At 62.7% G+C, this 54781-nt stretch carries 58 protein-coding genes and 1 pseudogene (2 of these 59 cut by a window edge); 27 read left to right on the top strand and 32 right to left on the bottom strand.

Annotated elements, in window-relative coordinates; translation table 11 throughout:
* From NKJ89_RS15200 to choV, 3 genes are all read left to right on the top strand, one after another.
* A protein-coding gene (locus tag NKJ89_RS15200) for a choline ABC transporter substrate-binding protein (protein WP_023760690.1) crosses the window boundary here: on the top strand, window positions 1-178 show its end. Its footprint begins 758 nt before the window's first position; 178 of the gene's 936 nt are visible here — the last part of the coding sequence; the start codon falls outside the window, past its left edge; the stop codon is at window positions 176-178.
* A 120-nt stretch (window positions 179-298) separates the two neighbouring features.
* Window positions 299-1153 (top strand): choline ABC transporter permease subunit, encoded by an 855-nt coding sequence (gene choW / locus NKJ89_RS15195; protein ID WP_023760691.1) that lies wholly within the window; start codon window positions 299-301, stop codon window positions 1151-1153.
* Window positions 1150-2331, top strand: a complete 1182-nt coding sequence (gene choV, locus NKJ89_RS15190; protein WP_023760692.1) for a choline ABC transporter ATP-binding protein — start codon at window positions 1150-1152, stop codon at window positions 2329-2331. Before choW ends, choV begins: the two co-directional genes overlap by 4 nt.
* A 52-nt stretch (window positions 2332-2383) precedes the next feature.
* Here the strand turns inward: choV and NKJ89_RS15185 are convergent, their stop codons facing one another.
* Window positions 2384-3790: an ATP-binding protein gene (locus NKJ89_RS15185; RefSeq protein ID WP_352603513.1), complete on the bottom strand. Its 1407-nt coding sequence runs from the start codon at window positions 3788-3790 to the stop codon at window positions 2384-2386.
* Window positions 3787-4503 carry a response regulator gene (locus NKJ89_RS15180; RefSeq protein ID WP_352603629.1) on the bottom strand — a complete coding sequence of 239 codons (717 nt, stop codon included), beginning with the start codon at window positions 4501-4503 and terminating at the stop codon, window positions 3787-3789. The genes NKJ89_RS15185 and NKJ89_RS15180 overlap by 4 nt, the downstream gene beginning before the upstream one ends.
* A gap of 232 nt (window positions 4504-4735) precedes the next feature.
* On the opposite strand from NKJ89_RS15180, the gene NKJ89_RS15175 reads away from it, so the two are divergent.
* The 4 genes from NKJ89_RS15175 to clpS all read left to right on the top strand — a co-directional run bounded on the left by NKJ89_RS15175 (window position 4736) and on the right by clpS (window position 6243).
* Window positions 4736-5035, top strand: a complete 300-nt coding sequence (locus NKJ89_RS15175; RefSeq protein WP_023760695.1) for a hypothetical protein — start codon at window positions 4736-4738, stop codon at window positions 5033-5035.
* Between the two features lie 38 nt (window positions 5036-5073).
* On the top strand, window positions 5074-5352 hold the full coding sequence (locus NKJ89_RS15170) for a hypothetical protein (RefSeq protein WP_023760696.1): 279 nt from the start codon (window positions 5074-5076) through the stop codon (window positions 5350-5352).
* Window positions 5353-5497: 145 nt separating this feature from the next.
* Window positions 5498-5803 (top strand): hypothetical protein, encoded by a 306-nt coding sequence (locus NKJ89_RS15165; RefSeq protein WP_352603511.1) that lies wholly within the window; start codon window positions 5498-5500, stop codon window positions 5801-5803.
* 134 nt (window positions 5804-5937) lie between these two features.
* Entirely contained in the window at window positions 5938-6243 is a 306-nt protein-coding gene (gene clpS, locus NKJ89_RS15160) for an ATP-dependent Clp protease adapter ClpS (RefSeq protein WP_023760698.1), read from the top strand.
* A gap of 39 nt (window positions 6244-6282) precedes the next feature.
* Here clpS and NKJ89_RS15155 read toward each other — a convergent pair whose 3' ends face one another.
* The 4 genes from NKJ89_RS15155 to NKJ89_RS15140 are packed head-to-tail and all read right to left on the bottom strand — an operon-like array spanning window position 6283 to window position 13156.
* Window positions 6283-8361, bottom strand: a complete 2079-nt coding sequence (locus NKJ89_RS15155; RefSeq protein WP_352603509.1) for a hypothetical protein — start codon at window positions 8359-8361, stop codon at window positions 6283-6285.
* 57 nt (window positions 8362-8418) lie between these two features.
* The gene (locus NKJ89_RS15150; protein ID WP_352603507.1) at window positions 8419-11241 is read right to left on the bottom strand and encodes a DUF4159 domain-containing protein; all 2823 of its coding nucleotides are present in this window, start codon (window positions 11239-11241) and stop codon (window positions 8419-8421) included.
* Window positions 11238-12152, bottom strand: a complete 915-nt coding sequence (locus NKJ89_RS15145; protein ID WP_352603505.1) for a DUF58 domain-containing protein — start codon at window positions 12150-12152, stop codon at window positions 11238-11240. The genes NKJ89_RS15150 and NKJ89_RS15145 overlap by 4 nt, the downstream gene beginning before the upstream one ends.
* Window positions 12152-13156 (bottom strand): AAA family ATPase, encoded by a 1005-nt coding sequence (locus tag NKJ89_RS15140; protein WP_023760702.1) that lies wholly within the window; start codon window positions 13154-13156, stop codon window positions 12152-12154. The genes NKJ89_RS15145 and NKJ89_RS15140 overlap by 1 nt, the downstream gene beginning before the upstream one ends.
* A gap of 141 nt (window positions 13157-13297) precedes the next feature.
* On the opposite strand from NKJ89_RS15140, the gene NKJ89_RS15135 reads away from it, so the two are divergent.
* Genes NKJ89_RS15135 through NKJ89_RS15125 form a run of 3 tightly spaced genes read left to right on the top strand, consistent with a single transcriptional unit; the run spans window position 13298 to window position 15818 of the window.
* Window positions 13298-13927, top strand: coding sequence for a DUF1285 domain-containing protein (locus tag NKJ89_RS15135; protein ID WP_352603627.1), 630 nt, complete (start codon window positions 13298-13300; stop codon window positions 13925-13927).
* Window positions 13927-14559, top strand: coding sequence for a CoA pyrophosphatase (locus tag NKJ89_RS15130; RefSeq protein ID WP_352603504.1), 633 nt, complete (start codon window positions 13927-13929; stop codon window positions 14557-14559). Before NKJ89_RS15135 ends, NKJ89_RS15130 begins: the two co-directional genes overlap by 1 nt.
* Window positions 14556-15818, top strand: a complete 1263-nt coding sequence (locus tag NKJ89_RS15125) for a CCA tRNA nucleotidyltransferase (protein ID WP_352603502.1) — start codon at window positions 14556-14558, stop codon at window positions 15816-15818. The genes NKJ89_RS15130 and NKJ89_RS15125 overlap by 4 nt, the downstream gene beginning before the upstream one ends.
* Before the next feature lie 55 nt (window positions 15819-15873).
* Here NKJ89_RS15125 and NKJ89_RS15120 read toward each other — a convergent pair whose 3' ends face one another.
* The 5 genes from NKJ89_RS15120 to hemF form a co-directional block, all read right to left on the bottom strand.
* Window positions 15874-16923 (bottom strand): S8 family serine peptidase, encoded by a 1050-nt coding sequence (locus NKJ89_RS15120; protein ID WP_352603500.1) that lies wholly within the window; start codon window positions 16921-16923, stop codon window positions 15874-15876.
* 18 nt (window positions 16924-16941) lie between these two features.
* Window positions 16942-17520, bottom strand: coding sequence for a hypothetical protein (locus tag NKJ89_RS15115; protein ID WP_352603498.1), 579 nt, complete (start codon window positions 17518-17520; stop codon window positions 16942-16944).
* Window positions 17521-17778: 258 nt separating this feature from the next.
* Window positions 17779-17964, bottom strand: coding sequence for a DUF1059 domain-containing protein (locus NKJ89_RS15110; protein ID WP_023760708.1), 186 nt, complete (start codon window positions 17962-17964; stop codon window positions 17779-17781).
* Window positions 17965-18196: 232 nt separating this feature from the next.
* Window positions 18197-18457, bottom strand: a complete 261-nt coding sequence (locus NKJ89_RS15105) for a DUF1344 domain-containing protein (RefSeq protein WP_023760709.1) — start codon at window positions 18455-18457, stop codon at window positions 18197-18199.
* 308 nt (window positions 18458-18765) lie between these two features.
* Window positions 18766-19680, bottom strand: coding sequence for an oxygen-dependent coproporphyrinogen oxidase (gene hemF, locus NKJ89_RS15100; RefSeq protein ID WP_023760710.1), 915 nt, complete (start codon window positions 19678-19680; stop codon window positions 18766-18768).
* A gap of 117 nt (window positions 19681-19797) precedes the next feature.
* On the opposite strand from hemF, the gene NKJ89_RS15095 reads away from it, so the two are divergent.
* Window positions 19798-20055, top strand: coding sequence for a hypothetical protein (locus tag NKJ89_RS15095; RefSeq protein ID WP_023760711.1), 258 nt, complete (start codon window positions 19798-19800; stop codon window positions 20053-20055).
* A 6-nt stretch (window positions 20056-20061) separates the two neighbouring features.
* Here NKJ89_RS15095 and NKJ89_RS15090 read toward each other — a convergent pair whose 3' ends face one another.
* The 3 genes from NKJ89_RS15090 to NKJ89_RS15080 all read right to left on the bottom strand — a co-directional run bounded on the left by NKJ89_RS15090 (window position 20062) and on the right by NKJ89_RS15080 (window position 21341).
* Window positions 20062-20262, bottom strand: coding sequence for a hypothetical protein (locus NKJ89_RS15090; protein ID WP_023760712.1), 201 nt, complete (start codon window positions 20260-20262; stop codon window positions 20062-20064).
* Between the two features lie 43 nt (window positions 20263-20305).
* The gene (gene soxR, locus NKJ89_RS15085) at window positions 20306-20749 is read right to left on the bottom strand and encodes a redox-sensitive transcriptional activator SoxR (RefSeq protein WP_352603496.1); all 444 of its coding nucleotides are present in this window, start codon (window positions 20747-20749) and stop codon (window positions 20306-20308) included.
* A gap of 133 nt (window positions 20750-20882) precedes the next feature.
* The gene (locus NKJ89_RS15080) at window positions 20883-21341 is read right to left on the bottom strand and encodes a tRNA (cytidine(34)-2'-O)-methyltransferase (protein WP_023760714.1); all 459 of its coding nucleotides are present in this window, start codon (window positions 21339-21341) and stop codon (window positions 20883-20885) included.
* A gap of 488 nt (window positions 21342-21829) precedes the next feature.
* On the opposite strand from NKJ89_RS15080, the gene NKJ89_RS15075 reads away from it, so the two are divergent.
* The 5 genes from NKJ89_RS15075 to NKJ89_RS15055 are packed head-to-tail and all read left to right on the top strand — an operon-like array spanning window position 21830 to window position 26839.
* Window positions 21830-22225, top strand: coding sequence for a hypothetical protein (locus NKJ89_RS15075; protein ID WP_352603494.1), 396 nt, complete (start codon window positions 21830-21832; stop codon window positions 22223-22225).
* A gap of 29 nt (window positions 22226-22254) precedes the next feature.
* Complete coding sequence (locus tag NKJ89_RS15070; RefSeq protein ID WP_352603492.1) at window positions 22255-24156, top strand: ABC transporter ATP-binding protein; 1902 nt, start codon at window positions 22255-22257, stop codon at window positions 24154-24156.
* Entirely contained in the window at window positions 24153-26036 is a 1884-nt protein-coding gene (locus NKJ89_RS15065) for an ABC transporter ATP-binding protein (protein ID WP_352603490.1), read from the top strand. The genes NKJ89_RS15070 and NKJ89_RS15065 overlap by 4 nt, the downstream gene beginning before the upstream one ends.
* A 4-nt stretch (window positions 26037-26040) precedes the next feature.
* The gene (locus tag NKJ89_RS15060) at window positions 26041-26526 is read left to right on the top strand and encodes a GNAT family N-acetyltransferase (protein WP_352603488.1); all 486 of its coding nucleotides are present in this window, start codon (window positions 26041-26043) and stop codon (window positions 26524-26526) included.
* Window position 26527: 1 nt separating this feature from the next.
* On the top strand, window positions 26528-26839 hold the full coding sequence (locus NKJ89_RS15055) for a DUF6665 family protein (protein WP_352603486.1): 312 nt from the start codon (window positions 26528-26530) through the stop codon (window positions 26837-26839).
* Window positions 26840-26842: 3 nt separating this feature from the next.
* Here NKJ89_RS15055 and NKJ89_RS15050 read toward each other — a convergent pair whose 3' ends face one another.
* A complete protein-coding gene (locus NKJ89_RS15050) occupies window positions 26843-27187 on the bottom strand; it encodes a cupin domain-containing protein (RefSeq protein WP_352603484.1) in 345 nt (114 codons plus the stop codon).
* 314 nt (window positions 27188-27501) lie between these two features.
* On the opposite strand from NKJ89_RS15050, the gene petA reads away from it, so the two are divergent.
* The 5 genes from petA (at window position 27502) to NKJ89_RS15025 (ending at window position 32225) form a co-directional block, all read left to right on the top strand.
* On the top strand, window positions 27502-28062 hold the full coding sequence (gene petA, locus NKJ89_RS15045; protein ID WP_352603482.1) for a ubiquinol-cytochrome c reductase iron-sulfur subunit: 561 nt from the start codon (window positions 27502-27504) through the stop codon (window positions 28060-28062).
* A 16-nt stretch (window positions 28063-28078) separates the two neighbouring features.
* A complete protein-coding gene (locus NKJ89_RS15040) occupies window positions 28079-29380 on the top strand; it encodes a cytochrome b (RefSeq protein WP_352603480.1) in 1302 nt (433 codons plus the stop codon).
* An 89-nt stretch (window positions 29381-29469) separates the two neighbouring features.
* Window positions 29470-30342 carry a cytochrome c1 gene (locus tag NKJ89_RS15035; RefSeq protein ID WP_023760722.1) on the top strand — a complete coding sequence of 291 codons (873 nt, stop codon included), beginning with the start codon at window positions 29470-29472 and terminating at the stop codon, window positions 30340-30342.
* Window positions 30343-30524: 182 nt separating this feature from the next.
* The gene (locus NKJ89_RS15030; protein ID WP_352603478.1) at window positions 30525-31670 is read left to right on the top strand and encodes an alpha-hydroxy acid oxidase; all 1146 of its coding nucleotides are present in this window, start codon (window positions 30525-30527) and stop codon (window positions 31668-31670) included.
* Window positions 31671-31679: 9 nt separating this feature from the next.
* The gene (locus tag NKJ89_RS15025) at window positions 31680-32225 is read left to right on the top strand and encodes an adenine phosphoribosyltransferase (RefSeq protein ID WP_023760724.1); all 546 of its coding nucleotides are present in this window, start codon (window positions 31680-31682) and stop codon (window positions 32223-32225) included.
* 97 nt (window positions 32226-32322) lie between these two features.
* Here the strand turns inward: NKJ89_RS15025 and NKJ89_RS15020 are convergent, their stop codons facing one another.
* From NKJ89_RS15020 to NKJ89_RS14990, 7 genes are all read right to left on the bottom strand, one after another.
* Window positions 32323-32796 carry a MaoC family dehydratase gene (locus NKJ89_RS15020; protein WP_023760725.1) on the bottom strand — a complete coding sequence of 158 codons (474 nt, stop codon included), beginning with the start codon at window positions 32794-32796 and terminating at the stop codon, window positions 32323-32325.
* On the bottom strand, window positions 32793-33269 hold the full coding sequence (locus tag NKJ89_RS15015) for a MaoC family dehydratase (RefSeq protein WP_352603476.1): 477 nt from the start codon (window positions 33267-33269) through the stop codon (window positions 32793-32795). Before NKJ89_RS15015 ends, NKJ89_RS15020 begins: the two co-directional genes overlap by 4 nt.
* Before the next feature lie 127 nt (window positions 33270-33396).
* Window positions 33397-34371 carry a magnesium/cobalt transporter CorA gene (gene corA / locus NKJ89_RS15010; protein WP_023760726.1) on the bottom strand — a complete coding sequence of 325 codons (975 nt, stop codon included), beginning with the start codon at window positions 34369-34371 and terminating at the stop codon, window positions 33397-33399.
* Window positions 34372-34593: 222 nt separating this feature from the next.
* Window positions 34594-35697, bottom strand: a complete 1104-nt coding sequence (gene ychF / locus NKJ89_RS15005; protein WP_352603474.1) for a redox-regulated ATPase YchF — start codon at window positions 35695-35697, stop codon at window positions 34594-34596.
* A gap of 91 nt (window positions 35698-35788) precedes the next feature.
* Window positions 35789-36514 (bottom strand): aminoacyl-tRNA hydrolase, encoded by a 726-nt coding sequence (pth, locus tag NKJ89_RS15000; RefSeq protein WP_023760728.1) that lies wholly within the window; start codon window positions 36512-36514, stop codon window positions 35789-35791.
* A 23-nt stretch (window positions 36515-36537) separates the two neighbouring features.
* Complete coding sequence (locus NKJ89_RS14995; protein ID WP_023760729.1) at window positions 36538-37179, bottom strand: 50S ribosomal protein L25/general stress protein Ctc; 642 nt, start codon at window positions 37177-37179, stop codon at window positions 36538-36540.
* A gap of 264 nt (window positions 37180-37443) precedes the next feature.
* Window positions 37444-38478, bottom strand: a complete 1035-nt coding sequence (locus tag NKJ89_RS14990; protein ID WP_023760730.1) for a class I SAM-dependent methyltransferase — start codon at window positions 38476-38478, stop codon at window positions 37444-37446.
* A gap of 293 nt (window positions 38479-38771) precedes the next feature.
* Here NKJ89_RS14990 and NKJ89_RS14985 point away from each other — a divergent pair, with 293 nt between their 5' ends.
* Window positions 38772-40778, top strand: a complete 2007-nt coding sequence (locus tag NKJ89_RS14985; RefSeq protein WP_352603472.1) for a putative bifunctional diguanylate cyclase/phosphodiesterase — start codon at window positions 38772-38774, stop codon at window positions 40776-40778.
* A gap of 113 nt (window positions 40779-40891) precedes the next feature.
* Here the strand turns inward: NKJ89_RS14985 and NKJ89_RS14980 are convergent, their stop codons facing one another.
* Window positions 40892-41320: a MarR family winged helix-turn-helix transcriptional regulator gene (locus NKJ89_RS14980; RefSeq protein ID WP_352603470.1), complete on the bottom strand. Its 429-nt coding sequence runs from the start codon at window positions 41318-41320 to the stop codon at window positions 40892-40894.
* A 150-nt stretch (window positions 41321-41470) separates the two neighbouring features.
* Here NKJ89_RS14980 and NKJ89_RS14975 point away from each other — a divergent pair, with 150 nt between their 5' ends.
* Window positions 41471-42328, top strand: coding sequence for an alpha/beta fold hydrolase (locus tag NKJ89_RS14975; RefSeq protein WP_352603468.1), 858 nt, complete (start codon window positions 41471-41473; stop codon window positions 42326-42328).
* A 56-nt stretch (window positions 42329-42384) separates the two neighbouring features.
* On the opposite strand, the gene NKJ89_RS14970 is transcribed toward NKJ89_RS14975, so the two are convergent.
* Window positions 42385-43632: an MFS transporter gene (locus tag NKJ89_RS14970; protein WP_352603466.1), complete on the bottom strand. Its 1248-nt coding sequence runs from the start codon at window positions 43630-43632 to the stop codon at window positions 42385-42387.
* A gap of 152 nt (window positions 43633-43784) precedes the next feature.
* On the opposite strand from NKJ89_RS14970, the pseudogene NKJ89_RS14965 reads away from it, so the two are divergent.
* Window positions 43785-44668 (top strand): annotated as a pseudogene (locus tag NKJ89_RS14965) (AraC family transcriptional regulator).
* Between the two features lie 15 nt (window positions 44669-44683).
* On the opposite strand, the gene NKJ89_RS14960 reads toward NKJ89_RS14965, so the two are convergent.
* The 6 genes from NKJ89_RS14960 to lgt form a co-directional block, all read right to left on the bottom strand.
* A complete protein-coding gene (locus NKJ89_RS14960) occupies window positions 44684-45619 on the bottom strand; it encodes a ribose-phosphate pyrophosphokinase (protein WP_013530002.1) in 936 nt (311 codons plus the stop codon).
* Between the two features lie 155 nt (window positions 45620-45774).
* Window positions 45775-46407: a hypothetical protein gene (locus NKJ89_RS14955; RefSeq protein WP_352603462.1), complete on the bottom strand. Its 633-nt coding sequence runs from the start codon at window positions 46405-46407 to the stop codon at window positions 45775-45777.
* A gap of 43 nt (window positions 46408-46450) precedes the next feature.
* The gene (locus NKJ89_RS14950) at window positions 46451-47602 is read right to left on the bottom strand and encodes a M24 family metallopeptidase (protein ID WP_023761207.1); all 1152 of its coding nucleotides are present in this window, start codon (window positions 47600-47602) and stop codon (window positions 46451-46453) included.
* Entirely contained in the window at window positions 47602-48396 is a 795-nt protein-coding gene (pgeF, locus tag NKJ89_RS14945) for a peptidoglycan editing factor PgeF (RefSeq protein ID WP_352603460.1), read from the bottom strand. The genes NKJ89_RS14950 and pgeF overlap by 1 nt, the downstream gene beginning before the upstream one ends.
* 128 nt (window positions 48397-48524) lie before the next feature.
* Window positions 48525-49625, bottom strand: coding sequence for a class I SAM-dependent methyltransferase (locus NKJ89_RS14940; protein ID WP_352603458.1), 1101 nt, complete (start codon window positions 49623-49625; stop codon window positions 48525-48527).
* On the bottom strand, window positions 49622-50476 hold the full coding sequence (gene lgt, locus NKJ89_RS14935) for a prolipoprotein diacylglyceryl transferase (protein WP_352603456.1): 855 nt from the start codon (window positions 50474-50476) through the stop codon (window positions 49622-49624). The genes NKJ89_RS14940 and lgt overlap by 4 nt, the downstream gene beginning before the upstream one ends.
* A gap of 169 nt (window positions 50477-50645) precedes the next feature.
* Here lgt and NKJ89_RS14930 point away from each other — a divergent pair, with 169 nt between their 5' ends.
* The 3 genes from NKJ89_RS14930 (at window position 50646) to NKJ89_RS14920 (ending at window position 52178) form a co-directional block, all read left to right on the top strand.
* On the top strand, window positions 50646-50948 hold the full coding sequence (locus NKJ89_RS14930; protein ID WP_352603454.1) for an accessory factor UbiK family protein: 303 nt from the start codon (window positions 50646-50648) through the stop codon (window positions 50946-50948).
* Window positions 50949-51292: 344 nt separating this feature from the next.
* Window positions 51293-51793: a type III secretion system chaperone family protein gene (locus tag NKJ89_RS14925; RefSeq protein ID WP_013893499.1), complete on the top strand. Its 501-nt coding sequence runs from the start codon at window positions 51293-51295 to the stop codon at window positions 51791-51793.
* A gap of 25 nt (window positions 51794-51818) precedes the next feature.
* On the top strand, window positions 51819-52178 hold the full coding sequence (locus tag NKJ89_RS14920; RefSeq protein ID WP_352603452.1) for a tRNA-binding protein: 360 nt from the start codon (window positions 51819-51821) through the stop codon (window positions 52176-52178).
* A gap of 54 nt (window positions 52179-52232) precedes the next feature.
* Here NKJ89_RS14920 and NKJ89_RS14915 read toward each other — a convergent pair whose 3' ends face one another.
* Complete coding sequence (locus NKJ89_RS14915) at window positions 52233-53255, bottom strand: glycosyltransferase family 4 protein (protein ID WP_352603450.1); 1023 nt, start codon at window positions 53253-53255, stop codon at window positions 52233-52235.
* 206 nt (window positions 53256-53461) lie between these two features.
* Window positions 53462-54781 carry the 3' portion of an ATP-binding protein gene (locus NKJ89_RS14910; protein ID WP_352603448.1) on the bottom strand. It continues 96 nt past the right edge of the window, so 1320 of the gene's 1416 nt are visible here — the last part of the coding sequence; its start codon lies beyond the right edge, outside the window; it ends in the stop codon at window positions 53462-53464.

The following is a 54781-nucleotide window of genomic DNA, read 5'->3' as shown; positions in this document are numbered from 1 at the left end:
CAACCTCGATATGGAAGGCGAGATGATGGACGCGATCCTCAAGGGCGGCGACGCCAACACGGCCGCAACCGACTGGTTGAAGAAGCATCCGGACGCGGTCGCTCCGTGGATCGCCGGCGTGACCACCTTCGATGGCGGCGACGCGGCTGCGGCGGTAAAGACCGCACTCGGGAGCTGAGCCGATTTTGAATCCGACATGACCCGAGCGAGGGCAGCCATATAGAAAGGGCTGCCCTTTTTCATATCCTGTGACAAGATGACTGTCCGGCAAGGACGGCGACTGCCAAAGAGGGGCTAGATGGATCCGATTTCAAAATTCTTTGTCGGTTACAAGATTCCCATCGGCGAATGGGGCAAAGCGTTCTTCACCTTCCTCACGGACAATTTCAACACTTTCTTCCGCGGCCTCTCGGGCGGCCTCAATTTCCTGCTCGACGGCGTGGTCGATATGCTGCTGCATATACCGCCCGTCCTTCTCATCGCCCTGATTGCGCTGCTTGCCTATTATCTGCAGCGATCGAGAGGCCTGGCTGTGGCGGTCTTTTTCGGATTGCTGTTCATCCTCAACCAGAACCTCTGGAAGCAGACTGTGGAGACGCTGGTGCTGGTGGTTGCCGCTGCCGCCGCCTCGATGGCCATCGGTGTGCCGCTCGGTATCTGGGCGGCTCACAAGCCGAAGGTCTACCGCATCATGCTGCCGGTGCTCGACCTGATGCAGACGCTGCCGACCTTCGTCTACCTGATCCCGGTGCTGACGCTGTTCGGCCTTGGCAACGCGCCCGGCCTCATCGTCACCATCATCTTCGTCATCCCGACATCGGTTCGTCTCACGCATCTGGGCGTCGTCTCGGTGCCGAAGTCGATCATCGAGGCAGGCGAGGCATTCGGCGCCACCAAGAGCCAACTGCTTTGGAAGGTGGAGCTGCCCTCGGCCCTGCCGACCATCATGGCCGGTCTCACCCAGTCGATCATGCTTTCTCTGTCGATGGTGGTGTTCGCGGCGCTGATTGGTGCCGGCGGCCTCGGCACCGAGATCAACCGGGCGCTCGGTTCGCGCAAGATCGACCTCGGCCTTGAAGCCGGCCTGGCCATCGTCGTGCTGGCCATAGTGCTCGACCGCATGACGCGCATCGGCGTTGGAGGCAAGAAATGACCGTCGCCGTTGATTTCAGGAACGTCGATATCGTCTTCGGCGCCGACCAGGCCGGATCTTTGGCGATGATAGACGCCGGCGCCAGCCGTGCCGACATCCTCGAAAAGACCGGTAATGTGCTTGGCTGCGCCGGCGCCAGCCTGACTGTGAACGAGGGCGAGATCTCGGTGCTGATGGGCCTGTCCGGTTCGGGCAAGTCGACATTGCTGCGCGCGGTCAATCGACTCAACGTGGTGTCGCGCGGCCAGGTACTGGTCAAGGATGGCGACAAGACCGTCGATGTCGTCACTTGCGATGAGGCGACCTTGCGGCGCCTGCGCCAGAAACAGGTGGCAATGGTGTTCCAGCAGTTCGGCCTGCTGCCGTGGCGCACGGTGGAGGAGAATGTCGGGCTGGGCCTCGAACTCGCCGGCGTGCCAGAGCTAGAGCGCAAGGAACGCGTGCAACGCCAGCTCAAGCTGGTCAACCTCGACCAGTGGTCGAAGAAATACGCGCATGAGCTTTCGGGCGGCATGCAACAGCGTGTCGGCCTGGCCCGTGCGTTCGCCACCGAGGCGCCGATCCTTCTGATGGACGAGCCGTTCTCGGCGCTCGACCCGCTGATCCGCACCAAGCTGCAGGACGAGTTGCTGCAATTGCAGGCCGAGTTGAAGAAGACCATCATCTTCGTCAGCCACGACCTCGAGGAAGCGCTGAAGATCGGCAGCCACATCACCATCATGGAGGGCGGACGCATCGTGCAGACCGGCGCTCCGGAAGACATCGTGCTGCGGCCCGCCAACGACTATGTCCGCGACTTCATCGCCAATGTGAACCCGTTGTCGGTGCTGACCGCCTGGAACGTGATGCGCGATCGCCGCGATCTGGAACACGGCGACAATGGCTGGGTCTGGCTCGATCGGCGCAAAACGACGCGCTTCAAGATCGACGATCACGGGCTGGTGGCGGCGGCCGAACGCGACGGCAAGCCGGCGGTGTGGGTTTCGTGCGCCGATGTCGAGACCCAGTCAGAGGAAGCAGCGCAAGTGTTCTGGGCCAATCCCGGCACCTCGCTGAAAACCGTGATGCTGGCCATGCACCGCTCGCAGACAGCCCCCGTGGCGCTGTTCGACGACCAGTCGCGCTTCGTCGGCGCCATCGGCATCCGCGACGTGTTGAGCGCGGTGCTGCGGCGGTAAAGCTCTTCGGATACCGAAGTCGACGAGGCGCTGCGATTGAACGCGCCTCGTTCTATGTCGCCAGCGGCAGGCGCAGTTGCGTCAGCAGGCCACCGCCCGGGTTGTTGGACAGGCTGACCTCGCCGCCGGCGGCGCGCGCGATGTTGCGGGCAATGGTCAGGCCGAGCCCGAGACCGCCGGTCTGGCGGTTGCGCGATTGTTCGAGGCGCACGAAGGAGCCAAACACGGCGTCGATCTGCGCCTGCGGTATTCCCGGTCCTTCATCGCGGATGGTGAGCAGGATCATGTTTTCCGATCGGCGCAGGCTGAGATGCGCCTTCTTGCCGTAGGTGACCGCGTTCTGCAGCAGATTGGTGACGCAGCGCTTGAGCGCGACCGGCCGGGCCATGCAGATGAGGCCGCGCGAGCGGGTGTCATCTTCAAACGACACGTCCGGATAGGCGTCGGCGATCGACTCCACAAGCGACCAGAAGTCGATGCGCTCGTTCTTCTCCTCGGTAACCTCGAAGGTGGCGAAGTCGATCACCGAGCTGGCAATGCTCTCGACATCGGCGAGATCGTGCGCCAGCGCCTCGCGAACAGCCGATTTGCGCAATAGCTCCAGGCGCAGGCGCATTCTGGTCATCGGCGTGCGTAGATCATGCGCAAGTGCGGCCGCCAGATGTTCGCGATCCTCGACATATTCGCGCAGCCGGGCCTGCATGGCGTTGATCGCCTTGGCGGCGGCACGGACCTCGCGGCTGCCCCCTTCAGCGATCGGCGGGCTCTTCAGATCCTTGCCGATCCGGTTCACGGCGGTTTCCATCATCCGGTAGGGCGCTGTCAGCCGGCGCAACGACCAGATCGACATGATCACCACCAGTCCGGCGATCAGCGAATAGAGCGGCAGACTGTCGAAGCTCAGGATAGGGCCGACGGGCGTGATCGGCTCGGTGAAGTTCAGCCATTGGCCGTCGGCGAAACGCAGCGACGCTGTCAGCTTCTCGCTCTGGGCAAAGTTGGCGGCCAGCACCAGAAGGTCGCGTTCGACCTGACCGATATCGGGCCCCGGCGCCGTGCCGTCGGCGTCGTCGGCCTCGCGCGTGGCCGGGTCGCGCCGCACGCGCGCATCGGTGATGCCGAACTTCGACAGTCGGCCGACAAGGATGTCTTCGAGTTCCGCCAGTTCGTCGTCGCTTGCGATCGACGAGGTGACCGCCGGCGTGTCCGAGATAGTGAGCGCGTAAGTGGAATTGAACAGGCCTGTCGCCGTCGCCTTGCGTTGCTCCGGCGTGGCGTCATGCATCAGCTGCACCAGGGAAAAGGCGCGGTCGTTGAGACGGTAGAGGTCGACGATGCCGTTGGCGACGGCGCGGTCGCGCGACACGATATAGAGGGTAGCGACCTGACTGATCAGCAGGCCGGCGATGACGATCAGCAGCACCCAGACAGGCAAGGTCTGCGGCAGGAAACGTTTCATTCGGAGGTCGTCTCAGGCAGAAACTGGTAGCCGCCGCTGCGCACCGTCAGGATGAACTGGGGCGTTTTCGGGTCGTCTTCCATCTTACGTCGCAACCGGCTGACCAGGATGTCGATGCTGCGGTCGAAGGAGTAGTCGCTATCGCCGCCGGACAGTTCGATGAGCTGGTCACGGGTCAGCACGCGCTGTGCGCTCTTGACGAAGGTCTGCAGCAGGTTGAATTCGGCCATGGTCAGTTCGACCCTGACATCGTCGGGCGCGATCAGCCGGCGCCGCGAGCAATCCATCGTCCAGCCGGCGAAGCGGTAGATCTGCCTGGTGGTGGCGCGCTTGGGCTCGGCGCCGCCATTGCGGCGCAGCACGGCGCGGATGCGCGCCAAAAGCTCGCGCGGATCGAACGGTTTGGGCACATAGTCGTCGGCGCCCATTTCCAGGCCGACGACGCGATCGGTGGTCTCAGTGACGGCGGTCAGCATGATGATCGGCGTCGAATACTGGGCGCGCAGGTCGCGACACAGCTCCAGCCCGCTCTTGCCCGGCAGCATCACGTCGAGGACGATGAGATCGACTTGCGCGCGGCGCAGGATGGCCTCCATCTCGACACCGTCGGCGGCAACCGAGGTGTGCAGGCCCCGCTTCTGGAAGAATTCCTGCAGCAGGTCGCGAATGCCCTTGTCGTCGTCGACGATCAGTATGTGCGCGTCGGATTTCACTTGAGCCCTGTCGTTGTTGATTGCCAAGCCGTTCTGTCGCCACCCACACGATAGAATTCAGGCCATATGTTGGCCAGTGGTGATGATGGGTTCACACCGGCTTCTCAGACACAATCCAGAAACAAAATTCTACAGTTCAGAAAAACTCCTGAAAAATTTCAAAGGCATAACTGATCTCGTGGCGGTCAGGTCATCGGCTGCGACGCTAGTCTCCGGGTTTACGGATAAACCAATGCCAAGGTTGTCGATCAGTTTGTTGGGTGCGTTGCTGGGCCTTGGCCTGGTCACCGCCGCTGCCGGACAATCGGACGCAAAGGCGCCGCTTACTCGGAGCGAACGGTGCGCCAATCTCAGCCACCAATTTGATGAAGCCCTCGAAACCCATGCCACGGCAACGCAGGTCACCGCGGCAAAGGCACTTCAAAGAAAGGGTAACCGGTACTGCGCCGCCAAGAAACAGGCGCAGGGCATCCGGATGCTCGCCAATGCTTTGAAGCTGCTTGGGGTGACACCGAACGACCCGGTTCAGTGACATCAGAAATTCGACCCGCATAAAAAGGAAACGAAGCCATGAAAAAGTCCCTCCTGTCCGCCCTCGGCCTCTCCGTCGCTCTCGCCTTCTCGATGCCGGTTCTCGGCAACGCAGCCGCCACCACGACCGCTGCGCCGGCTGCTGCCACCACGACCACCGCTCCGGCCGCTGCCGCGACGACCACCGCTCCTGCCGCCAAGGCTGCTCCGAAAAAGGTCGCCAAGAAGACTGTCTGCAAGGTGACCAAGACGCACAAGTGCCCGGTCAAGAAGGCGCCCTCGAAGGCGGCCCCGAAGGCTGCTCCGAAGAAGCCCTGATCAGCTTCGAGGTCAATTCCAGCAAGGCCGTTCCAGCCGTAAATCGGCTGGGACGGTCTTTTGCCAAGTGCATGGTCGATAAACTGAACACGTATCTCGATCGCGCTTAACCCGTTTGCAACGCCAGTTGTGTAGGACAATCCGCATGAAGAAGCGGCTTTCGTCCATTCTGCGCTCGTTGGTGCTCGGTGGCCTGGTTGCCACCGGTATCTCCAGGGTACTTATCCTGTTCACCGCCAGCCCGGTGCCGGATCCGGCGAGCGGGCGCACCGAGCCTTCGCTTTTCGCGCCGGTCATTTCCACCAATTGGGACTACATCACGCCGGCACAGACCTGGTCGCTGATCGTGCTGACCGGCGCGACCCTGATCTGTGTCATTGCCTGGCCGATCGCAGCCTTCCTGGAACGTCGGGCGGATGCCGGGGGAAAACGCTTCCGGCCCGGCCGTTGAACGGCAACCGACAGTTTCCCACATAGTGAGTGCCGCGCTCGCCGGACACCGGCTGGCGCCTCGATCAAAATGGACGACCGCCTTCCCCGGTGCCAGAATGGCGGCCACATCGCTCACGCAAATTGTCAGTTCCAATGCCTGAAATCACCACAAAACCGCGCGTACAGGTCAAGCCGCAGATCGAACGGCCGAAGCTCTACAAGGTCATCCTCATCAATGACGATTTCACCCCGCGCGAATTCGTGGTGACGGTGCTGAAGGGGGAGTTCAAGCTCAGCGAAGACCAGGCGCACCGGGTGATGATCACCGCGCATCGGCGCGGCGTCTGCGTCGTCGCCGTCTTCACCAAGGATGTCGCCGAGACCAAGGCGATGCGAGCCACCGACGCCGGCAAGGCCAAGGGCTATCCGTTGATGTTCACGACCGAGCCGGAGGAGTAGGGCAGCTCCTTCCCACAAGGGGAGAAGGAAAAGGTGGCGCTACCGTCCTTCGCGGTACCACATCGAACCCATCGCCAGAAGCAACAGGCCGAGGCCGAGGAAGCCACCGAAAAGCGGCACGCGCGAGACGGCCTTGAGCACGCTGTCGTCCGTGGTGCGCAGGCCGATCCAGTCGCTGCCGGACGCGGCGCCGGCCGAGCGCACCGGCACGATGGAAGGCAGCGTCACGTCGCTGCCAAGGGTCGAGGACGACGCCAGCCGGCGCACGCTGCCGCCGGTGGCTTCCGCCGGCGCCTTCAGCCGGTTTTCGGTGGAGATGACATCTGCGAATTCCGGTGCGTTGACCGGTCCGACATGGGCGAGCGCGGTCAGGTCGCCATTGGCGACCTGATAGAGGCCGATCTCGTTTGTCTCGACACTGCCAAGGAAGACGCCGGGCTCGGATTTCTCGAGCTTGACGGTCAAGGTCTTGCCGGAAGGGGTGATGATCTGGGCGGGGCCGGGATCATCGGCCATCGTCTGGCGACGGATTTCCAGCACCATGCCGCGACCGTCGGCGGTCAGCCGCTCCTCCTCGAGTTCTGGCTCCTTCATCAGCCAGTGCGCGATGCGCCGATAGAGCTGGACATGCGGGCCGCCGCCTTCGAAGCCGCGCGCCCACAGCCAGCCCTGGTCGGACAGAAGCATGCCGACGCGGCCTTCGCCCTTGCGGTCGAGCAACAGCAGGGGCCGGTTGTCTGCGCCCTTCATCACCACCTCGCCTTCCGGGTTCTGCACGCCGATGGTGCGGAACCAGCGGCTCCAGTGCGGCGGCTCGGCGGCCGAGCCATCCAGGCCGCGCGTCACCGGATGGCGCTGACCAAGATCGGTGAGGCGGGGATAGAAGGCCTTGTCGACAACCTCGCCCGTCGGCATCGCCGGCAGGGCCGACATCAGCGGCGTGCGCGCGATGGAGCTTTCACCGGCATATTCGGGGCCGGCCGCGATCAGCAGCGCGCCGCCCTTTTCGACATATTCGGAGATGTAGTCGTAATAGAGGATCGGCAGCACGTCGCGGTGCTGGTAGCGGTCGAATATGATAAGGTCGAAATCCTTGATCTTCTCGACGAACAGCTCGCGTGTCGGGAAGGCGATCAGCGACAATTCATTGATCGGCGTGCCGTCCTGCTTTTCCGGTGGCCGCAGAATGGTGAAATGCACGAGGTCGACAGAGGCGTCGGATTTCAACAGATTGCGCCAGGTGCGCTCGCCGGCATGCGGCTCGCCGGAGACCAGCAGCACACGCAGGTTCTCGCGGATGCCATCGATGAGCGCGATGGCGCGGTTGTTGGTGTCGGTCAGTTCGCCCGGTTCGCGGTCGATGGCGAGTTCGACGATGTTGCGGCCGGCAGCGGGAATGGTCACCTGCAGCGGCATGGCCTGGCCGACGGTGGCATGCTCGACCGCGACCTGCTCGCCGTTGACAGAGACCCGCACGTCAACCGGACCGGTCTCGTTTTCGGTCGAGATGACGCGGTAGGTCATGTCGAGCGGCTTGCCGACAAGGCCGAAGCGCGGCGCATTCTCGAAGCGGATGCGGCGATCCTTTTCGTGGTCGTTGCCAGTGATCAGCGCATGCAGCGGGGCGTTGAAATCGGGGGCGCTCGGAGGCGCATCATGCACCTCGCCATCGGTGATCATGATGGCACCGCCGATGCGTGACGGCGGCACATCGCGGAAGGCGCCATCGAGCGCGCTGAACAGCCGTGTCTCGGTGCGCTCCTCGACGGCCTCGGACTTGCCGGCCTCGACGACGCGCACGTCGAACTGCTTGAAGCGGCCAAGACGCTCCTGCAGCCCGGCCAGCGCCTCGTCGGTCTGTTTCGTGCGGTCGCCGATATCCTGGCTCTGGCTGCGGTCGACAACGAGGGCGACAATGCTTTTCAGGGGCTCGCGCTCCTCGTTGAGGAACACCGGGTTGAACAGGGCGGCGGCGAGCGCCATCAGAGCGATGAAACGAAAGACCGAGCCGCGCTGGCGAAACCACAGGCCGACCAGCGCAAGCAGCGCCAGCGGCACCAGCGCCAAGATCAGCCAAGGCCAGGAGATCAGCGGTTCGAAGGAGATCGACCAGTTCATTCCTTACCCTCCCATTTGAGAGGGTCGATCCGCGGAGGTGCAACAAAAGACATCATCTTACTGCCCCAGCCGTTCGAGCAGTATCGGCACGTGGACCTGATCGGATTTGTAGTTGCCGGTCAGCATGTACATCATGATGTTGACGCCGGCGCGTAGCGCGTAGATGCGCTGCATCGGATCCGCCGGTACGGTCGGCAGCAGCGGGTCGCCATTCTCGTCGACCGCCCAGGCGCCCGCGAAGTCATTGGCGGTGATCATGATCGGGGAGACGCCGTCGCCCGTGCGCACCGGCCGGTTCTCGGCATTGCTGGCGTCGAGCGAAGCCTCGACCCAGAGCGGGCTGCCACTGAAGCGGCCGGGAAATTCGGGCAGGATGAAGAAGGATTTGGTCAGCACGTGGTCGGATGGCACCGGCTCCAGCGGCGGCACGTTCAGATTGCCGAGGATGTCGCGCAGCCGCTCCGTCGCCGGGCTGGTCGAATCGGCGCCGATGCCGTTGGCGAACTGGTCGCGCGTATCGAACAGCACCGTGCCGCCCTGTTGCATATAGGCGTCGATGCGGGCGATCGCGGCCTGGTTCGGCATCGGTGCAGCTGGATCGATCGGCCAGTAGATCAGCGGATAGAACGACAGCTCGTCCTTGGAGATGTCGACGCCGGCCGGTGCGCCCGGTTCCAGTGCCGTTTTCTCGACCAGGAAGCGGGTCAGGCCCTCGAGCCCGGCGCGGCTGATCGAATCGTCGCCCGGCACGCCGGTTAGCACATAGGCTATGCGGGTCTTCGAAATCGCCTCTATTGCGACCTCGTCGCCCGGCTTGGCGTCATCGGCGCGAGCGAGGTCGGCATGGCCGAACAGCACACCAAGCGCAATCAGGATCGCAGAAGTGGTTGCCACGGCGCCTGAGCGGCGCGGTCGGCGGGTAAACAGGCCGCCTATCCAGAACACCGCCAGCGTGTCGAGCAGCATCAGCACCAGGGCGGCCGCGACCAGCGCGCCCTTCAAGTTGCGCGATTCGTCGAAGGCATACTGGATCGATGTGACGGGAACCGTGATCTGCGGCCGCGCCAGCGGCGCAAACGTGCTGTCGGATTCAAGCAGATTGTGGGCAAACACACCCGTCTCGGAACCATAGAGCCCGGGCGGGTTCTCGAACGTCACTGGCAACGCGCCTGCGCCCGGCACCAGCGGCCGTGCGTCGGGTGTCGGCGGCACCAGCGAGCCGTCGGCTGCAATCATGCGATAGGGCGCCAGCGAGGTGGCGGCGGCTTCGGAATTGGCGATCGCCGCGCCCTGGTTGCGCGACAGCTGCACGATGCGGCGCAGCATCTCGACGAAGCTGCCCGAGATCGGCAGGTTCGACCAGGTCGCCTCGGGCGTGACGTGGAACAGAGCCAGCGTGCCCTTCCCCTTCTTCAGTCCGGTGACCAGCGGCGTGCCGTCGGCAAGAGCCGCCCAGGTGCGCTCGACGATGTCGGGCGTCGGTTCAGCCAGCACCTGCCTGCTGACGGTGACCTCGGTCGGCGGCGCAAGATCGGCGAACGGGCCGGCCTTGGGGAATTCGGTGACCGGCTGCGGCGACGTCCACGACAGCGCGCCGCCGAGCGAACGTTCGCCGGTGCGCAGACGGACCGGCAGCAAATCGTCGTCATTGCCCGCGGCGGCCAGCCGCGATCCGGCGAAGCGCACCAGCGTGCCGCCATTGTCGACCCAGTCGACCAACCTCTGCCGGACTTGCGCGGGAATGGTGCCGATATCGGCCATGACGATCATCGCCGGCTTCTGGTCGAGGATCTGCGGGATGGCATCGGCGAGATCGGCACTTGAGGGCTCGACCAGATCGGCGAAGGGCTGCAGCGCGCGCCTGATGTAATAGAGCGGCGACAAAAGCGGCTGCGCCTGGTCGGCCTCGGCCTGCGACAACAGCCCGACGCGCCGCCGCTTGGAGCTTTCGTCGAGGACGCGCACCGCGCCGGCCTGGCGCTCGCCGTCGAGCGCGACCGAGGCGAAGTCGTTGCGCAGTTCGAACGGCACCGCCATAATGCCAGTGGCAGTGGTTTCGCCAGGTGAAAAGGTCAGCGTCGCATCGGCGATGCGTCGGCCCTTGTCGTCGAAGGCACCGGCGGTGACCTGCGCCGGGGCAGGATCGCCCGGCGCGCGAATGGCGGTAAGCGCAAAGCCGTCAACCTGATTGTCGGCGGCGGTCAGGCCGGTCAGCGACAGCCTGTCGGCGGTTGCCCAAACAACACGGGCGGCATTCCTGGACAACAGCGTGTTGAAGGCGGCTTCGTCGCCTTTTGCCGCAAGTCCGTCGGCAAGCACGGCAACACTGGCGCCGGGCAAGCTTTCCAGCACGCCGGCGACGCGAGCATAGACGGCCGGCCGGTCGGTCGGAATCGGCCTCGGCTTGGCGGCGCGCAGCCGGTCGAGCGCGGCGGCGGCATCGAACGGGCCGATCTCGGCATTGGCTTTTTCGGCGGTGAAGGCGATGATGACAGGCACGCCGTTCGAGCCAGCATCGGCGATCAACCGCTCGGCGGTGGCGACGCGCTTGTCCCAGTCGGCGGCGCTTGCCCAGTCATTGTCGATGACCAGGGCCAGGGCAGCACCCTCGGCCGGCAGTTTCTCGCGCGGGTTGAAGACCGGGTCGGCCAATGCGGCGACGATGAGCGCCGCCATCAGCAGCCTCAGCAGCGTCAGCCACCACGGGCTCTGTTGCGGCGTCTCCTCGCGCTTCAGGACGCGCGCCAGGATCTTCAGCGGCGGGAAGATCTCGGTTTGCGGCTTGGGCGGTGTCAGCCGCAACAGCCACCAGATCACCGGCAGCGCCAGCAGACCCCACAGCACCATGGGGGCGCCAAAGGAGAGCGGCAGCCAGCTCATGCGCTGACCCTTCCGGCAGCGGCACCATCGGCGGTCATCGCCATGTGCAGGCGCACCAGCGCGTCGGAAGCCAGCCGATCGGTGTGGTTGACGGTAAAGCTCCAGCCGAGGCGCTTGCACCAGACGGCCAATTCGTGGCGGCGGGCGGTGTAGAGCAGGCGATACTCATCGCCCAGCATTTCTGCGCGCCCGGCGGTCAGCTTGTCGCCGGTCTCGGGATCCGTGAATTCGGTGCGGCCGGCATAGGGGAAGGTCTCCTCGGCCGGGTCGGCAACCTCGATCAGATGCGCGCGCACGCCGTGGCGGGCTAGAACGTCGAGCCAGGTCATCGTCTCCTCGACGGGATCGAGGAAATCGCTGACAATGACGATGTCGCAGAAGCGGCGGATGTCGGAAAGATCGGGTTTTGCCGGCAAATCGCCGGCATGCATGAGCTGGGCGGCGATGCGCTCGGCGCCGTTGCGGGCGGTGAACGGATCGGTGAGACCGGGCCAGGCAATACGCTCGCCGCTGCGCGACAATAGCTCGGCCATGGCCAGCGCCAGCACCAGCGCGCGCGATTGCTTGGAAACGCTGGCGCCGGTCGATTTGTAGAGCATCGACGGCGAGGGGTCCGCCCATAGCCAGACCGTATGGGCGGCTTCCCATTCGCGGTCGCGCACATAGGTATGATCGTCGCGCGCCGAGCGGCGCCAGTCGATACGCGAGGAATCGCCCTCGACATAGGGCCGGAACTGCCAGAAATTCTCGCCGATGCCGCGCTTGCGGCGGCCGTGCCAGCCGGCGATCACGGTGTTGACGATGCGCCGCGCCTCGACCAGCAGGTCGGGCACAAGAGAGGCCCGCAACCGGCCACGGGCGAGCGCGTCGCGCGTCGCTGCCGGAGCCTGGACCTCGCCGATATGCGCCATCAGATACCTTTGGCCAGTTTCGCCACAACGTCGCGCACGCTGGTGCCTTCGGCGCGAGCGGCGAAGGTCAGCGCCATGCGATGCTGCAGCACCGGCTCGGCGAGCGCGCGGACATCGTCGGTCGACGGCGCCAGCCGTCCATCGTAAAGCGCGCGCGCCCTGGTGCACAGCATCAGCGCCTGGCTGGCGCGTGGGCCGGGGCCCCAGGCGACGTGCTTGTCGGTCTCGGCATTGCCCTGGCCCGGACGCGCTGAGCGCACCAGCGTAAGGATCGCCTCGACGACGCTTTCGGGTACCGGCATGCGGCGGATGAGTGTCTGGATTTCCTTCAGCCGCGCCGGCTGCAGAACGTTCTGGGCTTTCGCGTCCTCGACGCCGGTCGTTTCCAGCAGAATGCGGCGCTCGGCCTCGATTTCGGGATAGAGGATGTCGACCTGCATCAGGAAGCGGTCGAGCTGGGCCTCGGGCAGCGGATAGGTGCCTTCCTGCTCCAGCGGGTTCTGCGTCGCCAGCACGTGGAAGGGCGCCGGCAGGTCGTAGCGGGCGCCGGCAATGGTGACGTGGTACTCCTGCATCGCCTGCAGCAGCGCAGACTGGGTGCGCGGCGAAGCGCGGTTGATCTCGTCGGCCATCAGCAGCTGGGCGAAGATCGGGCCGGAAATGAAGCGGAAGGAGCGCTTGCCGGCCTCGTCCTGCTCCATCACCTCGGAGCCAAGGATATCGGACGGCATCAGGTCGGGGGTGAACTGGATGCGGCGCGAATTGAGGCCGAGCACGATGCCAAGTGTTTCGACCAGCTTGGTCTTGGCGAGGCCCGGCACGCCGACCAGCAGCGCATGGCCGCCGGCGAGCAGCGCCACCAGCGTGCGCTCGACGACGCTCTCCTGGCCGAAGATGACCCGGCCGACCCCGTCGCGGATCCTGGAGATGTCGGCCAGCGCTTTCTCGGCCTCGGCGATCATGTCCGTTTCGCTGATCGGGCTTTCCTTGACCATTACGCTCATGCCGCATCGATCCTTGTGATTGGAAATACCTGCCTGCAGCATACCATGACTGCCGCGATTCGGCCTCGCCTAGCGTCTGCATTAGAATTTAAATCACAGACTTAGGCTGACAAGCGGAACAACAGTGACTATTTCGTGACCATGACGGAACACTCCGAACATCGCGAACAGGGCCTTACGAGTGCCACCGAGGCGCGCGGTCTCGAGGCGTTGATCTCGCGCGCCACCCGCGCCGGCAAGGGTGCGGCGCCGGTCGAACGCTGGAATCCCGACTTCTGCGGCGATCTCGACATGGAGATCAAGGCCGATGGCACCTGGTTCTATCTGGGCACGCCGATCGGGCGCATACCGCTGGTTCAGCTTTTCTCCTCGGTGCTGCGTAAGGATGCCGACGGCAGAACCTATCTGGTGACACCGGTGGAGCGAGTCGGCATTCGGGTCGCCGATGCGCCGTTCATTGCCGTCGAAATGGACGTTTCGGGCGACGGTGACGGGCAGGTCATCACCTTCCGCACCAATGTCGGCGACGTCGTCGAGGCCGGGCCGGAGCGGCCGCTGCGTTTCGTCGACGAGAACGGTACCGGCGGGCTGAAGCCCTATGTGCTGGTGCGGGGCCGGCTGGAGGCGTTGGTTGCGCGGCCGGTGATGTATGAGCTGGTCGGCCATGGCGAGGAGGTCGAGATCGGCGGCAAGACCATGTTCGCGGTGCGCTCGAAAAAGGCTGTGTTCCCGATCATGCCGGCGGACCAGTTGAAGCGGCTGAGCGCGTGATGGACCAGGTGTCTCCGGCGCCTTTTTCATCAGCGGATTTTCGCGCGCGCTTTGCCGCGCAGCCGGATGCACATGCCAGCGATGACTATGGCGATCATCGCTTCAACCCAGGTCACCCACGCCTCAACCAGGGCAAGGCACTGCGCAATGCCGCCGTGCTGATCCCGGTGGTCGACCACGAAGGCGATGCGACGGTTCTTCTGACAAAACGGGCCGAAAAGCTGCGCAATCATTCGGGGCAGGTGGCCTTTCCCGGCGGCACCATCGATCAGACCGATCCAAGCCCGGAGGCGGCGGCGCTGCGCGAGACCTTCGAGGAGATCGGCCTTGACCGCGATCGCATCGAGATCATCGGCCGCATGCCCGACTATGTCGCCGGCAGCGGCTACCGCATCGCGCCGGTGCTGGGCATCGTGCAGCCGGGCTTCCGACTGAGCTTGAATGCCGACGAGGTCGATGCCGCCTTCGAAGTTCCGCTGCGCTTCCTGATGGACCCGGCCAACCACAAGCGCGACAGCCGCATGTGGAACGATCTCGAATGGTTCTTCTACGACATGCCCTATGGCGAGCGGCGCATTTGGGGCGTCACCGCCGGCATCATCCGCACCCTCTATGAAAGGCTCTATGCGTGAGCGTCACGATCGCGGGCAGGGCCGATTGGCTCGGCGACAAGCATCTGCAGCGCCTGTTGGCCGCACTGAGCGAGGGCGGTGAAGAGGCGCGTGTTGCGGGCGGCGCCGTACGCAACACGCTGATGGGCCAACTGGTCGCCGACATCGACATCGCCACCACCTGCTTGCCGGGGGAAACCATCCGCCGCGCCGAGGCGGGAGGTTTCAAGGCGGTGCCGACCGGCTTCGAGCACGGCACGATCACGGTGGTCGCCGGCGGCAAGCCCTATGAGGTCACCACGTTGCGAGCCGACATCGAGACTGACGGGCGGCGGGCCAAAGTGTCATTCGGACGCGACTGGAAGCTCGACGCCGAGCGGCGCGATTTCACCATCAATGCGCTCTATGCCGAGGCCGATGGCCGGGTTGTCGACCTTGTCGGCGGCATTGCCGACATCGAGGCACGCCGGCTGCGCTTCATCGGCGATGCGGAAGCGCGCATCCGTGAGGACTATCTGCGCATCCTGCGTTTCTTCCGCTTCTTCGCCTGGTATGGCGATGGCCGGCCGGATGCCAATGGGCTGAAAGCCTGTGCCCGGCTGAAGGAAGGTCTGGCCCAGCTTTCGGCCGAGCGCATCTGGTCCGAATTGAAGAAGCTTTTGTCGGCGCCTGATCCCTCTCGGGCGCTGCTCTGGATGCGGCAGGCTGGCGTCTTGACCGCCGCGCTGCCGGAAAGCGAGAAATGGGGCATCGATGCGATCCATGGGCTGGCCAAGGCCGAGAAAGATCTGAGCTGGGCGCCCGACCCGCTGCTGCGGCTGGAAGCGATCGTGCCGCCTGATGCCGCACGCATGAAGATGCTCGCCGAGCGGCTCAGATTTTCGACTGCCGAAGCGGATCGCCTGCGCCACTGGGCGCTTGCCACCGCTGTCGAGCCGAAGACGACCGAGGGCGAACTGGCGAAAAGGCTCTATCGCGGCGATCGGCAGGGATTTGTCGACCGCTTGCGCCTGTCGCTGGCTGCGGCCCGCGTTCGTGCTGTCGACGACAATGACGCGCTGCTTGAAGCCGGCGGCTTCTCGCGCTTGCTGGCTTTCGCGCTCAAATGGAAAAAACCGGTGTTCCCGCTGAAAGGCGCCGATCTGACGGCGCTCGGCGCAACGCCAGGACCGAAGCTGGGCGAAATCCTCAAGAACCTCGAGGCGGAATGGATCGAAACGGGATTTGCGCCTGATCGCGGCGCACTGCTTGATCGCGCCGCGAAGGCACTGGAAACCTAGGCCTTGGCTCGAAGCCCGTGCTCCGTGACGGTCAAATGTCGTCGAACGAGCGAAACTACCTGATTGCCACGGGAGCCAGGGCGCGTGAAAGGCTCGCTTCGCCCTTGCCGTACGTGGAAGCACTATAGTTGACCAGGGTGTCGGTGCGAGCCGTATTGAGCAGATCGTTGGTGATCTGAGTCGGCGTGGCCTTGGTGAATTTGCTGCTTAGTATCGCCGCATATCCTGAAATGATCGGCGCTGCGAAGGAGGTGCCATATAGGCCTGTCTTGCTCCCATCGACGCCAACCACAAGAAAGTGGCTTTGCACGAGCGGGTCGGAGCCGGCATAGTTGGAGTACCAGGCAAGCTGGGCCTTGTTGGTTGTTGCGCCGTTCGTCGACAGGGCGCCGACGAAGATCGCAGAGGCTTTGCCAACCAGGGCGATATCGAGATAGTCCTGCTGACCGCCTGTTTCTCCGCCCACGGCAACCGAATCGTTGCCCGCCGCCTTCGAAACAACAGCCGACCCTTTGGTGGCATAGGAGATGATGGAGGCTTCCTCGGGGCTCCATCCGATCTGGTTCGGGCTGTAGCCCGCTTTGGCGTACATGCCATAGCTCAGATTGAGCACGTTCAGGCCAGGCGCCAGGCTGACGGCCGAGCTGGTTGAAAAGTCCTTCGACCTGATGGTCGCCAAGGGCGCGATCATGCCAGCTTCCTCGCGCGTCCATTCACCGTGGCGCTGGGTTTGAACCCCGACACCGAAATTGCCCGAGAAGCGCGATGTACTGGAGAAATCGTCGACAATGGTAATCGTGACGCCCTTGCCCTTGTACCCTGCGGCCCATGCCGCGCCGACGTCGGGGCTCATCCACCCCTGCACCGCTTGTGTGGTCGCAGCCGGTATCGTTGCACTCGCGCATGTGGACCGGCCGCCGCCGTGACACAGCGCGGCCATCTCATCCGCATTGACCGCCTCCTGTGCCGAAACCATCGGCGCCGACAGGGTGGTGAGAGCCGCAACGAAAACGAATTTCAAGCAACTACCGGACATGCTCTTACTCCGTTCAAATAGGAACCAGGACGGGCGAACGCGAATTTCGGGATGGGATGATTTTCTCATTTGCATCCTCCCCGGCGATCAGAAAGTAACACGGTAATTCAGCCAGAGGTGCTGGCTCTCCGGTTTAGCGTTAACCAGATATTTCAAAGTTTCCTCTGGCGCCATCTCGCTGGCCGCGAGCCGGCAATTGACGCTGTAGGTACCCAAATCGCCGTAGTTCGCTTCGCATGGCTTTTCGGTGAACTTGCCGCCAAGGGTGGTGGTGAGCGACAAGGAAAGAGTACTGTTCGGACCCGGATGCATCTGCGTGAGGAAGCCCAGCTTCAGGCTGGGCTCGATGCGATATTTCTCACCTTCTTCTCCGGTGCCAAATCCCCAGAGGATGCCGGTATCTTCCGTGATCTGGGTCAAAAGTTCGACATGCATGTCGACCCAGCTTGCGTGGTACCATTGGTTGAACGATATCCGGCTTCCGTCCTGCAGTTCATAACCGCCGCCGCCAAGGTCGTGCGCGCGATCGCTGAGCGGCGAGCCTTGGTGGAGGTCGACCAGCGATGTGGTCACTTCCTGGGCTATCGCCGGATACGCTGAAAGGAGCCCGTACAGCAGGAGCGCCGTCGTGCGAAGACTCACTCGATTGCCGGACTTTTCGCGCATGCGCGAAACACCTCGCCCCACCGATCCCGGACCAGTGCCTGGTGGCGACGGGCTTCTCTTGCAGCCCCACTGTAGCCGGATTATCTGCCCGACAGTGGCATGGGTTCGGTTACCGCGGGGTTTATTTTAGCCGAGGAAAATATAATTCTTTGACCTGCGCGATCTGGCCGGCAGGACGTCCGCGATGGCGCTTTTCAACCAATCTTGAGGCGCCAACGCGGCTCGTTTGGTGTTGTGGATGAATCCGAGCGGCAAAGACTAGGCCGCGTCGCGGGTCTTTTCGATGCGCGAGCGGATCGCCTCGATCATCGTTTCACGGATAACCGTCTCGCCATGCGTTTCGCGCATGTGCTCGACGACACGACGCATGACCTCGGCCTCCTCGTCGGCACGCGTGTGCCAGTCACAGCCGGGCACGAGCGACCCGCAGTGAAATTCCTTCATGCGATTTCTCCTTTTCCTCCGTGGAGCCCGATCGAGGCTCCGGCACTTTCCTGGCTCATGGTCCGATTTCAGGGTTGAATCCGTGGAGCGCGAGCGGGTGGAAAGCATAACACAGATGGGGTGGTATCGGTTGCCGTCAACGGCAAAAAGGGCGAAACAGCTCTGCTCCGCCCTTTCGCGCTAGCCCGAAGCAGGACCAGACATCATCATCTTGCCCTGCTTTGGCAGGCCATCACTTCGCGATCTTGACGGCCTCGGCGACTTTTTTCTTGCCGCTCATCTCCCATGAGACGCGGACCTTTTCACCGACCTGCAGGCCAGGATCCTTGAAGGTCTTGGGAAGCGTAAAGGACGATCCGTCATCGAGGACAAGGCTCATGGCCGTTGCGTCAAAGGTCTTGATCGTGCCGGTGGTGTGCTTGATGGCGGCGAACGCCACCGAACCGGAAGCGAGAAGGGCAGCGGCGGCAGCCGAAACAATGATCTTGCGCATTGTGAAGTACTCCTGAAGGGCGGGTATCCTTTTGACGAATGTGTCCCGCATCGTCTGGGCCGTCAGGTCGCGTCGGGTCGCGGCTCGCTTGTTTTGAGGCAATTCCGAACGGAAAATCGTTTAACGCTTTCCTGGAATTGCGCTCAGGCGAACCGCCGGCGCTTCCCGACCCGGCGCAACAAATAGACCAGCCTTTTCAAGAGCCTATTAGACGAAAAATAAATTTTCGCCGCACCTCATGCCACATTCGACGCCGCATTTCGAGCGAATGGGACATCAATGCGGCTCACGCCGCGCTCACCATTTTGTTACGGCCAGCGGACCTCAGGTGGAAGGCTGGAGAGGATCGCTTCGACATTGCCGCCGGTCTTCAGGCCGAAGATGGTGCCGCGATCGTGAAGCAGGTTGAATTCGACGTAGCGGCCGCGGCGGATGAGCTGCTCGTCGCGATCACCGTCGGTCCAGTTCTCGTTGAAGTTGGCGCGCACGAGGTGGCCGTAGACGACGAGAAAAGAGCGGCCGACATCCTGGACGAAGTTGAAGTCGGCATTCCAGCCGCCTCTGTCCTCGCCCGAATGCAGCCAGTCGAAGAAGATGCCGCCGGTGCCGCGCGGTTCGTTGCGGTGCGGAAGATAGAAGTACTCGTCGCACCAGGCCTTGAATTTCGGGTAGTCGGCGACGCCGGCATTCTTCTCGCAAGCGAACTGCATGGCGCGATGGAAGGCGACGGTATCGGGATCGTCCTGTGTGCGGCGGCGCTCGAGAACCGGCGTCAGATCGGCGCCGCCGCCGAACCATTGGCTGGATGTGACCACCATGCGCGTGTTCATGTGCACGGCGGGAACATTGGGATTCCAGGGATGGGCGATCAGCGAAATGCCGGATGCCCAAAAGCGCGGATCTTCCTCGGCGCCGGGCATCTGCTTCCTGAATTCGGGCGAGAACTCGCCGTAAACCGTCGAGGTATGAACGCCGACCTTCTCGAAGACGCGGCCGTACATCATCGACATGGTGCCGCCACCGCCGCGGCCCTCGTCGCGTTCCCAGGGCGTCTTTTCGAAACGGCCTGGCGACCACGAGGCCAGCGGACCGCCAAGATCTTGTTCGATCTGTTCAAGCCCGGCGCAGATGCGTTCGCGCAATGCCTCGAACCACAGGCGCGCCTTCATCTTCTTCTGCTCGATGTCGGCGGGCAGGCCAGCCGGTATTTCAGGTCGTTCCAAGTGCCGTCTCCGGTTGCGGGGGCGATGAGCCCTACAAATGACTCGTCTTTTGCCGGCGCGATCCCTAATCTCTTAAGGGCAAGGGTCAAGTGTCATTAAGGTGCAAGGAGTCGTTTCGTGCGCACCCCGGCAAGACCACCGCTGGATGGCCTGAAGAAGCGGCTGGACCAAAGCCGGGCCGAACGCGCACGCATGCCGCGCGACGGTTTCCTGCGCGAGACCTTCGTCCTGCCGCGCTCCGATGCGCGGCTCAAAGCCAAGGAATGGTTCGATCGCTTTCCCAAGCAGGCCTACTGGACCGAGATCGAAAGCTGGTTCGAGCGGCCGGGCGATGTGATCGAGTTCACCATCAGGCGGTTGCCGGCGGCGGACTGAGGAATGTCACGAGAAAAATAGGTCGCGCAATCTTGGAGAATCCAGGATCAGGTTCTCGCCAAGTAGCTTGCCGAATTTTTCAAAGCCCATTTTCCGCGCCTCATCGAAGCTCACGGACGTGTAGAGCGTTGGCATGCCGCCGGAGTCGACCCGATAGATCGTAATGAGCTGTGTCTCTTCTTCTGGTTGGATAAGATGTCCCAGCACAGATGTTTCCTTCCATATCGCCTCATAGTCGCATTGCTTCCATTCAGGTCGCTACTAGCCTTCTCGCGCCCGTCCCCTCCCTTGCCAGCCGGTCGCCTTTGTTTCGCAGCGGGCATTTGTCGATCGACATGCAGCCGCAGCCGATGCAGTCGGTCAGACCGTCGCGCAGTTTCTTCAGCTGGGCGATCTTGCGGTCGAGCCCGTCGCGCCAGGCGGTCGACAGCAGGTTCCAGTCATCGCGCGTCGGTGTGCGACCCTCGGGCAGCGACGCAAGGGCGATGCCGATCTCGGCCAGTGAGATACCGGCCTCTTGCGCCACCTTGATGATCGCCACGCGCCGCAGCACGTCGCGGCCGTAGCGGCGCTGGTTGCCTGACGTGCGGTGGCTGCGGATCAGCCCGCGGGCCTCGTAGAAATGCAGCGCCGACACAGCCACCCCGCTGCGCATGGCCAGTTGGCCGACCGTCAGTTCCGTTATCGGTGCCATCCCTCTTTCTCCGTTCCGATTTTTTTGGCTTGACCTCAAGTTAAGTTGAGCTTGTAGCGAAGAAACCCGGGATCTGCAAACGAAGGAGAAGGCGATGTGCGCCTGGGTCAAGATGACGGGAGACGGAGTGCCGTTATCCGAGTTGCCGGATGGCTTCACCCGCCACCATGGCGACGGAAAGCGCGACGTTGATGCTGCGCGCAGCGCCCTGCATGGGAATGGTCAATTGCGCATCCGCCGCTTGATGGACAAGATCCGGAACGCCTGCGGATTCGCGGCCGAACAGAAGAATGTCGCCATCGCCGAACGCGAAGCTGGTGTAAGGGGTCGTGGCTTTGGTAGACAGCAGCACCAGCCGGCACGCGCGGGCTTTGCGCCAGTCCTCGAAGGCGTACCAGTCGACATGCCGGGTCAGAGCAGCCATTTCGAGGTAATCCATGCCGGCTCGCTTGAGCGTTTTGTCGGAGAGCGGAAAGCCGGCCGGTTCGATGATGTCGACGCCGAGCCCGAGGCAAGCGGCGAAACGCAGGGTTGTCCCGGTGTTGCCGGCGATATCCGGCTGGTAGAGCGCGATGCGGAGACGACAGTTCATTTCCGCGTCCTTCTAATAAGTGGCAGATCGGCCACAGAGGGCTCGCGGTTTTGGAAAATGCTGGACCTGCGGGTGGCCATTTTCTGGGAAGTCGGGTATGTCAGCTCCATTGTCAACCCGAACCGATGGAGGGGTAATTCATGATGACCATGCACACTCAGCGCCCCTCTCGTGGGCTTACCTGCCTGCTGGCGGCTTCGGTACGACAATTCTCCTGACTCTCTAAGACTTGATCGCACCGATTCCCGCCGAAACGATTTTTCGGCTCTCGAAGGAATCCTGCGATGTTTTTCAAAAAGTCAAAAGGGCTGAACGCCCCACCTGAACCTGTCCGGACCGATGCTGTCCGTCGTGTCCAGACCGATGCTTATCGTGTCCGGACCGATGCTTATCGTGTCCAGACCGATCCAATGCGTGCCTCCGGCCGAATGCCGGCGGACGATGTTGCTTCGCCTTTTTATCTCGATTTTCACACGGAGGACGGACCGATGTTCGATCCCTACAGAATACCGGGCTCAAGAAGCCTGCATATCCACCGACTGCCGACCTGGGCGCTGCTCATCGGCGAGACCTATTCGTCGGCGGTTCACGCCGAAGTCCGCCGCCGGCCGCATCGCGGCATGCTGCCGGATGTCGATTTCTCGCGCGCGGTTCCCGACCACAGCCGGCCGTCGCTGGTGCGCCGGATCATCCGGCTGATCAGGCCTGGCGCGAAAGTCCGGATCGTGAACAGTGCGCCGTCAGGATCGTCAGGCGCACCTGTCGGCGAAAAGCCCGCGAGCCCCTATATTGCGCGAAGCAAGGCGGACGGTCCGGATGATTCCGGACCGTCGGCCCGCGGCGCCATTCGTTCTGCGGACCTTGTACGTTCGCGCGCCGCATAAGCGGAAAACAGAGTTCATGAGCATGACCTATGTTGTTGTTTAGCTGGTTTGAAAGACGGCTCGATCCGTTCCCCGCGGCGGAACCGGTCGAGCCGCCCAGGACGCTGGTGGCCTTCTGCGTGCATTATACGCGCGGTGCCTGGCCCTACATCCTTCTCGACGCGGTGCTGGTGACGGCCATCGCGATCGCGGAAGTGTGGATGTTCGGCTTCCTCGGCCGCATCGTCGACTGGCTGTCGGGGCAGAATCGCGAAACCTTCCTGCAGACGGAAGCCTGGAAGCTCGCCGGCATGGCCTTCATCGTGCTGTTCGCGTTGCCGGGCACGGTATGGCTGCATTCGCTTCTCAACCAGCAGACATTGATGGGCAACTATCCCATGCGCATCCGCTGGCAGGTGCATCGCTACCTGCTCAAGCAGTCGATGAGCTTCTACCAGGACGAGTTCGCCGGCCGCATAGCGACCAAGCTGATGCAGACCGCGCTCGCCGTGCGCGAATGCGTCATCAAGCTGATCGACGTCCTGAACTACGTCATCGTCTATTTTCTTGGCATGCTGTTCATCGTCGGTTCGGCCGACTGGCGGCTGGCGTCGCCTCTGGGCGTCTGGCTGGTCGGCTACATCCTGTTGCTGCGCTATTTCATTCCGAAGCTGGGCAAGGTCGGCGAGGAGCAGGCCAATGCGCGCTCGACCATGACCGGGCGTGTCGTCGACAGCTACTCCAACATCCAGACGGTCAAGCTGTTCAGCCATGCACGCCGCGAGGCTTCGTTTGCGCGGGAAGGCATGGCCGGCTTCCTCCAGACCGTCTATCGGTCGATGCGGCTGGTGACGGTGCTTTTCGGCCTGCTCTACATCATGAATTCGCTGCTCTTGTTTTCGGTCACGGCGATGGCGCTGTGGCTGTGGCTCGGGCAGTCGGTCACGATCGGCGCTGTCGCCGTGGTCATCGGACTCGTGCTCAGGCTGTGGGGCATGTCGCAATGGATCATGTGGGAAATGTCGGGCCTGTTCGAGAATATCGGCACGGTGCAGGACGGCATCGCCTCGATCTCGTTGCCGCGTCTGGTCGAGGACAGGCCGGGCGCCAAGGACATCGCCGTCTCCAAGGGCGAGATCCGCTTCGAGAATATCCGCTTCCATTATGGCAAGCGGAAAGGGGTGATCGAGGACCTGTCGCTGGCGGTGAAGCCGGGAGAAAAGGTCGGTATTGTCGGCCGCTCGGGCGCCGGCAAGTCGACGCTGGTCAATCTCCTGCTGCGTTTCTACGACCTGGAGAGCGGAAAGATCCTGATCGACGGCCAAGAGATCGCTGGTGTGACGCAGGATTCGCTGCGCGCCCAGATCGGCATGGTCACGCAGGACACCTCGCTGCTGCATCGTTCCGTGCGCGATAACATCCTCTATGGCAGGCCCGACGCCGCGGAAGAAATGCTTGTCGAGGCAGCGCGGCGCGCCGAGGCGCTGGATTTCATATCAGGGCTTTCGGACGCCAGCGACCGCAAGGGCTTCGATGCCCATGTCGGCGATCGCGGTGTCAAATTGTCCGGCGGCCAGCGGCAACGCATCGCAATTGCTCGCGTTATGTTGAAAGACGCGCCCATACTTATCCTTGACGAGGCCACCTCGGCGCTTGATTCCGAAGCCGAGGCGGCAATCCAGGAGAATCTCTACAAGCTTATGCAAGGCAAGACCGTCATCGCCATCGCGCACCGGCTGTCGACCATCGCGGCGATGGACAGGCTGGTGGTGATGGACAAGGGCCGCGTCATCGAGGAAGGTTGGCACGACGAACTCGTCGCCAAGGGCGGGCTCTACGCGCAGCTCTGGCAGCGCCAGTCGGGCGGGTTCCTGCTCGAGGACGGTCCGGCCGACGCCGCCCCAGCTGACGCCGCAAATGACGCACTTGCAAAGGGCCAAGCTGCCGAATGATGACTGCCGTCTATCGCTGGTTCGAGAACTGGGTCTATCCGTTCAGGGAGCCAGCGAATCTTCGGCCACCGACCAGCGTCGGCGGCTTTCTCTGGCACTATGTCGGCCAGGCGAAGTTCGCCTTCTTCGCCATGCTGGTCATTGGCGGCATCGCGCCGCTGGTGGAGGCCGGCCTGTTCTACTTCGTCGGGCGGCTGGTCGATATTCTCGACCAGCTTCCCGCCGAGCGCAGCTGGCATGCCTTGTGGAATGCCGCCGGCCCTGAACTGGTGTTCATGATCGCGGTGGTGCTGGTCATCCGGACCATCGTCGTTGGCCTGTCGGCGCTGGTCGACGAACAGACGATCACGCCCGGCTTCTACAATCTGGTGCGCTGGCAGGCGCACAGGCATGTGTCGCGCCAGTCCTACGCCTTCTTCCAGAACGATTTTGCCGGCCGCATTGCCACCAAGGTCTGGCAGGCAGGCCAGGCGACCGGCGACCTGATGGAAAGCTTCATCGAGGTCGTCTGGTTCATGATCGTCTACACGGTGACGACGCTGGCGCTGGTCGCTGGCCTCGATCTCAGACTGGCGGTGCTGGTGGTGATCTGGATTTCCGCCTTCGGCTGGCTGGCCAAGCTCTATCTGCCGGCGATCCGCAAGCACGCGGAGGAAACCGCCGAAGCCGGCTCGATGATCACTGGCCGCATCGTCGATTCCTATTCCAACGTGCAGACGCTGAAACTGTTCTCGGCCGACGGCGACGACCGCTACATCAAAAACGGCTTCGACATCTATCTCGACGCGCTGCGCCCCTTCACCCGCCGGCTGACCGGCGTGCGAATGGCGCTGACGACGCTGTCGGGCACTATGATCACGGCAATCGGCTGCTTTGCCGTCTATCTCTGGGTCGAAGGCTCGATCACCGTCGGCGCGGTCGCTTTCACGCTGTCGCTGGTGCTGCGGCTCAACATGCTGCTCGGGCGGCTGATGATGCAGCTTAACAGCATATTGCGAAACCTCGGCGTGCTGGAAAATTCCAAGGCATTGATCTCGCAGCCGCTCGGCCTGATCGATGCACCCGACGCGAAGGAACTCGTGGTGGCCGGCGGTCGCATCGAGGTGAAGAACGTCGAGTTCCATTACGGCAAAGGATCCGGCGTGCTTAACGGCATCGACCTTACGGTGCGGCCGGGCGAAAAGGTCGGGCTGGTCGGGCCGTCGGGCGCCGGCAAGACGACTCTCGCCAATTTGATCCTGCGGCTCTATGACCTGGAACGCGGGCTAATCACCATCGATGGTCAGAACGTCTCCGATGTCACCCAGAATTCGCTGCGCGCCAATATCGGCATCGTCAGCCAGGACACGGCCCTGTTCCACCGTTCGCTGCGCGATAACATCAAGCTCGGCATGCCTGGCGCGACCGAGACGCAAGTGATCGCGGCGGCAAAGAAGGCCGAGGCGCACGAGTTCATCCTGGGCCTGCGCGACAATAGGGATCGTGTCGGCTACGAGGCCTTTGTCGGCGAGCGCGGTGTCAAACTGTCGGGCGGCCAGCGCCAACGCGTGGCGATCGCCCGCGTCTTCCTCAAGGACGCCCCGATCCTGATTCTCGATGAAGCAACCTCGGCGCTCGATTCCGACATCGAGGCGGCGATCCAGGAGAATCTCACGCGGCTGATGGAGAACAAGACGGTCATCGCCATCGCCCACCGGTTGTCGACGATCGCCGCGCTCGACCGGTTGGTGGTGCTCGACGGTGGCCGCATCGTCGAACAAGGCACGCATGACCAGCTGGTAGGGTTCGATGGGCTCTATGCGCGGCTGTGGAAACGCCAGTCCGGCGGTTTTCTCTATCACGAGGACAGCGTGCTCGAAGAGACACGCCCGGCGGAGTAGCTCCATGGTTGGATCTGCGGACCCAGAGATCGGCCCCAGGGTGAGCTATGTACTCAAGCGGCTCCGGCCAACTACCGCGGCCTTCGATACGCTGAAGCAGGAAAGCCGGCTGGAAGGCTACTGGATGCTGGTGCGCCTGGGAGATGGCTGGGCAAGCCGCCGCAACAAGTTCCTGAGGCGCGGCGAGGCGCTGTACGGCGCCTGGAATGGCCGGGAACTTGTCGGTGTGTGCGGGCTTAACATCGATCCTTATTTCGAGGGCACGGACCATGGCCGGGTTCGGCACCTGTTCGTCAGTGCGCGTCACCGTCGCACCGGCCTCGGCCGGATGCTGGTCGAGACCGTCGTCGACAGGGCGCGTCGCCATTTCGCCGTGCTGAACACACGCGCGCCGCACGAAGCCTTCGGTTTCTATGAACGGCTTGGCTTTCTGCGCGTGGAAGGCGAAGAATTCGTCACCCACCACATGATTTTTGGGAAAGGAGGCTGAAATGTCCTTGCGTCCGCCATCTCATCTTGCCGGCGCCTCGGCTGCCGAGGTCGCCTTCGACGCCCTCGGCCATGAGATATTGGCGGAGAAGGCGGCCGCACTCGGCCGCGCCGGCCAGCGGGTCGAGGAAACACTGGCCAGGCTGCGCGACAACAGCGACGAGCAGCTGCGCTCCCGGCTGCTCAAGGAGGCCGCCGAGGCGGTGCACGGCTATTTCATCCAGCGCGAGCTGTGCGGGTTGCGTAGGCATGACGCCGTGATCCGGGAATACAACATCCCGAAGGCCGTATTAGCGAGGCTCGGCGCGACCTAGAGATCATTCAAGCCATTCGGTGATCAAGCTGCCGTTCTCGTGGATGTCGGTCGTTTCCAGCGGGCCTGGGCCGAGATTGGTGAATTTGTGCGGCGTGTTGGGTGGCACGATCAGGATCTGGCCGGAGGAGGCTTCGATCTCCTTGTCGCCGACCGTGAACAGTCCGGTGCCCTGACGGATGATGAAGATCTCTGCGTAGGGATGCGTGTGCAGCCGAGGACCGCAGCCGACATCGGGCAGGTAGTTGAAGATCAGGCAGGAGTTGGAGCCGTAGGCGCCGCATTGCAGTTCGCCCTCCCAGCGGTCGGAGCGAACGGCCCAGGTGTCGCGGTCTATCACGTGTGCCATGATGGTAAGGATAGACCCGGCTGGCGCCTTGTGTCGAGGCGCACAAGGGCATCGGATTTGCGGTTGTTTCCCTGCTGCTTAGCGATGTTTGACTGCTATCCGGCGTCGCATTGCCCGGCGGCGGATTTTGTCCCCGCGACAATCTGCCCTTGTGCCTTGATCCGTCTGGACAAAAACGGGCTTCACGCATAAACCGAGGTCCAAATGCCGGAGGAATTCGCAAGCCTGTTCGCCATGCGCTGTCGGGTTGGCGTAATTGAGCGGGGAAAAAGGCTCAGCCACCGGCACGGAAGAGGCGAAAGGATCAGGCACCCGTGAGCGCAACCGACACCCAGGATCCCAACCGTCGTGATTTTCTCTACGTCGCCACCGGCATGGCCGCAATGGTCGGCGCGGGTGCATTCGCGTGGCCGTTCATCGACCAGATGCGCCCCGATGCCTCGACGCTGGCGCTCGCATCGGTCGAGGTCGACGTTGCCTCGCTGACGCCGGGCATGTCGCTGATCGTCAAGTGGCGCGGCAAGCCCGTCGTGGTGCGCAACCGCACCGAACAGGAAATGAAGGACGGCGAGGCGGTCAAGCTGGCCGATCTCAAGGACCCGATCGCGCGCAACGCCAATCTGCCGGCCGACGCACCGGCGACCGATGCCAACCGCACCACGCCCGGCAAGGAAGCCTGGATGGTGATGGTTCAGGTCTGCACGCATCTGGGCTGCATTCCGCTCGGCCAGGAAGGCGATTTCGGCGGCTGGTTCTGCCCGTGCCACGGATCGCAATACGATACCGCCGGACGCATCCGCAAAGGCCCGGCCCCGGAGAACATGGCGGTGCCGGTATTCAAGTTCATTTCCGATACCAAGATCCTTATCGGTTGAGGCAGGGGATATTTCGATGAGCGAGGGACACTCGACCTATACGCCCAAAACCGGTCTCGGACGCTGGTTCGACGCCCGCATGCCGCTGCCGCGGCTGGTCTATGACAGCTTCATCGCCTATCCGGTGCCGCGCAACCTCAACTATGCGTGGACCTTCGGCGGCATCCTGGCGATCATGCTGGTAGCACAGATGCTGACCGGCATCGTGCTGGCCATGCACTACACGGCCGATAGCAATCTTGCCTTCGGCTCAGTCGAAAAGATCATGCGCGACGTGAATTCGGGCTGGCTGCTGCGCTACTTGCATTCGAACGGCGCGTCGTTCTTCTTCATCGCCGTTTATATCCACATCTTCCGTGGCCTTTATTACGGCTCCTACAAGGCGCCGCGGGAGCTGCTGTGGATCCTCGGCTGCATCATCTATCTCCTGATGATGGCGACCGGCTTCATGGGCTACGTGCTGCCCTGGGGCCAGATGAGCTTCTGGGGCGCCACGGTCATCACCGGCTTCTTCACGGCCATTCCGCTGGTCGGCGACTGGATCCAGCAGCTGCTGCTCGGCGGCTTTGCTGTCGATAACCCGACGCTGAATCGCTTCTTTGCGCTGCATTACCTGCTGCCGTTCATGATTGCCGGCGTCGTCGTGCTGCACGTCTGGGCGCTGCATGTCGTCGGCCAGTCGAACCCGACCGGCATCGAGGTCAAGTCGAAGACCGACACCGTTGCGTTCACCCCTTATGCGACCATCAAGGACGCGTTCGGCATGCTCGTGTTCTTGTTCTTCTTCGCCTATTTCGTCTTCTACCTGCCGAACTATCTCGGCCATCCCGACAACTACACGGTCGCCAACCCGCTGAAGACCCCGGCCCATATCGTGCCGGAATGGTACTTCCTGCCGTTCTACGCCATCCTGCGCGCCATCACCTTCAATGTCGGGCCGATCAACTCCAAGCTCGGCGGCGTTCTGTGCCTGTTCGGCGCGATCGTCATGTTGTTCCTGGTGCCGTGGCTCGACACCTCGAAGGTGCGGTCGGCCGTCTATCGGCCCTGGTACAAGCTGTTCTTCTGGGTGTTCGTGGCCGATGCCGTCCTGCTGGGCTGGTTGGGCTCGCAGCCGGCGGAAGGCAGCTATGTGTTCATGGCGCAGATGGCGACGCTGGTCTACTTCGCCTTCTTCCTGGTCGCCCTGCCTGTGCTCGGTCTGATCGAGACGCCGCGAAGGCTGCCGAACTCGATCACCGAAGCAGTTCTCGAGAAGAACAAGGGCGGTGGCGGACATCCGGCTGGCGCCACGGCCGCACCAGAGACCAAGGGCTGAGCATGATCCCGAAAAGTGGGAACCAGTTTCCGGACAAGGCCATGCTCAAGCAGGAAGACAGACGGGTAGAGAATCTAAGGGGATTTGGCATGAAAAAGATTCTCACCTCGATGGCGCTGATCGGCCTTGTGGCCGCCGGCACCGGGGCAGCAAGCACTTGGGCGGTCGCCGCCGAAGAGGCACACAACGCGGCCAATCCGACGCATTTCCCGATCAACGAGCCGAAGGAAATGAGCTGGAGCTTCACCGGCCCGTTCGGCACCTATGACAAGGCGCAGCTGCAGCGCGGCCTCAAGGTCTACAAGGAAGTCTGCTCGGCCTGCCATTCGATGAACCTGGTGGCCTTCCGCACGCTGTCGGACCTCGGCTATTCCGATGCCCAGATCAAGACGCTGTCGGCGGAGTACACGATTCATGACGGCCCCAACGATGCCGGCGACATGTTCGACCGTCCCGGCAAGCCGTCCGATCATTTCCCGGCGCCCTTCGCCAATGACGAGGCCGCCGCTGCCTCCAATGGCGGTGCTGCACCGCCCGACATGTCGCTGCTGGCCAAGGCACGCGGCGTCGAGCGCGGCTTTCCGCAATTCGTCTTCGACATCTTCACGCAGTACGACGCGGGCGGTCCCGACTATATCCATTCGCTGCTGACCGGCTACGACCAGACGCCGCCGGCCGGCATGGTGATCCCGGAAGGCACCCACTACAATCCGTACTTCATGTCCAGCGTGTCGCTGAAAATGCCAAAGCCGTTGTCCGATGGTCAGGTGACTTATGACGACGGCTCGCCACAGACCGTCGACCAGTATTCCCGCGACGTTGCGGCCTTCCTGATGTGGGCGGCCGAGCCGCACATGGAAGACCGTAAGAAGACCGGCTTCCGCGTTCTGGTGTTCCTGTTGCTGTTCGGTGCGCTGGTCTATCTCACCAAGCGCAAGGTGTGGGAAGGCGTGGCGCATTAAGCGACACAGCCAATTGATCACAAAAGGGCGCCGAGGGGCGCCCTTTTTGCTGAACGGGGGTTGGCGATCTGGTGGTCAGGTGCGTTCTTGTCGCACAGGTCCGTTGGCACGGCGCCCTGTGGTATGCCACACAGCATCTTTGAAAAAAGAATTGTCGACGGCATGGTGTTTGGATTTCGATGATGCGGCTCAGCGACTGTCACAACTTTTCCGATTTCCGCCGCATGGCGCAGCAGCGGCTGCCGGGGCCGATCTTCAACTACATCGACGGCGCGGCGGACGATGAGGTCACTTACCGCCGCAACACTGAAAGCTTTGACACCTGCGACCTGGTTCCCAATGTCTTGCGCGGGGTGAGCGAGATTGACATGTCGGTGACGGTCATGGGCCAGAAGCTGGCGATGCCGTTCTATTGCTCGCCGACCGCCTTGCAGCGGCTGTTCCACCATCAGGGCGAGCGCGCGGTCGCCAAGGCCGCCGCCAAATATGGCACGATGTTCGGGGTCTCCTCGCTTGGCACCGTCAGCCTTGAAGAAGCGCGCCGGATCAGCAGCAGCCCGCAGGTCTATCAGTTCTATTTCCATAGAGATCGCGCACTCAATCGGGCGATGATGCAGCGGGCAAAGGGGGTTGGCGTCGAGGTGATGATGCTGACCGTCGACAGCATCACCGGGGGAAATCGCGAGCGCGACAAACGCACCGGCTTCGCCATTCCCTTCAAGCTCAATCTGGCCGGGATGCTGCAGTTCGCGCTCAAGCCGGCCTGGGCGATCAACTATTTCACCCATGAGGGGTTCAAGCTGCCGCAACTCGACGAGCATGCCGACATGGGTGGCGGCACGATGTCGATCAGCCGCTACTTCACCGAGATGCTCGACCCGTCGATGACATGGGACGACGTCGCCGAGATGGTCAAGCTGTGGTCGGGTCCGTTCTGCCTTAAGGGCGTCATGTCGGTTGAGGATGCCAGGCGTGCCGTGGACATCGGCTGCAGCGGAATTGTGCTGTCGAACCATGGCGGCCGGCAGCTGGATGGCTCGCGGGCGGCGTTCGACCAGCTTGCCGAGATCGTCGATGCGGTCGGAGACAGGATCGACGTCATCATGGATGGCGGTGTGCAGCGCGGCACGCATGTGCTGAAGGCGCTGTCGCTCGGCGCCAAGGCCGTCGGCGTCGGCCGCTATTATCTGTTCCCGTTGGCAGCGGCCGGCCAGCCCGGCGTCGAACGGGCGCTTGAACTGATGCGGGCCGAGATCGAACGCGGCATGAAGCTGATGGGCTGCAGTTCGATCGAACAATTGTCGCGCAACAACCTCCGTTTCAGGTAATCTCGACACATGAAATCCTCACTAGAAGACACGCTGCTTGCCGCGATCCGCACCATTCCGGACTATCCCAAGCCCGGCATCCTGTTTCGCGACATCACCACGCTGCTCAGCAATGCGCGCGCCTTCCGCCGCGCCATCGACGAGCTGGTGCATCCTTATGCCGGCCAGAAGGTCGACAAGATCGCCGGCATCGAGGCGCGCGGCTTCATCCTCGGCGGCGCCGTCGCCCATCAGCTCTCGGCGGGTTTCGTACCGATCCGCAAGAAGGGTAAGCTACCCTTCGAGACGGTGCGCGTCGCCTACAGCCTGGAATACGGGCTGGACGAGATGGAGATGCACAAGGACGGCGTTTCGCCCGGCGAGAAGGTGATCCTGGTCGACGATCTGATCGCCACCGGCGGCACCGCTGAGGCGGCGGTCAAGCTGCTGCGCCAGATCGGTGCGGATATCCTCGCGGCCTGCTTCGTCATCGACCTGCCGGACCTGGGCGGCCGCGCCAAGCTCGAAGCGCTCGGCGTGCCGGTGCGGACGCTGATTGGGTTTGAAGGGGTTTGAAAAGCGATTGATCACGACCGCCCGGGCGGTCCCCGCTGCTTCGCAGCATTCGTTGGCCTTTCATCGTGCCGCTGGCACGATGAATTCGCCGAACCGGCTACTCACCCGTCTTCACCAGCACCGCGCTCTCGAACTCCAGCACCATGTCGCCGGTCGACTCAAAAGCCTCACATCGCAGGGCCAGCAGCCGCCAGCCGGGGCGTGAGGCGATCGGGCGGTGCGACAGCGCCGTGCGCGTGAAAGTGATGGTTTGCCCGGCATAGACCGGCTTCAGCCATTTCAGGTTCTTGAAACCGGGCGAGGGGCCAAATTCCGGCACCGGACCGGGGCCGCTCCACGCCGCGATCTCGGCATCCATGCGGTTTTCGAGATTGAGTTTCATCCAGGTTGCCGCCGTGTGCCAGCCGGATGCGCAGAGCCCGCCGAGCACGCTCTTCTTGGCTGCGTCCTCGTCGACATGGAAGATTTGTGGGTCGTATTTGCGTGCGAACGCCTTGATCGCCTCAGGCTCGAATGTGTGCGAGCCGAGCGTCACGGTGGTGCCGATGCGGAAGAAATCGTCCAGTGTCATGCTTGGTTCCCCGTGGCATCGCGCGTGAGGAACATGGCGGAATTCTCAAGCTCGAAGACGCTTTCGCCACGCTGGTTGAACAGCTCGCTGCGCATTGTCACGAAGCCGAGTTGCGGCTTCGATTTCGACAGGCGCTTGGCAACAACCACTAGGGTGCCGGTGAGCTGGTCGCCGGCCAGGACCGGCTTCTTCCATTTGACATGGTCGACACCGGGTGCGCCCTGGCAGGTGGAGTCCAGCAGGAACGCATCGCACAGCATGCGCATGAACATGGCGCAGGTGTGCCAGCCCGAGGCGGCCAGCCCGCGCAGAATGCTGGCCTTGCCGGCTTCCTCGTCGAGATGCATCGGCTGCGGGTCGAATTCTCCAGCGAATTCGACGATCTCGGCGGCGCTCACCAGCTTCGAGCCAAGATCGAGCGATGCGCCCTCGACGAAATCCTCATAGGCCCAGGTTTTTGGTTTTGCAGTCATGGTCTGAAATCCGGCTCACGAACCTGCGATCCCTACGGATCCAGGTTTCCGGATGCAGGCCGCGGCCCATTTGGTCAAGAGATTTCTATAACGCCAGAACCTGGCTGCACGGCCTTTGACAAGCGGATCAGAGCCAGCCGCGGCGACGGAAATACCAGAACGGCAGGATCGCCGACAGCACCATCATGGCAATGGCGAAGGGGTAGCCCAGTTCCCACTTCAGCTCGGGGATGACGTCGAAGTTCATGCCGTAGATCGAGGCGACCAGCGTCGGCGGCAGGAAGATGACGGCGGCAACCGAGAAGATCTTGATGATGGCGTTCTGCTCGATCGAGATCATGCCAAGCGTCGCGTCGAGCAGGAAGGAAATCTTCTGCGACAGGAAGGTGGCGTGGTCGGCGAGCGACAGCACGTCGCGGGACAGCGTCTTGATGCGCGCCTTGGTGTCCTTGCTCATCTTGGTGCGGGTCGAGGCATGGGCGAAAAAGCCGGCCAGGCGCTGCAGCGAGATCAGGCTGTCGCGGATCGAGGAGGCGATGTCCTCCTTGCGGCCGATCGCTTTCAAAAGCTCCTGGAAGTCGCGGTTGCGCTTGGAGACCTTGGTCGACCGCGCCTCGAAGATGTCGCGCGAGATTACTTCGATGTCGCGGCCGGCGCGTTCCAGAATATCGGCGAGACGGTCGACGATCGCCTCCAGCAGCCCGATCAGGATGGTGTCGCCGCTGGTGCAGCCGGTCGCCACCTTCTCGGCGCGCTGCGGAAAGGTCTTGAAGGCCTTCGGTTCGTGGTAGCGCACGGTGATCAGCCTGGTGCCGGCCAGCACGAAGGTGACAGGCGACATCAGGGGATCGTCGATTTCGGTCTGGGCGGGCAGGGTGGCGGTCATGAAGTAGGCGCCATCCTCGACATAGAGGCGGCTCGAAATCTCGATCTCCTCCATCTCCTCGCGCGTCGGAATGGCGACGCCGAGCCACGCCTCGATCGCCGCTTCCTCTTCCTTGGTCGGGTTAAGCAGATCGGCCCAGACGACATTGTCGCTGTTTGCCAAGAGTTCATCGACGGCGCGCAGGCGGTCATTGTCCACGACGAAGGCCTTGATCATCGCCGGGTCTCCCTTGCTGGATTAAAGGGTGCGTTCGGATTGACGCGTCGTGTCGGATTGCACGGTTCTCGGCGCCAGCGCCGACCTCGCGCCTGCCGCTTAGACCTGTGGCATGACAAAATCAAGACAAGCGGCTGCCCGGCGGATGGGCGTCGGCCGCTCGGAAGAACTCGTCGAGAAAAAAGCTCGCCGGGATGTTTTGGATACCGGCCGCTTGAGGCGTCAGGTGTTGAACTTGAACAGCAGGATGTCGCCGTCCTGGACCACGTATTCCTTGCCTTCGTCACGCGCCTTGCCGGCTTCCTTGGCCGCCACTTCGCCGCCAAGCGTGATGAAATCATTGTAGGCGATGGTCTGGGCGCGGATGAAGCCGCGCTCGAAATCGGTGTGGATGACACCGGCCGCCTGAGGGGCCTTGTCGCCCTTGTGGATGGTCCAGGCGCGCGTCTCCTTCGGCCCGACGGTGAAATAGGTGATCAGATGCAACAGATCGTAGCCGGCGCGGATGACCTTGTTCAGGCCGGGTTCGTCGAGGCCCAGCGAGGACAGAAATTCCATCTCTTCCTCGTCGGAGAGCTGGGCGACTTCCGCCTCGATCGCCGCCGAGATCACCACGGTGCCGGCGCCCTGCGCGGCAGCCATCTTTTCCACGGCGCTGGTGTGCTCGTTGCCGGTGGCGGCATCTGCCTCGGCGACATTGCAGACGTAGAGCACGGGGTGCGAGGTCAGAAGGTTCAGCCCCTGCAGGATGCGCAGGTCTTCCGCCGAGATGCCCTTAAGCAGGATGCGGGTCGGCTTGCCGGCTTGCAGCAGTTCGAGCGCTGCCTCCATCATCGGCAGCACGGTGGTCGATTCCTTGTCTTTGCTGCCGGCGCGCTTGCGGATCTGCACGATGCGACGCTCGAGACTGTCGAGGTCGGCGAGCATCAGCTCGGTCTCGACTGTCTCGGCGTCGGCGACAGGATCGATGCGGCCTTCGACATGGGTGATGTCGTCATCTTCGAAGCAGCGTAGCACATGCACGATGGCGTCGACCTCGCGGATGTTGGCGAGGAACTGGTTGCCCAGCCCTTCGCCCTTCGAGGCGCCGCGCACCAGGCCGGCAATGTCGACGAAGGAGATGCGGGTCGGTATGATCTCCTTCGACTTGCCGATGGCGGCGATCTTCTGCAGGCGCGGATCGGGCACCGCTACCTCGCCGGTGTTCGGTTCGATGGTGCAGAACGGATAGTTGGCGGCCTGCGCCGCCGCCGTCCTGGTCAACGCGTTGAAAAGCGTCGACTTGCCGACGTTGGGCAAGCCAACGATGCCGCATTTGAAACCCATTTTTTGTCCGGTCCTATAGGGAAATAGAAATTTGATCAGGGCTATGGGCGATAGGGGTGATCAACGTCAAGCCCTGTGGCGCCGATCCCGCTCAGTCCTTGCCGCCGAACAGCTTCTTCAGCATGGCGGCCATCGGGCCGGTCTCAGGCAGTTTGGCGGGGGCCTGTTGCGGGCGTGCCTGGCGAATGTGGCTCTGGTGTTTGGAGTCCTGCTGCTTCCGCGCCGGCTTTTCTGGTTCCGCGCCGGCCTTGCCCTGGACGGCGAGGCTGACCTTGTTCATGAAGCCGGAGTCGTCGCCCTTGGCGATCATGGCGGCGTTCTCGGCGATTGCGTCGAGCAGCGGTTCGAGCCATTCGCGGTCGACCTTGTCGAAATCGCCGAGCACATGGTGCTGGACCATTTCCTTGACGCCGGGGTGACCGACGCCGATGCGCACGCGGCGGTAGGCGTTGCCGACATGGCCGTCGATCGAGCGGATGCCGTTATGGCCGCCGGCGCCGCCGCCGGTCTTGATGCGCAGCTTGCCTTCGGCAAGATCGATCTCGTCATAGAAGACGGTGAGTGCGGACAGCTCGAGCTTGTAGAAGCGCAGCGCTTCGCCGACCGACTGGCCGGACAGGTTCATGAAGGTCTGCGGCTTGATCAGGACGATCTTTTCGCCGCCGAGCGTGCCTTCTGAAATCAGGCCCTGGAATTTCTTCGACCAGGGCGAAAAGGAATGGCGGCGGGCGATTGCGTCCGCCGCCATGAAACCGACATTGTGGCGGTTGTTGGCATATTTCGCGCCCGGATTGCCGAGGCCTGCAAAGACAAGCATCGTCTGCTCCGAGCGGGAAAGAGTTACTTCTCTTCGGCGGCGGGAGCCGCTTCGGGTGCAGCCACTTCAGTCGTCTCTTCCGCCTCCGGCTTCATCGCCGACGAACCGGCAATGGTCGCGATGGTGAAGTCGCGGTCGGAGATCACGGGCTTCACACCAGCCGGCAGCTTGACCGACGAGATGTGGATCGAGTCGCCAATGTTGGCGCCGGTGAGATCGATGGTGATGAATTCCGGGATCGCATTGGCCGGGCAGTGGAACTCGACTTCGTGACGCACGATGTTGAGCACGCCGCCGCGCTTGATGCCGGGCGACCTGTCCTCATTGATGAAATGGACAGGCACGTCGACATTGACCTGGGTGTCCTTGCCGATGCGCAGGAAGTCGACATGGACAGGGAAATCCTTGACCGGGTCGAGCTGGAAGTCCTTCGGCAGGACCTGGATCTTCTTGCCGTCGACATCGATCGTGGCGATCGTGGTCAAAAACCCGCCGCCATGGATCTTGTAGTAGATGTCCTTGTAGGTGAGTGCGATAGCCAGGGGAGGCTGCTTGTCACCATAGATTACTGCAGGCACTTTACCGTTGCGGCGAACTGCACGGGCGGACCCCTTACCGACCTGTTCGCGTGCTTCGGCCTTGAGCTCGTAAGTGTCGTGGCTCATGGCATTTCCTTTCGGTTTGTTCTGGAGCGCTTACGGTTGGCAACCTGCCTGACTGTAAACGTCGAAAGCCGACATACCCATGCATGATCTGGTCCGAAAACCGGAATCCACTTTTCGGGATCGTGCGGGAAGGCGGCCTTCCGCCGCGTTGCCTCCAAGGGTGTCTACGCGGGTGGCGGCTCTATAGCGGAAGGCGGCCGGAGGTGCAAGCCAAAGGCACGTCAGCCGAAGGCACGTCCGCCGGCGCGCAGTTCGGGGCGGTGATTATCCCCGCTTTTCGATGACGGCATAGAGCACGTTGCGGTTCTCGCCAAAGAACACCTGCGCGTTGACGGCGTTGCGGTCGACGCTGGCATTGACGATGTTCCACATGTCGACCTCCGATCGCAGCAGCAACACCCAGTCCATGAAGGTCTCCCGGTAGCCGGCGTCAGGATTGTCCTCGGCGTAGTTCGCGAAGAGAAATGTCCCGTTCGGCTTCAACATCTGCAGGCAGGTCTTCGTGAGTTTTACGGCGACGTTGTGCTGGAGGTAGTCGTAAAGGCCGGAGGCGTAGATGAAGTCGAACTTGCCCAGCCTGTGGCCCCTCGTGAGCACGGTCCGCACCGACCCGTCGACCGCCTCGATCGCGGTGCCCTGGAAGTCACGTGCGATCAACCCAACGCTCTGTGGATCCTGGTCGAGCGCAACCCAACGCTTGAGACGTCCTTCCGCCAGGGCGACCGAGCGATTGGCCTCCCGCAAATGCCCGGCCGCGATCGCCAGGATCTCGGTTTCCGGTCCGTTCTTGGCCGCGATCTCATCGACATAGCGGGTCAATAGGTCACGTCGTTCCCGTGCAGCGACGCAAGACGGGACGTCCTGGGTATGGGTATAGAGCGCCTTGCCGATCTCCGAGGCGTTTGCCACGCTCTCGGCCACGTGCGGATCACAATAGATGTAGTCGAGCAACTCCGCATCACCAGCATAACCTCTGGGCTTGCTGAAAGACCACCGCGTAAGCGGATCCTCGAGAAAATACTCCAGGACCGGATGGTTCTGCACCACCGGTATCAATGCTTGCCAAACGTCGGGATGAACTTTGGCACGTGTCGCGTTGAGGTGCGACATCAGACTACGAATGACCTCGGCGGGGTCCTTTCCTTGTTCGATTTGCTGATGGGTCGCATGGAGAATGAGTGCAAGCTCTGCACGAGCGGTTTCGAAGACTTCGCCGTGATCCTCGGGTCTTCCCCGAGGCAGACTTCCGGCGAGCATCTCGGCAGTAATCAGGCTTTTTCCATCAAGAACGGTTTGCACACCAACGCTCCATAGTTAACAGTCAGTTAACTTATTGCGTAGAATGCTCCATTTGCCAATGATGGGCCGGGCGCATTTTAGCGTTATGATTAATTTCCCGCTAACCATCTTTAATCATTGCACTTCTTCCGGGCCGGATTCGGGTTTCGAGTTAACGGAAACTTGTCCTGCGCGATTGCATTTGTACGCGTGGCGTCGCAATCGCTGTCGCGTCCAGGGAGTCGGCCTGCGTGAGGGCAGAAACTAGAAATGAGTTCGGAGCCGAAAATCCCCTTCAAACGGGGTTTGCTGTGATGAACGATCACGCGTCATCCGCATTGGCCGATACTGTTCATGCGGAGCCGTACGAACCGCGCTATGAACTGGGGACCGACGAGCTCCGCGCCCTCTACCGTACGGAAGCTCATGCGACGCGAAGAGGGGAAGCCCGGCCAGGGCTTTGGATGGCCGTTGTCATCTATCTCTTGTTTTCTGCAACGGATCTGCTGCTGATCCCAGATGTGGCTGCATACACGATCACTGCGCGCTTCGCGGTCGGATTGACTGCGCTTTTGATCCTGGAAGCGCAGCTTCGCCGGGAGGTAGCAACGGAATGGCTTGACGTCACTTGCGCCGGAGCCATCATCTTTGGCTATGTCGGTTGGCTGTGCCCTGCAGTTTTTGGTGCGGACAAAGAAAGCGTCTCTTACTATATGGTCTTCGGCACCATCTTCATGATGAGCGCCAATCTTTTCTTCACGTTCAATTTCAAACTTTCGATAGTAACTTCCACAATAATATTGTGTATACTGTACGTGGTAAATTATTTCGTGCCTTCGACGCTAATATACAAGATGGTATTCGGAACTTTCTATATCTCTTGCTTCACGTTTACCTCATATGTCAACTGGAAACTGAATGAAGAGCGCTACAACGTCTTCCTGAACGCCCTGGAAGCGAAGATCCAGCACAACGAGGCGACCGAACGCGGTAAGGCCCTGCTGAGACTGTCGCGGACCGATCCGCTTACAGGCCTGGAGAACCGGCGGGCGATCGACGAGAAGCTAAGGGACTACTGGAACGACTGGCAAAAGGTTGGCACCAGTTTTGGGGCGATCCTCATCGACGTGGACTTCTTCAAGAAGTTCAATGATTGTTACGGCCATCAGGAAGGCGACCGCTGCCTGATCCATGTCGCCAATGCTCTTAGCGAAATGATCAGGCGGTACAATGGCTCCATCGGCCGCTACGGCGGTGAAGAGTTCATTATCCTGGCTCGCGTGGAGAACAAAGAGCAGATCCTGGAGATCGCGGAAGCCATTTGCAGCACGGTGGAGAACCTGGCGCTCATCCACGAGCTGCGGCGAGACGGCGTCTCGATCGTGACCGTGAGCGTTGGCGCTGCGTTCACCAGAACGCAGACTGGCGCCAAGCTGGAGAAGATCATCCACGAGGCTGATCGCGCACTCTATCTGGCAAAAGCCGGTGGCCGAAACTGTGCTCGCCTGTTCGACCCCTCCGATCCCCAGAGCAGCGACGAGAGCGAGAACATTGCGGCTTTGCTGAAGATCGCTATCGGCCAGAACCTCGTGTCACTCGTTTACCAGCCTATCCAGGATGTCAAAACGGACCGAGTTGAAGCCGTAGAGGCTCTGATGCGCCTCAAAATGCTGGACGGCACGTCGGTTCCGCCGAGCCTGTTCATTCCCGTCGCGGAACGAACCGGCGCAATCCTGGAACTCGGGCGCTGGGCAATAAGAACGGTGTGCGCCGAGCTCCTGGCGGACGATTACGTCCGCGTCGTTAGTGTCAACGTCTCTCCGATCCAGCTCAAGACACCTGGCTTTGCAACGTCGGTAGCGACCATTCTGGGCGAGACCGGCGTCTCCGGAAGCAGGCTGGCCTTCGAGATCACCGAAGGGCTGGAGATGGAGATGCATTCGGACATTCTTCGGTGCATCAGCGACCTGAAGCTGCTGGGGATCAAGATATGGCTTGACGACTTCGGGACGGGCTTCGCGGGCCTTTCGTGGCTCCGCCTGATCGATTTCGATACGGTAAAGATCGATCGCTCGTTCCTGCACGATTGCAGCGCCCCGAACGGCAAGGCAATGCTCCAGGACATTATCACCCTGGTGCGGAATCGCGGCCACAAAATCCTGGTCGAAGGGGTGGAAACCGACGAACAGATGGCCCTCATGCGCGAATTCGGCATAGACAAGGTCCAAGGCTTTCATGTCGGCCGTCCCGCTCCCGCCGTCAGTTACCAGCCAAAGCGGGCCATCCGCAAACGCCCATTCACCGTGCTTAAATCGGCATGATTGCGCCTGCTCTCCGAGGTTTGGCTTAGCTGCCCTTGGCCGCTATGGCTCAAGGGCCGCGCCGATTGCTATCGACCAATGGCAAAGCCAGGCGGGCACGCAAGGGGTGTGGCTTAGTGTTCGCCGCTCAACGCGGCGCGCAGTGCCCTGATCTGCCGGTTCAGCGCATCAAGCTGTGCCAGAGTCATGCCTGAGCGCTCGATCAAGGTCTCGTTGAGGCAGTTGCACTGGACAAGCAGTGTGCGACCGGCGGCGGTCAGATCGACCTGCACCTGGCGCTCGTCGGTCTGGCTGCGCTGGCGGGTCACCAGTCCAGCCTGCTCCATCCGCTTCACCAGTGGCGTGACGGTGCTCGATTCAAGGGCAAGCCGCCGCGCAACCGTGCCAACCGACATGCCATCGGTCTCTCCAAGCGCGTTCAGAACCAGATATTGCGGATAGGTGATGCCCATCTGGTCCAGCATCGGCTTATAGGTGCGATTGATCGCCATGCTGGTGGCATAGAGCGTGAAACAGAGTTGATTGTCCAACGGGAGAGGCACGGCGCATTTCCTTCTGCCGGTACGGCAGTCGGTTCTATACCACGAAAAACGATATCGCGATATATATTTTTATGGACAAGGTTTTCGAACTGCGATAGCGATAGTTATCGCGATATCGTTTATCGCGAAGTCAACAGAACGGAGATTGAGATGACCTCGCAATCCAAGCCCAGCTCCGGCAGCGGCACGATCACCACCAAGGACGGAACGCAAATTTACTACAAGGACTGGGGGACCGGTCAGCCGATCGTCTTCCATCATGGCTGGCCATTGAGCAGCGATGACTGGGACGCCCAGATGCTGTTCTTCCTGTCACAAGGCTACAGGGTCGTTGCCCATGATCGGCGCGGGCACGGCCGCTCGACCCAGACGGACGTCGGCAACGAGATGGATACGTACGCCGCCGATGTCGCGGAACTCGCCGCCCATCAGGATCTCAAGGACGCCATCCATGTCGGCCATTCGACCGGTGGCGGTGAGGTGGCGCGCTATGTCGCTCAATACGGCTCGGGCGGCCGTGTCGCCAAGGCGGTGCTGATCGGCGCGGTGCCGCCGATCATGCTCAAGACCGCGGCCAATCCCGGCGGCCTGCCGATCGAGGTCTTCGACGGCTTCCGCTCCGCCCAGGCGGCCAACCGCGCCCAGTTCTTCCGCGATGTCCCGGCAGGTCCGTTCTACGGCTTCAACCGTCCGGGCGCGGAAATCTCGCAGGGGATCATCGACAATTGGTGGCGCCAGGGCATGATGGGCGGTACCAAGGCGCATTATGATTGCATCAAGGCCTTCTCGGAGACCGACTTCACCGAAGACCTGAAGAAGATCGACGTGCCGGTTCTGGTCATGCACGGTGACGACGACCAGATCGTCCCAATAGCCGACTCGGCGCTGTTGACGATCAAGCTGGTCAAGAAAGGCGAGCTCAAGGTCTACAAGGGCTTCCCACACGGCATGGCCACGACCCATGCCGACGTCATCAACGCCGACCTGCTGGCCTTCTTCAAGGCCTAGCTAGGATATTTTCCAGCAGGCACCCGCCATCGGGCGGGTGCCTATATCGCCCGGCCTTACCGGCTTGCAGCGACCGCCTGAACCTTCCTGGCTTCCTTCATATTCGGAAGGAACACGGTCAGCAGCCCAAGCAGCGGCAGGTACGAGCAGACCTGGAAGACATAATCGATGCCCTTCATGTCGGCGACCACGCCGAGCACGGCAGCCGCGATGCCGCCCATGCCAAAGGCGAAGCCGAAGAAGATGCCGGCGATCATGCCGACACGTCCCGGCACCAGTTCCTGGGCGAAAACGACGATGTTGGAGAAGGCTGATGACAGGATCAGGCCGATCACCACCGTCAGCACCATCGTCCATTCCAGGTTGGCGTAGGGCAGGGCGAGCGTGAAGGGCAGCACGCCGACGATGGAGAACCAGATCATGGCCTTTTGTCCATAGCGGTCGCCGAACGGGCCGCCAAGCAGGATGCCTAGCGCCGAGGCGCCGAGGAACAGGAACAGCATGACTTGCGACATCTGCACCGAAACGCCGAACTTATGGATCGAATAGAAGGTGTAGTAGCTGGCGAGGCTGGCGATGTAGGCGTTCTTGGTCAGCACCAGCAGCGTCAGCACCGCCAGTGCCCACATCACCTTGCGGCGCGGGAAGGGCGAGACGAAGCTTGCCGTCTTGCGATTGCCCTGTGCGGCGCGCAGCCGGCTGTACCAGCCGCCGACCCGCCACAAAACGATGATCCCGATCAGCGAGCCGACAGCGAACCAGGAGATGCTGGTCTGGCCGAAGGGCACGACGATGAAGGCAGCCAGCAGCGGCCCCATGGATTGGCCGAAATTGCCGCCTACCTGGAATAGCGACTGCGCCAGACCGAAGCGGCCGCCAGAGGCGAAGCGGGCGATGCGCGAGGATTCCGGATGGAAGATCGCCGAGCCGATGCCGATCAGCGAGGCGCCGACCAGGAGCAGCGAATAGTGCCCGGCATAGGCGAGCACGATCAGGCCCATCAGCGAAGACGCCATGCCGTAGGGCAGCGAATAGGGCATCGGCCGCTTGTCGGTGATCATGCCGATCACCGGCTGCAGCAGCGATGCGGTCACCTGGAAGGTGAAGGTCAGGAGGCCGATTTGCCAGAAATCGAGGCCGTAATTCTCTTTCAGCAAGGGATAGATGGCCGATAGCAGCGACTGCATGATGTCGTTGATGCAATGGCAGAAGCTCACCGCCAGGATGACGGTGAAGGCCGTCGCCTGGGCTGATGCGTGATTGGCGGTCGGTGGGGCGACGCTGGCGGCTGTCGTGTCGGTCAAGGTAGGCTCCGTGGTCTTTTTGGCGGCACGCCCGCAGGGCAAACTGGCGGACGCTGCTGAAGGCCGCCTAAGGAACGGTTGCCTTATAAGCTGCTTGCAGGGTGACTTCTTTCGTGGTTTGGTCCAATAGTTTCGCAAGTGGGCCATACAAGATGCCTTACGGCAAAGAAGTCTTCCACGCCGGCAGTGCCGATCTCGAGCAGTTGCACGAGCGCCGCTGGCAGTGGCTGGAGCAAGTGGCCGGGCCGGCGGTGGCGCTGCCGACCGAATATCCTGACGGCTATCGTGTGCCGCTGCACCGCCACAGCCGCAGTCAGTTGCTTCATGCGCTGGTAGGCGTCGTGCTGGTGACCACGCGCTACGGTCGCTGGATGGTGCCGCCCGACCATGCGATGTGGATTCCCGCCGGCACCGAGCATTCCGTGGAGATGCTGGGCGATGTGTCGATGCGTTCGGTCTATGTCATGCCGCAGGCGATCCCCGGGCTGCCGGACGGATTGCGCGTCGTCGGCGTCACCGACCTGATGCACAGCCTGATCGTGGAATCGGAAAAGCTGCCACAGGGCGGCGAGTTGGAAGGGCGCGGCGGGCTGATCATGAATCTGCTGCTGCACGAAATCCCGACCCTGCCGGAACGGCCGCTCGGTCTGCCGTTCCCGTCCGATCCCAGGCTCTCGGCACTCTGTCGGCGCTTCGTCGCCGCACCTTCGCCGCACGCGACGATCGACGAGTGGGCCGATGCCGCCGGCATGAGCCGCCGCTCCTTCACCCGCGCCTTCCAGCGCCAGACCGGCCTGTCGCTGTCGACATGGCGCCAGCAAGCCTGCCTGTTCGCGGCGCTGCCGCGGCTGGCCGATGGCGAACCGATCACCAGGGTGGCGCTCGATCTTGGCTATGACAGCGTGCCGGCCTTCATCACCATGTTCAAACGCATGCTGGGCGCGTCGCCGCGCGGCTATATGCGCGGCGCACGCGAAAGCTCGAAGTCGCTCGTCGCCTGATTGGCCCGGTTCGACTGGAGAGTCCTGCGCCGTAAGGTCAGGTATCGGTCTTAGTCGAAGAGGCTGGACACCGATTCCTCGGTCGCCGTGCGCGAAATGGCTTCGCCCATCAGGTCGGCGATAGAGATGACGCGGATGTTGGGAGCATCGAGCACGCCTTGGGTCGGCTGGATGGAATCGGTGATCACCAGTTCCTGCAGTTTCGAGCCGCTGATGCGGGCAACCGCGCCGCCCGACAGCACGCCGTGGGTGATATAGGCGGTGACGCTGGTGGCGCCGTTGGCCAGCAGCGCATCGGCGGCGTTGCACAGCGTGCCGCCGGAATCGACGATGTCGTCGATCAGCAGGCAATCCTTGCCGGCAACCGCGCCGATGATGTTCATCACTTCCGATTCACCGGGTCGCTCGCGGCGCTTGTCGACGATGGCGAGTTGCGCGTCGAAGCGCTTGGCCAGCGCGCGCGCCCGCACGACGCCGCCGATGTCGGGCGACACCACCACGACGTTGCCGAGCTGCTTGTATTTGGCCTTCACGTCGCGGGCCATCACCGGCACCGAGAACAGATTGTCGGTCGGGATGTCGAAGAAGCCCTGGATCTGGCCGGCGTGCAGGTCGAGCGTCAGAACACGGTCGACGCCGGCGCGGGTGATCATGTTGGCGACCAGCTTGGCCGAGATCGGCGTGCGGCCGGAGGCGCGGCGATCCTGCCTGGCGTAGCCGAAATAGGGGATCACCGCCGTGATGCGCTTGGCCGATGAGCGCATGAAGGCATCGATCATGATGAGCAGTTCCATCAGGTGATCGTTGGTCGGGAACGAGGTCGACTGCAGGATGAAGACATCCTCGCCGCGCACATTTTCCTGGATTTCGACGAAGATTTCCTGGTCGGCGAAGCGCCTGACAGTGGCCTTGCCCAGCGGGACGTTGAGGTACCGGGCGACCGCTTCGGCCAGCACCCTGTTGGAATTGCCCGCGAAGAGTTTCATGCACCGTTCCTGGTGGAGGATGGAAAGCCCTGACGGACTCGCCTGCGCCCTTTAACCGGGCTTTTAGCGGCCCGCGCCGGTATTGCAAGCACCGAGATCGGGAATCCGCCGGATAATCCTAGGAAAGCCTTGCACCATCGCCGGTAGAAATCATTTCAGCCCGCCTTGCCGCCAAGCCAGGCCGCGAACTGGTCGATGGTCTGGTCGGCGATTGCCTGCATGGTGGCCGGCGAGACCCCCTTCCAGCTGTCACCGGCCCCGCTGGCGCCGCCACTAACCGAAGGCGCCTTCTGCTGACCGTTGATGCGGTGCAGGCGATTGCCTGCCGGGTCATAGACGTCCCAGACATAGATGACGGTGGTGTCGGTGCCTTCAGACATCGTCGAGAAATAGCCTTTGAGCACATGCGTCGCGGTCTGGTCGGCGCTGCCGGCGAGCGTAATGCCGCGCTGCCGGGCGCGGGTCTGCAGTTCCGCCGTCAGCGGTGTCGCGGCCTCGACCGACGCGCCGACAATCGGCGCGATCTGCAGCCGGGTCTTCGCCAGGGCGGCGGCGCTTTGGGCTGATGTGACCGGTGTGGTGGTTGCAGGAGCGCCCGCCGCGGTGGTGGCAGGGCCGCCCGGGGCCGGAACTGCGGCTGCCGTGTTGCCTGATGTGGCGGGCAGTGTCTGGGTCGACGTTGCCGGCGGGGTGATGGCAGAGGGTTCGAGCACGTCCTTTGCGTTGGTGCAGGCGCCAAGAGCCAATGCCACAAGCAATGACACGGTCGTCACATGCGATCGTCTCATTTGCCTTCTAACTCCTTGGCGAAGAACGCCTCCCATTATGGATTCACTGTACGATCAAGTCGAGATCATGGCGGGACAGCGGCTTCGGCTGGGATTCGGTGGTCAGGTAGGTGCGGCCAAGCGTCATTGCCGTCTCGGTGTCGGAATCCATGATGATCATGTGGGCGAACAGCGTCATGTTGGGCGCGATCGGCTCGGGATTGCCTTGGTAAAACATCGGCATGTCCATCCAGGAGGGCGTGAAGCGGGCTCCGACCGAATAGCCGCAGGCGTTCAACCGGTGCTTGGTCAGGCCGTGCGCCTCCATGGTGCGGGCGTGGGCGTCGAACACGTCGCCGAAGCTGTTGCCCGGCGTCATCGCCTTCTCGACGGCCAGAAGGGCGGCGCGGGCGGCGTCGAACAGCTCCTGATGGCGCTTGGAGACCTTGCCGGTCAGCACCGTGCGCATCATCGGCGCATGGTAGTGGTTGAAGACGCCAGCCCATTCAAGCGTCAGCTGGTCGTTCTTTGTGAGCTTGCGGCGGCCGGCCTTGTAGCGGCACAACAGGGCGTCGACACCGGAGCCGATGATGAACTCGTTGGCTGGATAGTCGCCGCCGCCGGCGAAGATCGCACCTTGCATGGCGGCCAGGATCAAGGCTTCGTCGCCACCCTGCTTGATCAGCGGCAAGGCCGCGTCGAGCGCGTCGTCCGAGAGGTTGGCGGCCTTCTCGGCCTTCGCGATTTCGGCTGGGCTCTTGAACAGGCGCAGCCGGCCGACGATGCCGGATGCATCGGCGATCTGGCCGAAGGTCTGCAACTGTTCGTCGAGCCGGCGGCCGTTGAAGGCGGTCAGGCCGTGAGTGTCGTATTCGACGCCAATGCGAGCGCCGAGCAGGTCAAGTTCGTTGAGCAGATTGCGCAGGTCGACCGCCGGATTGGCGCCATCGCGGTCGGTCCACAGAACGATGTTGTCGATGATCGAGGTCTGGCGCGCCTGACGCAGATCGGCCGAGCGGGTCAGAAGCACCATCGAACCGTCGGCCTTCACCACCAGGCACTGGAAGAAGCAGAAACCGAACGTATCGTAGCCGGTCAGCCAGTACATGCTCTCTTGCGCGAACAGGAGGATGGCGTCGAGTTTCTTCTCGGCCATCTCGATCATCAGCCGGTCGCGCCGCGCGTCGAATTCGGATCGTTCAAAATGCAGCGCCATTATTCCCTCTCCAAAACGATTGCCGAAATCTGCCGGCCGTAATCGGGCTCTTTGCGGTGCGTGGCGCGCCGGTAGGAGTAGAACAGATCTTCCTCGGCATAGGTGCAGCGTCCGAGGCCGTCGGCTGTTACACCGGCCTTGGCCAGCCGGTCGACCGTGTAGCGGTTGAGGTCGAACATCGCATGGCCGGCGTTGGCGGAAGGAGCGAAATAGCTGATGCTCTCGGCGTCGGCTTCAACAAAGCGGGCAAGGAATTCCGGTCCGACTTCATAATTTTGCGGGCCGATCGAAGGGCCGAGCACCGCGACGATGTTTTGATGATGAGCACCGAGGCTTTCCATGGCGAGGACGGTGTTTTCAAGCACGCCTGTGAAAGCGCCTTTCCAGCCGGCGTGTGCGGCGCCGATGATGCGTGCCTGCGGATCGGCGAAGAGCACCGGACCGCAATCTGCGGTCGAGGCGCCGATGGCGACGCCCGGCCGGTCGGTGACGATGGCGTCTGCCTTGGGGCGCTCGCCGGCAAAGGGTTCCCGGGCGACGACGACATCGGGTGAGTGGATCTGCCAGGCGGTCAACAGATGGCGTGCCGGCACGCCCATCCACGCAGCGACCCGGGCGCGGTTCTCGGCCACCAGGGCCTGATCGTCGTTCGATCCGGTGCCGATGTTGAGGCCGTGATAGATGCCGCTGGAGACACCGCCAATGCGGGTAAAATAGCCGTGGCGGATGCCTTGTGCCTGCGCCTTGTCCAGCAGCGGCGACCGAACGGGATCCGGTTTGGTCTGATTCAGCATGCGGGCGTTGTTGTCCGTGTGGGCGGTTTCGTCAAGAAGAAGGTGCTTCGTCGATAAGGAGGCGGGGCTGGGCGGTGTGACCGTCTCTTTTCGCCGGACGGGAGATTGGGAGGGGCGGCGGTGAAAAGTCAATCCGCCGCGAAGGTCGTTGTTGCAGAGAATGGGACGGCCACGCCGCGCGGCAGCACCGAAAGCACCTTGAACAGTGCGCCCATGTTTTGCGGAGCGGCGAGGCGCTCGACAGCCTCAGTTATGTTGTCGCGTGTCGCCTGGTCGGCATCGGCGCCGAGGCGGCCGGCGCGTTCGAGAATCCCCATGCCGAGCAGGAAATCGCCCTGGGTCGACAGATGGGCGTCGAGGCCGTGCGCTCGAACGGCTGCGGCAAGGGCGGCGAAATCGACATGGGTAGTGAGGTCGGCCTCGCCGGGATTTGCCAGCACATCTTCGCGATTGTGGCCGCGCAATGCCTGCAGCGTGTCGCCGACGCCCGGCTGGAGATGGCCATAGTCGAGGAACAGGCCGGCACCGCCATGCCTTGATATGCGCTCTGCGATGGCCGCCATCAGTGCCGTGCGGGCAGGCGCCACTTCGACGATAGCGCCTTGCGGTGCACCGTCGGCATCGGCGGGCAGCAGCGTCGGGTCGACCGAGCCGGCACCGGCGAAGAAGCGCAGTTCGTTGGTGTCATCCAGACCAATCATGCGCTCGCGCCAGCCGGCGCCGGCGCGGACGAACTGGCGGACGGGCACGGCGTCGAACAGTTCGTTGCCGACGATGAACAGCGGCTGCCACGGCAGCGTCTCGATGGTTTCGTGCCAACGAACCGCGAAAGGTGTGACGCCAAGCGTCCGTTGCTGGACTTCTGTCAGGCGTGGGCTGGTCTCGATCATGGCGAAGGTGGCGCCGTTGGCGAGTTCTGGATCTAGCCGCGACAGCGTTCGCAGCATGTCCTTCATCAGCGTACCGCGGCCGGGGCCGATCTCGGCGATGGTGGCCGGCAGCGGCCGGCCGCTCGCCAGCCAGGCCTGGTACACCCACACAGCGACCAGTTCGCCGAACATCTGGCTGATCTCGGGCGCGGTGATGAAGTCGCCGGCCGCACCGAAGGGCTCGCGCGTCATGTAATAACCGTCCTGCGGGTCGAAGAGGCAAAGCGCCATGTATTCGTTGATGGGAAGCGGCCCCAATGCCTCGATCAGGTCGACGATGCGGGTCTTCAGCCGGGTCATATCGGCTGCGGCTGTGCCACCGGCTTGGCGGTCAGCATCGCCCAGATGCCGGCCAGCACCATCGGCGTCGACAGGATCATGCCCATGGTCAGCCAGTTGGTGCCGAGGAGATAGCCGAGCTGCTGGTCGGGCTCGCGGAAGAACTCGACGAAGATGCGCGACAGGCCGTAGCCGCAGATGAAGGCGCCGCCGACGAAGCGCGGCGTCTTCAGCTTGAGGCGCCAATGGGTGAGGATGCGCAGCACGAGGAACAGCACCACACCCTCGAGCAGCGCCTCGTAGAGCTGGCTGGGGTGACGGGCAAACGGCCCGCCATTGGGGAATTCGAACGCCCAGGGCACGTCCGTCGGCCGGCCCCACAGCTCGGAATTGATGAAGTTGGCTACGCGCACCAGGCCAAGGCCAACCGGCACGCCGGCGGCCACGACATCGAACAATGACCATGTGCGGATGCCGCGCTTGATCGAAAACAGCGTCATGGCGAGGATAACGCCAAGCAGGCCGCCATGGAACGACATGCCGCCTTGCCAGACCGCGAAGATATCGAGCGGGTGCGCAATGTAGCGCGGCAGATCATAGAACAGCACATAGCCCGTGCGGCCGCCCAGCACGACGCCGATGGCCGCCCAGACGATGAAATCGTCGAGGTCCACCGGCTTCATCGGCAGGACGCCGTTCGGCCACAGCTTGGCACTGGCGGCAAGCCGCTTGGCATACCACCAGGCAAACAGGATGCCGACGATGTAACCGACGCCGTACCAATGCACCGCCAGCGGCCCGATCTGGATGAGGATCGGGTTGATGTTGGGGAAGGGCAGGGAGGCCAGCGGCAGCAGGAAATATTCGTTCAACGGGGAACTCTCGGTTGCAAAACGCGTTTTCGCGCGGACCATGCGGCAGGCTTTTGGCACGGTCAAGGCAAGGTGGGCGCTCTCGACTTGATGCCGCAACGCGGCGCAACATGCTTGCATTCGACGCGCAGCGCCACTACGTCAATTTGTGCAAGCGCGAGGATTTGCCATGTCTACCGGACCGAACCGCATTCTCGATGAATTCGCCAAGCTGATGACCGATGCCGCCGGCGCCGCCCAGGGCGTGCGCCGTGAGGTGGAGACCGCCTTCAAGGGCCAGGCCGAGCGCATTCTCAACACAATGGACGTGGTGCAGCGCGAAGAGTTCGAAGCCGCGCGCGAGATGGCCGCCAAGGCCCGGGAAGAAAACAGCCGGCTCGCCGCCCGCATCGAGGCGCTCGAGACCAAGCTTGCCGAACTGAGCGGTGACGCCGCACCGGCGGCGGCGGCCAAGCCCCGCGAAAAAAAATAATCGTTAAACTTTTCCACATAGCCCGATCCTGAAAAGCGCTTTGCCGTGAATCGCTTAACGGCATTGCATGAATCTTTGTGACAGCGGCTTTCCACATGCGAATGACGCAGTGGGAAAAATTGGGCTGTTCACGCGACTCCCGATCAATAGACTGAATTTGTTGCATGATTCGGAGCAGGGTCATGTGGCCGGGCGGTGGGGTCCGGTCCGGGGTCTTTGTGTCGAGAAGTGGTCTTTGCGCGAAGAAAGTCCTGGCCGTCCGAGTTCTAGACAAGATTGTTCGTTGTGTGTGCCCTCCCGCGGAGCGTGTGGCGGCGCTCGTACAGAACGACAGGAAGCATTCCATGGAACTTCTCGAACTCGAATTCTCCCGCGAAATCCATCCGGTGGATGTTATCGAGCAGGTGGCCCACAACAACGACTGGTCCTTTGAGCGGGCCGGCGACGACGAAATTTCGATTTCGGTTGCCGGAAGCTGGACCGACTATCACGTTTCCTTCTCATGGATGGAGGATTTCGAGGCGCTGCACCTGGCCTGCGCCTTCGACATCAAGGTGCCGGAGACCCGCGCGCTGGAAGTGATGCGGCTCTTGTCGCTCATCAACGAACAGATGCTGTTTGGTCATTTCGACCTCTGGGAGCAGGAGGGCGCGATCATGTTCCGCCAGTCGCTGCTGTTGGCCGGCGGGGTCGAGCCGTCGAGCCAGCAGGTCGAAGTCTTGCTGTCGTCTGCGCTGGAAGCCTGCGAATGCTATTTCCAGGCCTTCCAGTTCGTCGTCTGGTCGGGGACCTCGGCCAAGGACGCGCTGGCCGGCGTGCTGTTCGAGACCTACGGCAACGCCTGAACCACGATAGACAGACAAGATAGAGATGAGTTCGAGCAGCGCGCTTAAGCCCGAGATCAGTTTTGCCGATTTCGATCGTGTCGACATCCGCGCCGGCACGATCGTCGAGGCTGAACCGTTCCCCGAGGCGCGCAAGCCGGCATTCAAGCTGAAGATCGATTTCGGCGCCGGCATCGGTATCAAGAAGTCGTCGGCGCAGATCACCAAATATTATACGCCGGAGACGCTGGTCGGCCGGCAAGTGTTCGCGGTGGTCAATTTTCCGCCGCGCCAGATCGGGCCTTTCATGTCGGAAGTGCTGACGCTCGGCTTTCCCGACGAGGAGGGCGCGGTGGTGCTCGGCGCCATCGAGCGCAAGGTGCCGGATGGCGGCAGATTGTTTTAGACCGTTGCGTTCCCTTCGCGTCGGTTCCGAGCATTCATTGCGGTTGCGCCTGCGTCAGGCCGCCAGCTTCCGCGTCGTGCCGAGCGCCTCTTCGACCGTGTCGAGAAACATTTCGGCGCAGGCTTTCCAGCTGTAGCGCATGGCGCGTTCGCGTGCTTGCGCGCGATCTACGCTGAGGGCGGCAAGCGCTGCCTCGCGCAGATCGTTCGACACCGCGCCGCCAAAACCGTCGCCGACGATGTCGATTGGCCCGGTCACCGGATAGGCGGCGACTGGGGTGCCGCTGGCCAGTGCCTCGATGATGACGTTGCCGAACGTGTCGGTGCGGCTGGGGAAGACGAAGACGTCGGCCGAGGCATAGATCTCGGCCAGTTCGTCATTGGGGCGGTGGCCCAGGAAATGCGCTTGTGGGAATTTCGCCTTCAGCCTGGCAAGCTCCGGACCCTCACCGACGACCACCTTGCTGCCGGGCAGATTGAGTTCGAGGAATGCACCCAGGTTCTTTTCGATGGCGACGCGGCCGACGCAGAGGAAGACCGGCCCGGGGAAGCCGAGGTCCTTCTTCTTGTCCGGCCGGAAATGGTCGGTGTCGACGCCGCGCGTCCACGGCCGCAGCTTGTTGAAGCCGCGCGCCGAGAGGTCGTCGGCGAGCGACTGGGTGGCGACGAGCGTGCCCTGCCCGGAATTGTGGAAATCGCGCAGCCAACGATAGGTCCAGCTCTCCGGCACCGGCAGGCGGGCGCTGAGATATTCGGGAAAGCGCGTGTGATAGCTGGTGGTGAACGGCCGGCCGGCATTGCGGCAATAGCGCCGCGCCATGATGCCCAGCGGACCCTCGGTGACGATGTGGATGTGATCCGCCTTGCCGGCTTCGATCAGGCGCGCGACATGGCCGGGGGTGGTCAGTGCCAGCCTTATGTCGGGGTAGGTCGGCAAGGGTAGCGTGCGAAAGATGTTGGGCGTCAGGAAATCCACCGCGACATCGAAGGATTTCAGCGTCTCGGTGAGCCGCTCCAGCGTGTGGACGACGCCATTGACCTGCGGGCGCCAGGCGTCGGTGACCATCAATATGCGCATGGCGGCCCTTTGCAGGAAAGGTCGACGGTTGCTTTGAGACGATGCCTGAACGGCGACCAGCCGGCTGCTCTCGCTTCGCTCCAGCGCACCCGGGCGGGCACGGGGTCGAAGTGAGGCGGCAGGGCCGAATCGACTGAGGTCGCGCGCTTCATGGGCGTCCTTGACCACGGTTTCATGACGGGCGGATGAAGCCCGTGTTCCGCCGACTATGCTGGAACCTTGATGACGGCGCGCAGGCCGCCGAGCGGGCTGTCGTCCAGGGTGATATCGCCGCCATGGCTGCGAGCGATGTCGCGGGCAATCGACAGGCCGAGCCCGGTGCCGCTGGCGTCGAGGTTGCGCGCCTCGTCGAGCCGCACGAAGGGCTTGAACACCTCTTCGCGCCGGTCGGCCGGAATGCCTGGGCCGTCATCGTCGATGGTGACCAGCAGCGAGCCGCGGCCATGGGTGGCGTTGACCTCCACCGTCTTGGCATAGCGGAAGGCGTTGCCGATGACGTTTGACATCAATCGGGCGAAGGCGTTCGGCCGCACATGCACATCGGGGTCGCCGGCAAGCGTCGTCGACAGCTTGCGCTTGCGCAGCCTGGCTTCCTCGCCGAGCTTCTCGAAATAGGCTTCGAGATCGAACCGCCCGGCGTCTTCCGAAGCTTCGCCACGGGCAAAGGCGAGATAGCCTTCCAGCATCGACTGCATGTCGTCGATGTCCTGGTCGAGCGCCGCCTTGGTCTCGGCCTTGCCGCCGGCCAACGCCAGCTGCAGCTTGAAACGAGTGAGGATGGTTCGCAGATCATGGCTGACGCCGGTCAGCATGGCGGTGCGTTGCTCGATCTGGCGTTCGATGCGCTCGCGCATCTGCATGAAGGCAAAGCCGGCGCGGCGAACCTCCTCGGCGCCGCGCGGCCGGAAGTCGCGCGGCATCGGCCGGCCCTTGCCGAAGCTTTCGGCAGCTTCGGCAAGCATCAGGATCGGCCGGATCTGGTTGCGCAGGAAGGGGATGGCGATCGTCAGGAGCACGAGCGAGGTGCCGACCATCCAGATCAGGAAGATGTGGGTGTTCGAGGCGTAGGCCTGGCTGCGGCGCACGAAGACGCGCAGCACCTTGTTCTCGAGCTGGACGCGCACCTCGACGATGTTGGAATTGCCGACCGTGTCGATCCAGAACGGGCGGTTGATCTGGCGGGTGATTTCGGACGAGAGAACATCGTCGAGGATAGAGAAGAAAGGTTTGGGTCCAGGCGGCGGCAACGGATCGGGCGGCAGCAGGTCGACCTTCAACTGCATGCGATCCTGGGCGATGCGGATGATATTGGTGTAGTCGGCGTCGTGCGGATAGGTCTCGATCAGGTCGATGATTGCGGCGATGTCGCGTACGGTGGCCTGCGACAGGCGCTGCGTCACGGTTGCCCAATGGCGCTCCATGAAGACGAAGGCAACGACCGATTGCAGCAGGATCATCGGCGCGATGACGATGATCAGCGAGCGGGCATAGAGCCGCTTTGGCATATAGAGCGACACGAGGCGCCA

Origin of the sequence: Mesorhizobium sp. M0047 (assembly GCF_040323315.1) — a bacterium.
Lineage (GTDB): Bacteria > Pseudomonadota > Alphaproteobacteria > Rhizobiales > Rhizobiaceae > Mesorhizobium.
This window is presented reverse-complemented; position numbering and strand designations above follow the sequence as displayed.

What these genes read in the sequence shown, in the direction of transcription:
- choW (WP_023760691.1), top strand. Translation starts at nt 299, where the DNA reads ATGGATCCGATTTCAAAATTCTTTGTCGGTTACAAGATTCCCATCGGC.
- choV (WP_023760692.1), top strand. Translation starts at nt 1,150, where the DNA reads ATGACCGTCGCCGTTGATTTCAGGAACGTCGATATCGTCTTCGGCGCC.
- NKJ89_RS15185 (WP_352603513.1), bottom strand. Translation starts at nt 3,790, where the DNA reads ATGAAACGTTTCCTGCCGCAGACCTTGCCTGTCTGGGTGCTGCTGATC.
- NKJ89_RS15175 (WP_023760695.1), top strand. Translation starts at nt 4,736, where the DNA reads ATGCCAAGGTTGTCGATCAGTTTGTTGGGTGCGTTGCTGGGCCTTGGC.
- NKJ89_RS15170 (WP_023760696.1), top strand. Translation starts at nt 5,074, where the DNA reads ATGAAAAAGTCCCTCCTGTCCGCCCTCGGCCTCTCCGTCGCTCTCGCC.
- NKJ89_RS15165 (WP_352603511.1), top strand. Translation starts at nt 5,498, where the DNA reads ATGAAGAAGCGGCTTTCGTCCATTCTGCGCTCGTTGGTGCTCGGTGGC.
- clpS (WP_023760698.1), top strand. Translation starts at nt 5,938, where the DNA reads ATGCCTGAAATCACCACAAAACCGCGCGTACAGGTCAAGCCGCAGATC.
- NKJ89_RS15155 (WP_352603509.1), bottom strand. Translation starts at nt 8,361, where the DNA reads ATGAACTGGTCGATCTCCTTCGAACCGCTGATCTCCTGGCCTTGGCTG.
- NKJ89_RS15150 (WP_352603507.1), bottom strand. Translation starts at nt 11,241, where the DNA reads ATGAGCTGGCTGCCGCTCTCCTTTGGCGCCCCCATGGTGCTGTGGGGT.
- NKJ89_RS15145 (WP_352603505.1), bottom strand. Translation starts at nt 12,152, where the DNA reads ATGGCGCATATCGGCGAGGTCCAGGCTCCGGCAGCGACGCGCGACGCG.
- NKJ89_RS15140 (WP_023760702.1), bottom strand. Translation starts at nt 13,156, where the DNA reads ATGAGCGTAATGGTCAAGGAAAGCCCGATCAGCGAAACGGACATGATC.
- NKJ89_RS15135 (WP_352603627.1), top strand. Translation starts at nt 13,298, where the DNA reads ATGACGGAACACTCCGAACATCGCGAACAGGGCCTTACGAGTGCCACC.
- NKJ89_RS15130 (WP_352603504.1), top strand. Translation starts at nt 13,927, where the DNA reads ATGGACCAGGTGTCTCCGGCGCCTTTTTCATCAGCGGATTTTCGCGCG.
- NKJ89_RS15120 (WP_352603500.1), bottom strand. Translation starts at nt 16,923, where the DNA reads ATGAGAAAATCATCCCATCCCGAAATTCGCGTTCGCCCGTCCTGGTTC.
- NKJ89_RS15115 (WP_352603498.1), bottom strand. Translation starts at nt 17,520, where the DNA reads ATGCGCGAAAAGTCCGGCAATCGAGTGAGTCTTCGCACGACGGCGCTC.
- NKJ89_RS15110 (WP_023760708.1), bottom strand. Translation starts at nt 17,964, where the DNA reads ATGAAGGAATTTCACTGCGGGTCGCTCGTGCCCGGCTGTGACTGGCAC.
- NKJ89_RS15105 (WP_023760709.1), bottom strand. Translation starts at nt 18,457, where the DNA reads ATGCGCAAGATCATTGTTTCGGCTGCCGCCGCTGCCCTTCTCGCTTCC.
- soxR (WP_352603496.1), bottom strand. Translation starts at nt 20,749, where the DNA reads ATGGCACCGATAACGGAACTGACGGTCGGCCAACTGGCCATGCGCAGC.
- NKJ89_RS15080 (WP_023760714.1), bottom strand. Translation starts at nt 21,341, where the DNA reads ATGAACTGTCGTCTCCGCATCGCGCTCTACCAGCCGGATATCGCCGGC.
- NKJ89_RS15075 (WP_352603494.1), top strand. Translation starts at nt 21,830, where the DNA reads ATGTTCGATCCCTACAGAATACCGGGCTCAAGAAGCCTGCATATCCAC.
- NKJ89_RS15070 (WP_352603492.1), top strand. Translation starts at nt 22,255, where the DNA reads ATGTTGTTGTTTAGCTGGTTTGAAAGACGGCTCGATCCGTTCCCCGCG.
- NKJ89_RS15065 (WP_352603490.1), top strand. Translation starts at nt 24,153, where the DNA reads ATGATGACTGCCGTCTATCGCTGGTTCGAGAACTGGGTCTATCCGTTC.
- NKJ89_RS15060 (WP_352603488.1), top strand. Translation starts at nt 26,041, where the DNA reads ATGGTTGGATCTGCGGACCCAGAGATCGGCCCCAGGGTGAGCTATGTA.
- NKJ89_RS15055 (WP_352603486.1), top strand. Translation starts at nt 26,528, where the DNA reads ATGTCCTTGCGTCCGCCATCTCATCTTGCCGGCGCCTCGGCTGCCGAG.
- NKJ89_RS15050 (WP_352603484.1), bottom strand. Translation starts at nt 27,187, where the DNA reads ATGGCACACGTGATAGACCGCGACACCTGGGCCGTTCGCTCCGACCGC.
- NKJ89_RS15040 (WP_352603480.1), top strand. Translation starts at nt 28,079, where the DNA reads ATGAGCGAGGGACACTCGACCTATACGCCCAAAACCGGTCTCGGACGC.
- NKJ89_RS15035 (WP_023760722.1), top strand. Translation starts at nt 29,470, where the DNA reads ATGAAAAAGATTCTCACCTCGATGGCGCTGATCGGCCTTGTGGCCGCC.
- NKJ89_RS15030 (WP_352603478.1), top strand. Translation starts at nt 30,525, where the DNA reads ATGCGGCTCAGCGACTGTCACAACTTTTCCGATTTCCGCCGCATGGCG.
- NKJ89_RS15025 (WP_023760724.1), top strand. Translation starts at nt 31,680, where the DNA reads ATGAAATCCTCACTAGAAGACACGCTGCTTGCCGCGATCCGCACCATT.
- NKJ89_RS15020 (WP_023760725.1), bottom strand. Translation starts at nt 32,796, where the DNA reads ATGACACTGGACGATTTCTTCCGCATCGGCACCACCGTGACGCTCGGC.
- NKJ89_RS15015 (WP_352603476.1), bottom strand. Translation starts at nt 33,269, where the DNA reads ATGACTGCAAAACCAAAAACCTGGGCCTATGAGGATTTCGTCGAGGGC.
- corA (WP_023760726.1), bottom strand. Translation starts at nt 34,371, where the DNA reads ATGATCAAGGCCTTCGTCGTGGACAATGACCGCCTGCGCGCCGTCGAT.
- ychF (WP_352603474.1), bottom strand. Translation starts at nt 35,697, where the DNA reads ATGGGTTTCAAATGCGGCATCGTTGGCTTGCCCAACGTCGGCAAGTCG.
- pth (WP_023760728.1), bottom strand. Translation starts at nt 36,514, where the DNA reads ATGCTTGTCTTTGCAGGCCTCGGCAATCCGGGCGCGAAATATGCCAAC.
- NKJ89_RS14995 (WP_023760729.1), bottom strand. Translation starts at nt 37,179, where the DNA reads ATGAGCCACGACACTTACGAGCTCAAGGCCGAAGCACGCGAACAGGTC.
- NKJ89_RS14985 (WP_352603472.1), top strand. Translation starts at nt 38,772, where the DNA reads ATGAACGATCACGCGTCATCCGCATTGGCCGATACTGTTCATGCGGAG.
- NKJ89_RS14975 (WP_352603468.1), top strand. Translation starts at nt 41,471, where the DNA reads ATGACCTCGCAATCCAAGCCCAGCTCCGGCAGCGGCACGATCACCACC.
- NKJ89_RS14960 (WP_013530002.1), bottom strand. Translation starts at nt 45,619, where the DNA reads ATGAAACTCTTCGCGGGCAATTCCAACAGGGTGCTGGCCGAAGCGGTC.
- NKJ89_RS14955 (WP_352603462.1), bottom strand. Translation starts at nt 46,407, where the DNA reads ATGAGACGATCGCATGTGACGACCGTGTCATTGCTTGTGGCATTGGCT.
- NKJ89_RS14950 (WP_023761207.1), bottom strand. Translation starts at nt 47,602, where the DNA reads ATGGCGCTGCATTTTGAACGATCCGAATTCGACGCGCGGCGCGACCGG.
- pgeF (WP_352603460.1), bottom strand. Translation starts at nt 48,396, where the DNA reads ATGCTGAATCAGACCAAACCGGATCCCGTTCGGTCGCCGCTGCTGGAC.
- NKJ89_RS14940 (WP_352603458.1), bottom strand. Translation starts at nt 49,625, where the DNA reads ATGACCCGGCTGAAGACCCGCATCGTCGACCTGATCGAGGCATTGGGG.
- NKJ89_RS14930 (WP_352603454.1), top strand. Translation starts at nt 50,646, where the DNA reads ATGTCTACCGGACCGAACCGCATTCTCGATGAATTCGCCAAGCTGATG.
- NKJ89_RS14925 (WP_013893499.1), top strand. Translation starts at nt 51,293, where the DNA reads ATGGAACTTCTCGAACTCGAATTCTCCCGCGAAATCCATCCGGTGGAT.
- NKJ89_RS14920 (WP_352603452.1), top strand. Translation starts at nt 51,819, where the DNA reads ATGAGTTCGAGCAGCGCGCTTAAGCCCGAGATCAGTTTTGCCGATTTC.
- NKJ89_RS14915 (WP_352603450.1), bottom strand. Translation starts at nt 53,255, where the DNA reads ATGCGCATATTGATGGTCACCGACGCCTGGCGCCCGCAGGTCAATGGC.